Source organism: Pseudomonas sp. 22189, assembly GCF_052045635.1.
GTDB lineage: Bacteria > Pseudomonadota > Gammaproteobacteria > Pseudomonadales > Pseudomonadaceae > Aquipseudomonas > Aquipseudomonas parakoreensis.
This window is the reverse complement of sequence record NZ_JBQEPG010000014.1, coordinates 57,294-114,258: the sequence shown is the minus strand read 5'-3', so window position 1 is coordinate 114,258 and position 56,965 is coordinate 57,294. Positions and strand designations below refer to the sequence as shown.

The 56,965-nt window shown below is 60.5% G+C and carries 55 protein-coding genes and 2 pseudogenes (2 of these 57 only partly in view); 5 read left to right on the top strand and 52 right to left on the bottom strand.

Annotated features, from left to right (window positions below; genetic code table 11):
- Positions 1-278: the 3' portion of an EscU/YscU/HrcU family type III secretion system export apparatus switch protein gene (locus ACTJKS_RS17060; protein ID WP_108182057.1), read on the top strand. Its footprint begins 52 nt before the window's first position; the window shows 278 of its 330 coding nt (coding positions 53-330); its start codon lies beyond the left edge, outside the window; its stop codon occupies positions 276-278.
- 92 nt (positions 279-370) lie between these two features.
- Here the strand turns inward: ACTJKS_RS17060 and ACTJKS_RS17055 are convergent, their stop codons facing one another.
- The 15 genes from ACTJKS_RS17055 to ACTJKS_RS16985 all read right to left on the bottom strand — a co-directional run bounded on the left by ACTJKS_RS17055 (position 371) and on the right by ACTJKS_RS16985 (position 15,787).
- Positions 371-763: a DUF2802 domain-containing protein gene (locus ACTJKS_RS17055; RefSeq protein WP_007961680.1), complete on the bottom strand. Its 393-nt coding sequence runs from the start codon at positions 761-763 to the stop codon at positions 371-373.
- A complete protein-coding gene (locus ACTJKS_RS17050; protein ID WP_003222936.1) occupies positions 764-1,249 on the bottom strand; it encodes a chemotaxis protein CheW in 486 nt (161 codons plus the stop codon).
- A gap of 90 nt (positions 1,250-1,339) precedes the next feature.
- Positions 1,340-2,302, bottom strand: coding sequence for a CheW domain-containing protein (locus ACTJKS_RS17045; RefSeq protein ID WP_108182056.1), 963 nt, complete (start codon positions 2,300-2,302; stop codon positions 1,340-1,342).
- A 91-nt stretch (positions 2,303-2,393) separates the two neighbouring features.
- Complete coding sequence (locus ACTJKS_RS17040) at positions 2,394-3,182, bottom strand: ParA family protein (protein ID WP_003222933.1); 789 nt, start codon at positions 3,180-3,182, stop codon at positions 2,394-2,396.
- 43 nt (positions 3,183-3,225) lie between these two features.
- The gene (gene motD, locus ACTJKS_RS17035) at positions 3,226-4,116 is read right to left on the bottom strand and encodes a flagellar motor protein MotD (protein ID WP_003222931.1); all 891 of its coding nucleotides are present in this window, start codon (positions 4,114-4,116) and stop codon (positions 3,226-3,228) included.
- Positions 4,117-4,131: 15 nt separating this feature from the next.
- Entirely contained in the window at positions 4,132-4,872 is a 741-nt protein-coding gene (locus ACTJKS_RS17030) for a flagellar motor protein (RefSeq protein ID WP_007967839.1), read from the bottom strand.
- The gene (locus ACTJKS_RS17025; RefSeq protein WP_041072948.1) at positions 4,872-6,008 is read right to left on the bottom strand and encodes a protein-glutamate methylesterase/protein-glutamine glutaminase; all 1,137 of its coding nucleotides are present in this window, start codon (positions 6,006-6,008) and stop codon (positions 4,872-4,874) included. Before ACTJKS_RS17025 ends, ACTJKS_RS17030 begins: the two co-directional genes overlap by 1 nt.
- A gap of 49 nt (positions 6,009-6,057) precedes the next feature.
- Positions 6,058-8,340, bottom strand: a complete 2,283-nt coding sequence (locus tag ACTJKS_RS17020) for a chemotaxis protein CheA (RefSeq protein ID WP_108182055.1) — start codon at positions 8,338-8,340, stop codon at positions 6,058-6,060.
- Between the two features lie 54 nt (positions 8,341-8,394).
- Positions 8,395-9,183, bottom strand: a complete 789-nt coding sequence (locus tag ACTJKS_RS17015; protein WP_027613919.1) for a protein phosphatase CheZ — start codon at positions 9,181-9,183, stop codon at positions 8,395-8,397.
- Between the two features lie 18 nt (positions 9,184-9,201).
- Entirely contained in the window at positions 9,202-9,573 is a 372-nt protein-coding gene (locus tag ACTJKS_RS17010) for a chemotaxis response regulator CheY (RefSeq protein ID WP_003183998.1), read from the bottom strand.
- 167 nt (positions 9,574-9,740) lie between these two features.
- The gene (fliA, locus tag ACTJKS_RS17005; RefSeq protein ID WP_007920004.1) at positions 9,741-10,481 is read right to left on the bottom strand and encodes an RNA polymerase sigma factor FliA; all 741 of its coding nucleotides are present in this window, start codon (positions 10,479-10,481) and stop codon (positions 9,741-9,743) included.
- Positions 10,478-11,308 carry a flagellar synthesis regulator FleN gene (gene fleN / locus ACTJKS_RS17000; RefSeq protein WP_003222917.1) on the bottom strand — a complete coding sequence of 277 codons (831 nt, stop codon included), beginning with the start codon at positions 11,306-11,308 and terminating at the stop codon, positions 10,478-10,480. Before fleN ends, fliA begins: the two co-directional genes overlap by 4 nt.
- A 113-nt stretch (positions 11,309-11,421) precedes the next feature.
- Entirely contained in the window at positions 11,422-12,762 is a 1,341-nt protein-coding gene (flhF, locus tag ACTJKS_RS16995) for a flagellar biosynthesis protein FlhF (RefSeq protein ID WP_198759602.1), read from the bottom strand.
- 11 nt (positions 12,763-12,773) lie between these two features.
- Positions 12,774-14,903 (bottom strand): flagellar biosynthesis protein FlhA, encoded by a 2,130-nt coding sequence (gene flhA / locus ACTJKS_RS16990; RefSeq protein WP_041072957.1) that lies wholly within the window; start codon positions 14,901-14,903, stop codon positions 12,774-12,776.
- A gap of 221 nt (positions 14,904-15,124) precedes the next feature.
- Positions 15,125-15,787 carry a hypothetical protein gene (locus tag ACTJKS_RS16985; protein ID WP_262948065.1) on the bottom strand — a complete coding sequence of 221 codons (663 nt, stop codon included), beginning with the start codon at positions 15,785-15,787 and terminating at the stop codon, positions 15,125-15,127.
- Between the two features lie 221 nt (positions 15,788-16,008).
- On the opposite strand from ACTJKS_RS16985, the pseudogene ACTJKS_RS16980 reads away from it, so the two are divergent.
- The 3 genes and pseudogenes from ACTJKS_RS16980 to ACTJKS_RS16970 all read left to right on the top strand — a co-directional run.
- Positions 16,009-16,122 (top strand): annotated as a pseudogene (locus ACTJKS_RS16980) (DUF6124 family protein); the annotation flags it as partial.
- A gap of 342 nt (positions 16,123-16,464) precedes the next feature.
- Complete coding sequence (locus tag ACTJKS_RS16975) at positions 16,465-19,410, top strand: hypothetical protein (RefSeq protein WP_440828901.1); 2,946 nt, start codon at positions 16,465-16,467, stop codon at positions 19,408-19,410.
- Between the two features lie 667 nt (positions 19,411-20,077).
- Positions 20,078-20,437, top strand: a complete 360-nt coding sequence (locus ACTJKS_RS16970) for a DUF6124 family protein (RefSeq protein ID WP_262948067.1) — start codon at positions 20,078-20,080, stop codon at positions 20,435-20,437.
- Positions 20,438-20,682: 245 nt separating this feature from the next.
- Here the strand turns inward: ACTJKS_RS16970 and flhB are convergent, their stop codons facing one another.
- The 12 genes from flhB to ACTJKS_RS16910 all read right to left on the bottom strand — a co-directional run bounded on the left by flhB (position 20,683) and on the right by ACTJKS_RS16910 (position 30,207).
- Positions 20,683-21,822 (bottom strand): flagellar biosynthesis protein FlhB, encoded by a 1,140-nt coding sequence (flhB, locus tag ACTJKS_RS16965; RefSeq protein WP_145593039.1) that lies wholly within the window; start codon positions 21,820-21,822, stop codon positions 20,683-20,685.
- A gap of 3 nt (positions 21,823-21,825) precedes the next feature.
- Complete coding sequence (fliR, locus tag ACTJKS_RS16960) at positions 21,826-22,611, bottom strand: flagellar biosynthetic protein FliR (protein ID WP_108182049.1); 786 nt, start codon at positions 22,609-22,611, stop codon at positions 21,826-21,828.
- A gap of 3 nt (positions 22,612-22,614) precedes the next feature.
- Positions 22,615-22,884: a flagellar biosynthesis protein FliQ gene (gene fliQ, locus ACTJKS_RS16955; protein WP_041072975.1), complete on the bottom strand. Its 270-nt coding sequence runs from the start codon at positions 22,882-22,884 to the stop codon at positions 22,615-22,617.
- A complete protein-coding gene (gene fliP, locus ACTJKS_RS16950; protein WP_041072977.1) occupies positions 22,881-23,639 on the bottom strand; it encodes a flagellar type III secretion system pore protein FliP in 759 nt (252 codons plus the stop codon). Before fliP ends, fliQ begins: the two co-directional genes overlap by 4 nt.
- Positions 23,639-24,091, bottom strand: coding sequence for a flagellar biosynthetic protein FliO (gene fliO, locus ACTJKS_RS16945; protein WP_095139378.1), 453 nt, complete (start codon positions 24,089-24,091; stop codon positions 23,639-23,641). Before fliO ends, fliP begins: the two co-directional genes overlap by 1 nt.
- On the bottom strand, positions 24,092-24,550 hold the full coding sequence (gene fliN, locus ACTJKS_RS16940; RefSeq protein WP_003222891.1) for a flagellar motor switch protein FliN: 459 nt from the start codon (positions 24,548-24,550) through the stop codon (positions 24,092-24,094). It abuts the gene before it with no gap.
- Between the two features lie 56 nt (positions 24,551-24,606).
- Positions 24,607-25,575 (bottom strand): flagellar motor switch protein FliM, encoded by a 969-nt coding sequence (fliM, locus tag ACTJKS_RS16935; protein ID WP_003222890.1) that lies wholly within the window; start codon positions 25,573-25,575, stop codon positions 24,607-24,609.
- 9 nt (positions 25,576-25,584) lie between these two features.
- Positions 25,585-26,088, bottom strand: coding sequence for a flagellar basal body-associated protein FliL (fliL, locus tag ACTJKS_RS16930; RefSeq protein ID WP_041072981.1), 504 nt, complete (start codon positions 26,086-26,088; stop codon positions 25,585-25,587).
- A gap of 225 nt (positions 26,089-26,313) precedes the next feature.
- A complete protein-coding gene (locus tag ACTJKS_RS16925) occupies positions 26,314-27,708 on the bottom strand; it encodes a flagellar hook-length control protein FliK (RefSeq protein ID WP_142580034.1) in 1,395 nt (464 codons plus the stop codon).
- A 106-nt stretch (positions 27,709-27,814) separates the two neighbouring features.
- The gene (locus ACTJKS_RS16920; protein ID WP_108182047.1) at positions 27,815-28,162 is read right to left on the bottom strand and encodes an Hpt domain-containing protein; all 348 of its coding nucleotides are present in this window, start codon (positions 28,160-28,162) and stop codon (positions 27,815-27,817) included.
- A gap of 30 nt (positions 28,163-28,192) precedes the next feature.
- Complete coding sequence (locus ACTJKS_RS16915) at positions 28,193-29,896, bottom strand: ATP-binding SpoIIE family protein phosphatase (RefSeq protein ID WP_108182046.1); 1,704 nt, start codon at positions 29,894-29,896, stop codon at positions 28,193-28,195.
- A 5-nt stretch (positions 29,897-29,901) separates the two neighbouring features.
- Positions 29,902-30,207, bottom strand: coding sequence for an STAS domain-containing protein (locus tag ACTJKS_RS16910; RefSeq protein ID WP_108182045.1), 306 nt, complete (start codon positions 30,205-30,207; stop codon positions 29,902-29,904).
- A 218-nt stretch (positions 30,208-30,425) separates the two neighbouring features.
- On the opposite strand from ACTJKS_RS16910, the gene ACTJKS_RS16905 reads away from it, so the two are divergent.
- Positions 30,426-30,779, top strand: a complete 354-nt coding sequence (locus ACTJKS_RS16905; RefSeq protein ID WP_108182044.1) for a hypothetical protein — start codon at positions 30,426-30,428, stop codon at positions 30,777-30,779.
- Between the two features lie 37 nt (positions 30,780-30,816).
- On the opposite strand, the gene fliJ is transcribed toward ACTJKS_RS16905, so the two are convergent.
- From fliJ to ACTJKS_RS16780, 25 genes and pseudogenes are all read right to left on the bottom strand, one after another.
- Positions 30,817-31,266, bottom strand: coding sequence for a flagellar export protein FliJ (fliJ, locus tag ACTJKS_RS16900; protein ID WP_108182043.1), 450 nt, complete (start codon positions 31,264-31,266; stop codon positions 30,817-30,819).
- Between the two features lie 6 nt (positions 31,267-31,272).
- Positions 31,273-32,631 (bottom strand): flagellar protein export ATPase FliI, encoded by a 1,359-nt coding sequence (fliI, locus tag ACTJKS_RS16895; protein ID WP_047292537.1) that lies wholly within the window; start codon positions 32,629-32,631, stop codon positions 31,273-31,275.
- Complete coding sequence (fliH, locus tag ACTJKS_RS16890; protein ID WP_108182042.1) at positions 32,621-33,427, bottom strand: flagellar assembly protein FliH; 807 nt, start codon at positions 33,425-33,427, stop codon at positions 32,621-32,623. Before fliH ends, fliI begins: the two co-directional genes overlap by 11 nt.
- Positions 33,428-33,431: 4 nt before the next feature.
- Entirely contained in the window at positions 33,432-34,451 is a 1,020-nt protein-coding gene (fliG, locus tag ACTJKS_RS16885) for a flagellar motor switch protein FliG (protein WP_007920042.1), read from the bottom strand.
- Positions 34,444-36,231, bottom strand: coding sequence for a flagellar basal-body MS-ring/collar protein FliF (fliF, locus tag ACTJKS_RS16880; protein WP_027614236.1), 1,788 nt, complete (start codon positions 36,229-36,231; stop codon positions 34,444-34,446). Before fliF ends, fliG begins: the two co-directional genes overlap by 8 nt.
- Positions 36,232-36,246: 15 nt before the next feature.
- Positions 36,247-36,576: a flagellar hook-basal body complex protein FliE gene (fliE, locus tag ACTJKS_RS16875; protein ID WP_003222869.1), complete on the bottom strand. Its 330-nt coding sequence runs from the start codon at positions 36,574-36,576 to the stop codon at positions 36,247-36,249.
- Between the two features lie 127 nt (positions 36,577-36,703).
- Positions 36,704-38,095 carry a sigma-54-dependent transcriptional regulator gene (locus ACTJKS_RS16870; protein WP_108182041.1) on the bottom strand — a complete coding sequence of 464 codons (1,392 nt, stop codon included), beginning with the start codon at positions 38,093-38,095 and terminating at the stop codon, positions 36,704-36,706.
- A gap of 5 nt (positions 38,096-38,100) precedes the next feature.
- The gene (locus tag ACTJKS_RS16865; RefSeq protein ID WP_179294989.1) at positions 38,101-39,294 is read right to left on the bottom strand and encodes a sensor histidine kinase; all 1,194 of its coding nucleotides are present in this window, start codon (positions 39,292-39,294) and stop codon (positions 38,101-38,103) included.
- Positions 39,295-39,419: 125 nt separating this feature from the next.
- Positions 39,420-40,891, bottom strand: a pseudogene (locus ACTJKS_RS16860) (sigma-54 dependent transcriptional regulator).
- 172 nt (positions 40,892-41,063) lie between these two features.
- Entirely contained in the window at positions 41,064-41,360 is a 297-nt protein-coding gene (locus ACTJKS_RS16855; RefSeq protein WP_041073003.1) for a hypothetical protein, read from the bottom strand.
- A gap of 11 nt (positions 41,361-41,371) precedes the next feature.
- A complete protein-coding gene (fliS, locus tag ACTJKS_RS16850; protein ID WP_027614233.1) occupies positions 41,372-41,770 on the bottom strand; it encodes a flagellar export chaperone FliS in 399 nt (132 codons plus the stop codon).
- Positions 41,771-41,899: 129 nt separating this feature from the next.
- A complete protein-coding gene (fliD, locus tag ACTJKS_RS16845) occupies positions 41,900-43,372 on the bottom strand; it encodes a flagellar filament capping protein FliD (RefSeq protein WP_047292526.1) in 1,473 nt (490 codons plus the stop codon).
- A gap of 83 nt (positions 43,373-43,455) precedes the next feature.
- Positions 43,456-43,815, bottom strand: a complete 360-nt coding sequence (locus tag ACTJKS_RS16840) for a flagellar protein FlaG (RefSeq protein ID WP_047292524.1) — start codon at positions 43,813-43,815, stop codon at positions 43,456-43,458.
- Positions 43,816-43,887: 72 nt separating this feature from the next.
- Complete coding sequence (locus ACTJKS_RS16835) at positions 43,888-44,748, bottom strand: flagellin domain-containing protein (RefSeq protein WP_007958307.1); 861 nt, start codon at positions 44,746-44,748, stop codon at positions 43,888-43,890.
- A 235-nt stretch (positions 44,749-44,983) separates the two neighbouring features.
- Positions 44,984-45,256, bottom strand: a complete 273-nt coding sequence (locus tag ACTJKS_RS16830; RefSeq protein WP_108182039.1) for a hypothetical protein — start codon at positions 45,254-45,256, stop codon at positions 44,984-44,986.
- On the bottom strand, positions 45,253-46,542 hold the full coding sequence (locus ACTJKS_RS16825; RefSeq protein WP_262948068.1) for a motility associated factor glycosyltransferase family protein: 1,290 nt from the start codon (positions 46,540-46,542) through the stop codon (positions 45,253-45,255). The genes ACTJKS_RS16830 and ACTJKS_RS16825 overlap by 4 nt, the downstream gene beginning before the upstream one ends.
- Positions 46,543-46,628: 86 nt before the next feature.
- The gene (locus tag ACTJKS_RS16820) at positions 46,629-47,555 is read right to left on the bottom strand and encodes a ketoacyl-ACP synthase III (protein ID WP_108182037.1); all 927 of its coding nucleotides are present in this window, start codon (positions 47,553-47,555) and stop codon (positions 46,629-46,631) included.
- 227 nt (positions 47,556-47,782) lie between these two features.
- On the bottom strand, positions 47,783-48,835 hold the full coding sequence (gene pseI, locus ACTJKS_RS16815) for a pseudaminic acid synthase (RefSeq protein ID WP_108182036.1): 1,053 nt from the start codon (positions 48,833-48,835) through the stop codon (positions 47,783-47,785).
- Positions 48,828-50,333, bottom strand: coding sequence for a UDP-2,4-diacetamido-2,4,6-trideoxy-beta-L-altropyranose hydrolase (gene pseG, locus ACTJKS_RS16810; RefSeq protein ID WP_108182035.1), 1,506 nt, complete (start codon positions 50,331-50,333; stop codon positions 48,828-48,830). The genes pseI and pseG overlap by 8 nt, the downstream gene beginning before the upstream one ends.
- Positions 50,330-51,025 carry a pseudaminic acid cytidylyltransferase gene (gene pseF, locus ACTJKS_RS16805; protein ID WP_108182034.1) on the bottom strand — a complete coding sequence of 232 codons (696 nt, stop codon included), beginning with the start codon at positions 51,023-51,025 and terminating at the stop codon, positions 50,330-50,332. The genes pseG and pseF overlap by 4 nt, the downstream gene beginning before the upstream one ends.
- Complete coding sequence (locus tag ACTJKS_RS16800) at positions 51,022-51,642, bottom strand: pseudaminic acid biosynthesis-associated methylase (RefSeq protein ID WP_047292509.1); 621 nt, start codon at positions 51,640-51,642, stop codon at positions 51,022-51,024. The genes pseF and ACTJKS_RS16800 overlap by 4 nt, the downstream gene beginning before the upstream one ends.
- A 31-nt stretch (positions 51,643-51,673) precedes the next feature.
- Positions 51,674-52,831 (bottom strand): UDP-4-amino-4,6-dideoxy-N-acetyl-beta-L-altrosamine transaminase, encoded by a 1,158-nt coding sequence (pseC, locus tag ACTJKS_RS16795; RefSeq protein WP_108182033.1) that lies wholly within the window; start codon positions 52,829-52,831, stop codon positions 51,674-51,676.
- Complete coding sequence (gene pseB, locus ACTJKS_RS16790; protein ID WP_108182032.1) at positions 52,828-53,829, bottom strand: UDP-N-acetylglucosamine 4,6-dehydratase (inverting); 1,002 nt, start codon at positions 53,827-53,829, stop codon at positions 52,828-52,830. The genes pseC and pseB overlap by 4 nt, the downstream gene beginning before the upstream one ends.
- Positions 53,830-53,859: 30 nt before the next feature.
- The gene (locus tag ACTJKS_RS16785; RefSeq protein WP_108182031.1) at positions 53,860-56,775 is read right to left on the bottom strand and encodes a TIGR00180 family glycosyltransferase; all 2,916 of its coding nucleotides are present in this window, start codon (positions 56,773-56,775) and stop codon (positions 53,860-53,862) included.
- A gap of 55 nt (positions 56,776-56,830) precedes the next feature.
- On the bottom strand, positions 56,831-56,965 hold the 3' portion of the coding sequence (locus ACTJKS_RS16780) for a cephalosporin hydroxylase family protein (RefSeq protein ID WP_047292500.1). It continues 603 nt past the right edge of the window; the window shows 135 of its 738 coding nt (coding positions 604-738); its start codon lies beyond the right edge, outside the window; its stop codon occupies positions 56,831-56,833.

Here is a 56,965-nt window from a genome sequence, read left to right as displayed (position 1 = left end):
ACCACGCCCCGACCCTCACCGCCAAGGGCGACGAGGAACTGGCCGAAGAAATCCTGCGCATTGCCCGCGACTGCGAAGTGCCGATCTATGAAAACGCCGAGCTGGTGCGCCTGTTGGCGCGAATGGAACTGGGCGACAGCATCCCCGAAGAGCTGTACCGCACGATTGCCGAGATCATCGCGTTTGCGTGGAATCTGAAGGGGAAATTCCCCGAGGGACAGGATCCGGATGCGCCGATGGTCGAGAAGGACGTTACCGCGCGCGGGGATGATTATTAAGCCTTGAAAGCAAAAGATCGCAGCCTTCGGCAGCTCCTACAGGGAAGCGCGTTCCAATGTAGGAGCTGCCGCAGGCTGCGATCTTTTGATCTTCAGCTTCTGTGCAACTTGCGCATCAACTCCGCCTCAGCCTGGGTCAAGCCGCAGGACTGAGTCAGCTCATCGACGCTCGCGCCCATGCCCACCAGTTTCGCCGCCTGGGCGAACGACAGGCTCGACGGGTCGCGTTGTTCCAGCGCGACAATCTTGTCCGGCAACGGACCGACGACCGAGCGCAGCTCGTGCAGGGCTTCGCCCATACGCACGTTGCCGTTCTGGTAGTCGTCGACACGCTTGGCCAGGTCCTTGATGCGCTGGTCACGCAGCGCATCGCCCTGAGCCTGTTGCGCCGCGATCACCCGCTGCGCCTTGATGTACGCCAGAAACATTGCCAGCGTGCCTGCCCAGAAGAGGAACAGGACAATGACCGCAACTTCGAGAATCAATCAGATGCTCTCCAGTTCCGACCATTCTTCTTCGCTCATCATCTTGTCCAGCTCGACCAGGATCAGCAACTCGTTGTTCTTGTTGCACACGCCCTGGATGAACTTGGCCGACTCTTCGTTGCCGACGTTTGGCGCGGTCTCGATTTCCGACTGACGCAGGTAAACCACTTCGGCCACGCTGTCGACCATGATCCCGACCACTTGCTTGTCGGCTTCGATGATGACGATACGGGTGTTGTCGCTGATCTCGCCGCTGTTCAGGCCGAAGCGCTGACGGGTGTCGATCACGGTGACCACGTTACCGCGCAGGTTGATGATGCCCAGCACGTAGCTTGGCGCACCCGGTACCGGCGCGATTTCGGTGTACCGCAGGACTTCCTGAACGCGCATCACGTTGATGCCGTAGGTTTCGTTGTCCAGCTTGAAGGTCACCCATTGCAGGATCGGATCTTCAGAACCTTTTGCATTCGTCGCCTGACTACTCATACCCTGACCCCTCGAAAAAACCGCACTGGGCGGTGTGTGTTCTGTGTGGAGGCATTGAAAAATGCCTTCGCCTGACTGTTATGTCGGCTGCTATGTCGATTTATGTAGCGGCTTGTGGCCGCCCAAGTGCTTTGCCCCGCCGCTGGCGATCAACTCGGCCAGCGCGGCTACATCAAGTAATGCACACATGTGCTCGATCACCGTGCCGGCGAGCCATGGCCGCTGACCCCGGTGACTTCTCCATTTGATTTCATTCGGATCCAGACGCAACGAACGGCTGACCTGATGCACCGCCAGGCCCCATTCGTAACCTTGTACCGAAATCACGTACTGCAGGCCCTGACGGAAGTCATCGCGATAGCGATCCGGCATGACCCAACGCGCCGTGTCCAAGACTTTCAGATTGCCGGCCTGGCTCGGCAGAATCCCGAGGAACCATTCCGGCTGCCCGAACAGCGGCGTCAACTCGTGGCCGGCCAGCGAATAGATTGAGCCCAGGCACACCAGCGGCACCGCCAGCGTCAGCCCGGCAACATCGAACAACAGGCACTCGAACGCTTCGGCAGCCCAGGCCGGACGGCCATCGGTGTCCACCGGAGGTGGCGTGTTGCTTGGCGGCAGGTGAACTTCCACCACCGGCGGCACCAGCGTCTGCTCGACGGGTGCCGGCGCAACTGGCGCAGGTTCGGCCACGACCGGTTCCGGCGCGGTTTTCAGCAATTGGGTTTGCAGCAGCGGTGCGAGTGTCGAAACCGGCGCGCGTGGCGGCTCGGCTTCTTCGATCAACGCCACTGGCGCCTTGGCGATCGGTGCGGCGGCAGGCGCGACAACCGGGGCGGCAGGTTTGGCGGCTTTCTGCGCATCACGCGCCTGCTCTTCCAGTACCGCGGCCTGGAATTCATCCAGCGCCGCAGCACTTTCGGCCACCTCGACCGGCGCCTCGACCGGCATTTCCACTGGCGGCAACTCGTCAGGGATTTCCTGCAGCAAGCTGTCCAGATAGGACTGCAACGCCAACTGCGGTTTCGACGTCAACTTCACCGGCCGATTCATGCATAACTCCCTGTAGGAGCTGCCGCAGGCTGCGNAGGCAAGATCAAAAGATCGCAGCCTGCGGCAGCTCCTACACGAATGGAGATCATGCTCAGGCCACCTGCGGAACAAGTTGTTGCGCCAGCAGGTGCTTGAGCAACGCGCGGTACGCCAGCACGCCACGACTCTTGCCGTCGAACTGCGAAGGCGTGACCCCGGCCCGGCTGGCATCACGCAGACGGGTATCGACCGGGATGTAACCCTGCCAGATCTCTTCCGGAAACTTGTCGCGCAGCACGCGCAAGGTGCCCAGCGACGCCTGGGTGCGGCGGTCGAACAGGGTCGGCACGATGCTGAACGGCAGCGCCTGTTTGCGCGAGCGGTTGATCATCGCCAAGGTGTTGACCATGCGCTCCAGACCTTTGACGGCCAGGTGCTCGGTCTGCACCGGGATCACCAGTTGCTGGCTCGCGGCCAGGGCGTTGACCATCAACACGCCGAGCAACGGCGGGCTGTCGATGATCGCGTAATCGAAGTCCTGCCACAGCTGCGCCAGACTCTTGGCGATCACCAGGCCCAAACCACTCTGCCCCGGCGACTGGCGCTCAAGGGTGGCGAGTGCGGTACTCGACGGCAACAGGGAAATGCGTTCGTCGCTGGTCGACAACAGCAACTGCCCGGGCAAGCCTTGCGGCACGCTGCCCTTGTGCAGAAACAGGTCGTAGTTGCTGTGTTCCAGGCTGTCGGGGTCGTAGCCGAAATAGCTGGTCATCGAGCCGTGCGGGTCGAGATCGACCACAACCACGCGCTTGCCCGCCTCCGCCAGCAATCCGGCTAAAGCGATGGAAGATGTGGTTTTACCGACACCACCCTTTTGATTGGCGACTGCCCAGACTCTCATTCGGTTCGTTCCTCCCGGCCGAGATCCTCGACCGAGACATAGCTCAGCGTATTAATGCGGGCGACGGAGAATTGACGGCACTCTCGCGTCCCGGCGTCTTGACCGGGGTCGGTGCAGTTTGTGTGCCAGCACGCTTCAATGCGGCGTCCGGTTGCGCATTGGCGGTCCCGGTACCGGTCAGACTGCGGCGCACATCGAGATTGCGCGACACCACCAGCACCACACGACGGTTTTTCGCCCGGCCTTCGGCGGTGGCGTTGTTGGCCACCGGCTGAAACTCACCGTAACCCACCGAGGCCAGACGCCCGGGGTTCACGCCCTGCATCGCCAGCATCCGTACGATGCTCGCCGAACGCGCCGAGGACAGCTCCCAGTTGGTCGGGTACTGCGCGGTGCGGATCGGTTGATCGTCGGTGAAACCTTCGACATGGATCGGGTTATCGAACGGTTTGAGGATCGCCGCGACCTTGTCGATGATGTTGAAGGCGATGTCGCTCGGCATCGCGTCGCCACTGCCGAACAACAGGCTGGAATTGAGTTCGATCTCGACCCACAACTCATTGCCGCGCACGGTCATCTGGTTGGAAGCAATCAGGTCGCCGAACGCGGCACTGATGTCATCGGCGATGCTTTTCAGCGGATCGCTGGCCCCGGCGATACCGGCGTCGACCTGCTCGCTGTCCTTGACCAGCGGCTTGGCCGGGGTGACGGTTTTCGGTCGTTCCTCACCGATCGGGATCGGCTTGAGCGAGCGATCGGAGTCAGTGAAAACCCCGATCAGCGCTTCGGAAATGACTTTGTACTTGCCTTCGTTGATCGACGAGATCGAGTACATCACCACGAAGAACGCGAACAGCAGCGTGATGAAATCCGCGTAGGACACGAGCCAGCGCTCGTGATTAACGTGTTCTTCCTGATGCCTGCGGCGAGCCATAGTCCATTACCCCCATCAATCCATGAAGCCCTGAAGCTTCAGCTCGATAGAGCGAGGGTTTTCACCTTCGGCGATCGACAAAATACCTTCCAACAACATTTCGCGATAACGCGACTGCCGCAACGCGATTGACTTGAGCTTGGCCGCCACCGGCAGCAACACCAGGTTGGCACTGGCCACGCCGTAGATGGTCGCGACGAATGCCACGGCAATGCCGCTGCCCAATTGCGTCGGATCAGCGAGGTTGCCCATCACATGGATCAGGCCCATCACCGCACCGATGATGCCGATGGTCGGCGCGTAGCCGCCCATGCTTTCGAAGACTTTGGCCGCTTCGATGTCGCGGGCTTCCTGGGTGTAGAAGTCCACTTCGAGGATGCTGCGGATCGCTTCCGGCTCGGCGCCGTCGACCAGCAGTTGCAGGCCTTTGCGCGAGTAGTTGTCCGGCTCGGCATCGGCGACGCCTTCCAGGCCGAGCAGGCCTTCCTTGCGCGCGGTGAGGCTCCAGTTGACCACGCGGTCGATGCCGCCAGCCAGGTCCACCCGTGGCGGAAACAGGATCCAGGCGAGGATCTGCATGGCGCGCTTGAAGGCGCTCATCGGCGATTGCAACAGCGCTGCACCGATGGTGCCACCGAGGACGATCAACGCCGCCGGGCCGTTGGCCAGCGCGCCGAGGTGACCGCCTTCAAGGAAGTTGCCGCCGATGATGGCGACGAACGCCAGGATAATCCCGATAAGGCTTAAAACATCCATCAGATACACGCCTCGACGATGTGCTTGCCGATGTCGTCCAGGCCGTAGACCGCGTCAGCCAGATCGGCTTTGACGATGGCCATCGGCATGCCGTAGATCACGCAGCTTGCTTCGTCTTGGGCCCATACCGAGCTGCCGCCCTGCTTGAGCAGACGTGCGCCTTCACGGCCGTCGGCGCCCATGCCGGTAAGGACCACCGCCAGAACTTTGTCGCCGTAGGACTTGGCCGCCGAACCGAAGGTGATGTCCACGCACGGCTTGTAATTCAGACGCTCGTCGCCCGGCAGGATTTTCACCGCGCCACGGCCGTCGATCATCATCTGCTTGCCACCCGGGGCCAGCAGCGCCAGGCCCGGACGCAGGATGTCGCCATCCTCGGCTTCCTTGACGCTGATGCGGCACAGCTTGTCCAGACGCTCGGCAAAGGCCTTGGTGAACGCCGCCGGCATGTGCTGGATCAGCACGATCGGCGCCGGGAAGTTCGCCGGCAACTGGGTCAGCACCCGCTGCAGGGCAACCGGGCCGCCGGTCGAAGTCCCGATGGCAACCAGTTTGTAGGCTTTGCGTTTCGGTGCCGGCGACGACGCGCTGGCGGCTGGCGCGCGAGCAGGTGCTGGAGCTGGAGCCGGACGCGTCGGAGCAGCAGTGCTGTGGCTGCTGAAACTCGAAGCCGCCGGGGCGGGTGCAGGCGTCGGTGCAGCGGCCGGAGCCGGCGCACTGTAGGCACTGAAACGACGGTTACTGCGCGAGATGCTGTGGACCTTCTCGCACAGCAGTTGCTTGACCTTCTCCGGGTTACGAGAAATGTCTTCGAAATTCTTCGGCAGGAAATCCACCGCACCGGCGTCCAGCGCATCCAGGGTCACCCGGGCGCCTTCGTGGGTCAGCGAGGAGAACATCAACACCGGGGTCGGGCAGCGCTGCATGATGTGCCGCACCGCCGTGATGCCATCCATCATCGGCATCTCGTAGTCCATGGTGATCACGTCCGGCTTGAGGGCCAGGGCCTGATCGATCGCCTCTTTACCGTTGGTAGCCGTGCCGACCACCTGGATGCTCGGATCCGCTGAAAGAATTTCCGAGACGCGGCGGCGGAAAAAACCCGAATCGTCCACCACCAGGACTTTGACTGCCATAAACACTCCATTAGGTGCAGCGGGACGTCGTCGCCCCGCCGCCCCGGATTCAAATACGCTTCGTCGCGTAACGCTTGAGCATGCTTGGAACATCGAGGATCAACGCGATGCGGCCGTCACCGGTGATGGTGGCGCCGGACATGCCCGGAGTGCCCTGCAGCATTTTGCCCAATGGCTTGATGACCACTTCTTCCTGGCCGACCAGTTGATCGACGACGAAGCCGATCCGCTGGGTGCCCACCGACAGGATCACCACATGGCCTTCGCGCTGCTCTTCGTGAGCGGCGGAGCTGACCAGCCAGCGCTTGAGGTAGAACAATGGCAGCGCCTTGTCCCGCACGATCACCACTTCCTGGCCATCCACCACGTTGGTGGTCGACAGGTCGAGGTGGAAGATTTCGTTGACGTTGACCAACGGGAACGCAAACGCCTGATTGCCGAGCATGACCATCAGGGTCGGCATGATCGCAAGCGTCAGCGGCACCTTGATGACGATCTTCGAGCCCTGGCCCTTGGTCGAGTAGATGTTGATCGAACCGTTGAGCTGGGAAATCTTGGTTTTCACCACGTCCATGCCGACACCGCGGCCGGACACGTCGGAGATCTCGGTCTTGGTCGAGAAACCCGGGGCGAAGATCAGGTTGTAGCACTCGGTATCGCTCAGGCGATCGGCCGCGTCCTTGTCCATCACACCGCGTTTTACCGCGATCGAACGCAGCACGTTCGGGTCCATGCCCTTGCCGTCGTCGGAGATCGACAACAGGATGTGGTCGCCTTCCTGCTCGGCGGCCAGTACCACGCGACCGCCACGGGCCTTGCCCGAAGCTTCGCGCTCTTCCGGTGACTCGATGCCATGGTCGACCGCGTTGCGCACCAAGTGGACCAGCGGGTCGGCCAAGGCCTCGACAAGGTTTTTGTCGAGGTCGGTTTCTTCACCCACCAGTTCCAGGTTGATCTCTTTCTTGAGCTGGCGCGCGAGGTCACGAACCAGACGCGGGAAGCGCCCGAAGACCTTCTTGATCGGCTGCATCCGGGTCTTCATCACCGCGGTCTGCAAGTCCGCCGTGACCACGTCGAGGTTCGACACGGCCTTGGACATGGCTTCGTCGCCGCTGTTGAGACCCAGGCGCACCAGGCGGTTACGCACCAGCACCAGTTCGCCGACCATGTTCATGATTTCGTCGAGACGCGCAGTGTCGACACGCACGGTGGTTTCGGCTTCGCTCGCCGGTTTTTCCGGCGGCGGAGCAGCGGCAGCACGGGCCGGCGCCGGTGCAGCAGCGGCGGCCGGTTTTGGCGCTTCGGCTTTCGGCTCAGGCTTGGGCGCAGCCTTCGGCGCAGCAGCCGGAGCGGCGACGGCCTTGGCAGCAGGCGCAGCCACGGTCGATGCGGTGCCCGCAGCAGCGGCGCCAACGTCGGTGAACTTGCCTTTACCGTGCAATTCGTCGAGCAGCGATTCGAATTCGTGATCGCTGATCAGGTCGCTGCCGGCAGCCGCGGCCGCCGGTGCGGCAGGCGCAGCCGGTGCCGAAGCAATAGCCGATTCCAGCGCTTCAACGGCGAAGTTGCCCTTGCCGTGCAATTGATCGAGCAGTGCTTCAAATTCGTCGTCGGTGATGTCCGAGCTGTCGCCCGCCGCCGGTGCCGCCGGAGCAGCCGCAGTCGGTGCCACGGCGTCTGGCGCGAACTGGCCTTTGCCGTGCAACTGATCGAGCAACGACTCGAATTCGGCGTCGGTGATTTCATCGCTGGCGGCCGCATCGGCAGCCGGCGCAGGCGCAGCAGCGGCCGGGGCTTCGGCTTCAGCCTTGACGGCGTTCAGCGAATCCAGCAGCTGTTCAAATTCGTTATCGGTGATGTCGCCCGAATCGCTCGAATCGCCTTCGACGACCAGCTCTTCGATCATCTCGGCCACCGGCGAAGCCGGAGCTTCGTCCGCCGATTGCGGCTCGGCCAGACGCGCCAGCGCGGCCAGCAGTTCCGGAGTGGCGGCCGTGATCGGTGCACGTTCACGGACTTCGCTGAACATGCTGTTCACCGCGTCCAGTGCTTCAAGCACCACGTCCATCAGTTCTGCATCAACGCGACGCTCACCCTTGCGCAGGATGTCGAACACGTTTTCGGCGATGTGACAGCACTCCACCAGCTCGTTGAGCTGAAGGAAGCCGGCGCCCCCTTTTACAGTGTGGAAACCGCGAAAAATTGCGTTGAGCAGATCTGCGTCATCCGGGCGGCTTTCCAGCTCGACCAGTTGCTCGGACAGTTGCTCAAGAATCTCGCCGGCCTCAACCAGGAAATCCTGAAGGATCTCTTCATCGGCGCCGAAGCTCATTAATGGGGTGCTCCTACAGGTCTAAAAACCCAAAAAACCTAAAATTCCAAAACTCTAGAATCCGAGGCTGGATAACAAATCGTCCACATCGTCCTGACCGGACACAACGTCTTCTCGTTTATCGGCATGAATCTGCGGACCTTCACCCTGCGAGAGATGTTTTTGTGGATCTTTTTCTGCAAGCATCGCGGCACGGTCGTGTTCGATGCCCGCAAAGCGGTCAACCTGACTGGCCATGAGGACGAGTTTGAGCAAATTGCTTTCGACTTCGGTGACCAGTTGGGTCACACGCTTGATCACCTGACCGGTGAGGTCCTGGTAATCCTGAGCCAGCAGGATGTCGTTCAGGTTGCTCGACACCGCACGGTTGTCCGTGCTGCTGCGTGACAGAAAACCGTCGACCCGGCGCGCCAGTTCGCGGAACTCTTCAGCCCCGACTTCACGACGCATGAAGCGGCCCCAATCGGTGCTCAGCGCCTGGGCTTCTTCAGCCAGGCCATTGACCACCGGGGTGGCGCTTTCCACCAGATCCATGGTGCGGTTGGCCGCGGCTTCGGTCAGCTTGACCACATAGCCCAGGCGTTCGGTGGCGTCGGTGATTTGCGACACTTCCTCGGCCTGTGGCATGTGCGGATCGATCTGGAAGTTGACGATCGCACTGTGCAGTTCGCGTGTGAGCTTGCCCACTTCCTGATACAGGCCACGGTCACGGGTCTGATTGAGCTCATGGATCAGTTGCACAGCGTCGCCGAACCTGCCTTTTTCAAGGCTCTCGACCAGTTCGACCGCGTGTTTTTTCAGGGTCGATTCGAAATCGCCCTGTGAAGATTCGTTATGCTCCATAGCTCCCCCGCGCGTTCATCAGCCGATGCGTTCGAAAATCTTCTCGATTTTTTCTTTCAGCGCCTGAGCCGTGAAAGGTTTGACCACGTAGCCGTTCACGCCGGCCTGGGCCGCTTCGATGATCTGCTCGCGCTTGGCTTCGGCAGTCACCATCAGCACGGGCAGGTGCTTGAGTTTTTCATCGGCACGCACGTGGCGCAGCAGGTCGATACCGGTCATGCCCGGCATGTTCCAGTCCGTTACCAGAAAGTCGATGCTTCCGCTGTTGAGCACCGGAATGGCAGTGGTGCCATCGTCGGCCTCGACGGTGTTGGTGAACCCCAGATCACGCAGCAGGTTCTTGATGATCCGCCGCATCGTTGAGAAGTCATCAACGATGAGGATTTTCATGTTCTTGTCCAATTCGACCTCCAAGCAGTCTTAAACGCGCCCAGCACCTGGACGCGCCATTTCAATCAATCCGGCAAAGCACTCGATGACTGTCTGGAGCACAACAGAGCAAGACCGGTGCCGTTCATCACCGCACCAGCCTCGTTCGCAGTGTCCCCACACTGCCTTCAGCGCGCTCGCCACTCCCCCAAACGCCCCCGCAAACGGGCCGCGCACTGGCTGTGTAACTGGCTGACCCGCGATTCACTGACGCCAAGGACTTCACCGATCTCCTTGAGGTTCAGCTCTTCGTCGTAGTACAGCGCCAACACCAGTCGCTCACGCTCCGGCAAATTGGCAATCGCGTCCGCCAGCGCCGCCTGGAAGCGTTCATCTTCCAGATCGCGTGACGGCTCAAGATGAGCACTGGCGCCATCCTCGTGCAGCCCTTCGTGTTCGCCGTCCTGCAACAGGTCGTCGAAACTGAACAAGCGGCTACCCAGGGTGTCATTCAAAATCCCGTAGTAATCGTCGAGACTCAATTGGAGTTCGGCCGCAACCTCGTGATCTTTAGCATCACGGCCGGTTTTAGCTTCAATTGAGCGAATTGCGTCGCTGACCATACGGGTGTTGCGGTGAACCGAGCGTGGTGCCCAATCCCCTTTGCGCACTTCATCGAGCATCGCGCCGCGGATCCGGATGCCCGCGTACGTTTCGAAACTGGCGCCTTTGCTGGCGTCATATTTGGTCGAGACTTCGAGCAGGCCGATCATCCCGGCCTGAATCAGGTCTTCAACCTGCACACTCGCCGGCAAGCGCGCCAGCAAGTGATAGGCAATGCGCTTGACCAGTGGCGCGTAACGCTCGATCAACTCGTACTGCGCGTCACGTGCCGATTTCTTGTAGTAGTTCATACCGCTGGCGGTCATAACACAGGCCCTGCCGTTTGCTGCACGAGGCGCTCGACGAAAAACTCAAGGTGCCCACGCGGGTTGGCAGGCAGCGGCCAGGTATCGACCTTCTGCGCGATCGCCTTGAACGCCAGCGCGCACTTGGAACGCGGAAAGGCTTCATAGACCGCTCGCTGCTTCTGCACTGCCTTGCGCACGCTTTCGTCGTACGGCACCGCGCCGACGTATTGTAAGGCGACGTCGAGAAAGCGATCCGTGACCTTGGTCAACTTGGCGAACAGATTGCGCCCTTCCTGCGGACTCTGCGCCATGTTGGCGAGGACGCGGAAGCGGTTCATGCCGTAGTCGCGGTTGAGCAGTTTGATCAGCGCGTAGGCGTCGGTGATCGAGGTCGGCTCGTCGCAGACCACCAGCAACACTTCCTGCGCCGCGCGCACGAAACTGACTACCGAGTCACCAATGCCCGCAGCGGTGTCGATCACCAGTACATCGAGATTGTCGCCGATGTCGCTGAAGGCCTGAATCAGACCGGCATGTTGCGCCGGGCTCAGGTGCACCATGCTTTGGGTGCCGGAAGCGGCCGGTACGATGCGGATCCCGCCGGGGCCCTGCAACAGCACGTCGCGCAGCTCGCAGCGGCCTTCGATCACATCGGCCAGCGTGCGTTTGGGGGTCAGTCCCAGCAGAACGTCGACGTTCGCCAGCCCCAGGTCAGCGTCCAGCAGCATGACCCGACGGCCAAGCTCTGCCAGCGCCAGAGACAAGTTCACTGACACGTTAGTCTTGCCGACGCCACCTTTGCCGCCGGTCACCGCGATCACCTGTACGGGATGCATGCTGCCCATGTTATTTCTTTACCTTGTCTTGCATAGACGGAGGCCACATTACTGGCTGCGCGTTCACAACCGGAACAATGCATGGCAGACCATCGATGTAGGTACAAAAACTGTTCATTACCTCAGCCAACCTGCTTGGTCGGGCTGTGGTAGATATCAGCGAACATGTCAGCCATGGCTTCTTCGCTGGGTTCTTCCTGCATTTGCACGCTGACGGCGCGGCTGACCAACTGATGACGGCGCGGCAGATGCAGATCATCCGGAATCCGTGGGCCATCGGTCAGGTACGCGACCGGCAGTTCATGACTGATCGCCAGGCTCAACACTTCGCCAAGGCTGGCCGTCTCATCCAGTTTAGTCAGGATGCAGCCGGCAAGCCCGCAACGCTTGTAACTGTGATAAGCGGCGGTTAGAACCTGTTTCTGGCTGGTGGTTGCCAGCACCAGATAATTTTTTGAACGGATGCCACGCCCGGCCAGACTTTCCAGCTGCATGCGCAGCGCCGGATCGCTGGCCTGCAGGCCGGCGGTATCGATCAGCACCACGCGCTTGCGCAGCAATGGATCCAGCGCCTGCACCAACGACTGGCCCGGATCGACGTGGGTCACCGGCACGTTGAGAATCCGCCCCAGGGTCTTGAGTTGTTCCTGCGCACCGATGCGGAAGCTGTCCATGCTGACCAGCGCGACATTCTGCGCGCCGTACTTGAGTACGTAGCGCGCAGCGAGTTTGGCCAGGGTGGTGGTCTTGCCCATGCCGGCCGGGCCGACCATGGCAATGACCCCGCCCTCTTCCAGCGGCTCGACTTCCGGTACGGCAATCATCCGCGCCAAGTGCGCGAGCAGCATGCGCCAGGCCTGACGCGGTTCTTCGATGTCGGTGATCATCGCCAGCAGATCGCGCGACAACGGCCCGGACAGGCCGATGCGCTGCAGGCGGCGATACAGATTGGCTTGCGCCGGACGGCTGCCTTGCAGCTGGTTCCAGGCCAGGGTGCCGAGCTGGACTTCCATCAGCTCGCGCAGACTGTTCAATTCGAAACGCATCGAATCCAGCGCACGCGGATCGACACCCGCCGATGCCGCTGCAGGTGCCGGCGCCGGGCGCGCCGGGGCGGCGTAGGTCGGTTCGCTCAACGGCTCGGCAGCGGTCAGTGGCAGGCCGGCCGTCAACGGCAGCCCGGCAAAGATCTGGCGATTGCTATTGCCATCGGCTTCGCCACGCAGGCTCAGTTCGGCCTGAGCGGTGACGATGCGCGACTGGGTCTTGCGCAGTTCGTCCTCGAGTTCCATGTTCGGAACCCGTGGCGCCAGCGCCGACAATTTGTAATCCAGCGCCGCCGTCAGCTCGACGCCGCCGGCAATGCGGCGGTTGCCAATGATGGCGGCATCAGCGCCCAGCTCATCACGAACCAGCTTCATGGCCTGACGCATATCGGCGGCGAAAAAACGCTTAACTTGCATAAACCACTACCTCAGCCGTTGGGCCCTACTGTCGCAACGATGGTCACTTGCTTGTTGTCCGGAATTTCCTGGTAGGCCAGCACGTGCAGCCCCGGGACGGCGAGGCGACCGAAACGCGAGAGCATCGCGCGGATCGGGCCTGCTACCAACAGGATCACCGGTTGACCTTGCATTTCCTGGCGCTGCGCCGCTTCGATGAGCGAACGCTGCAGCTTCTCGGCCATGCTTGGCTCCAGCAGAACGCCCTCTTCCGAGCCTTGTCCTGCCTTCTGCAGACTATTGAGCAATATTTGTTCCAACCTTGGTTCCAAGGTGATCACAGGCAGCTCGGAGTCAGTGCCTACAATGCTTTGGACGATGGCGCGGGATACGCCGACGCGTACGGCGGCCACCAAAGCGGCGGTATCTTGACTCTTGGCGGCATTGTTGGCGATGGCTTCGGCAATGCTGCGGATGTCGCGTACCGGCACATGTTCGGCCAGCAATGCCTGCAGCACCTTGAGCAATTGCGACAGCGACACCACGCCCGGCACCAGCTCTTCAGCCAGTTTCGGCGAGCTTTTGGCCAGCAATTGCATGAGTTGCTGCACTTCTTCGTGGCCGATCAGCTCACTGGAGTGTTTGTACAGAATCTGGTTCAAGTGCGTCGCGACCACGGTACTGGCGTCGACCACGGTGTACCCGAGCGATTGCGCCTGCGCGCGCTGGCTGACTTCGATCCACACCGCCTCCAGGCCGAAAGCCGGATCTTTGGCGGTAATGCCGTTAAGCGTGCCGTAGACCTGCCCCGGGTTGATCGCCAGTTCGCGATCCGGGTAGATCTCGGCTTCGGCCAGGATCACGCCCATCAGTGTCAGGCGGTAGGCACTCGGCGCCAGATCGAGGTTGTCACGGATGTGCACCGTCGGCATCAGGAAGCCCAGATCCTGCGAGAGCTTCTTGCGCACGCCCTTGATCCGCGCCAGCAACTGCCCGCCCTGATTGCGATCCACCAGCGGGATCAGGCGATAGCCGACTTCCAGGCCGATCATGTCGATCGGCGTCACGTCATCCCAGCCCAGCTCCTTGGTCTCCATGGCGCGGGCCGGCGACGGCAGCAGTTCCTGCTGACGCTGAACTTCTTGCAGCGCCTGCACCTTGGCGACGTTCTGTTTTTTCCAGAACAAGTAGGCGCCACCGGCGGCCAGCGCAGCCATGCTCAGAAACGAGAAATGCGGCATGCCCGGAACCAGACCCATGACCGCCATCAGACCAGCCGCCACTGCCAGTGCTTTGGGCGAAGCGAACATCTGCCGGTTGATTTGCTTGCCCATGTCTTCCGAACCGGAAGCACGGGTCACCATGATCGCTGCCGCTGTCGATAACAACAGTGATGGCAATTGCGCCACCAAACCGTCACCGATGGTCAGCAAGGCGTACACCTTGCCGGCGTCGGCGAAGTTCATGTTGTGCTGGAAGATACCGACCGCCATGCCGCCGATGAGGTTGATGAACAGGATCAGCAAGCCGGCAATGGCGTCACCCCGCACGAACTTGCTGGCACCGTCCATCGAACCGTAGAACTCGGCCTCTTGCGCGACTTCCTGACGGCGCGCCTTGGCCTGGTTCTGGTCGATCAGACCGGCGTTGAGGTCGGCGTCGATCGCCATTTGTTTGCCGGGCATTGCGTCGAGGGTGAAGCGCGCGCTCACCTCGGAAATCCGCCCGGCACCCTTGGTCACCACGACGAAGTTGATGATCATCAGGATCGCGAACACTACGATACCGACCACGTAGTTACCGCCGATCACCACTTCACCGAAGGCCTGGATCACCTTGCCGGCGGCGGCGTGGCCATCCTGACCGTGGAGCATCACCACCCGCGTCGAGGCCACGTTCAACGCCAGCCGCAGCAGCGTCGCCACCAGCAGAATCGTCGGGAACACCGCGAAATCCAGCGGCCGCAACGCGTAAACACAGACCAGCAGCACCACGATCGACAAGGCGATGTTGAAGGTGAAGAACACGTCCAGCAGGAACGGCGGCACCGGCAGCATCATCATGGCCAGCATGACCAGCAGCAACAACGGCACGCCCAGATTGCCTCGACTGAGGTCGGCAACATTCGAGCGAGCAGTGTTGAATAACTGAGAGCGATCCACCGGTTTTCCCCGTTCCTTTAAAGCAAACTTTTGACGCCCGAAGCAGGCGCACGGCGGCTACTGCAAGAAGCCTTCCAACTTTTGCCGGGGATTGAAATTGAGGTTTGCTCCAGGGGAAGTGTCTTGAAAGAAGCTGGGCGCCATGGAGCCGACCGCGAAACAGACGCAGGACGACTATCACCCTTAGCGCAGGTGAACAAAAATCAGAAAAAACCGCGCACTCACGGATATCCGGCAGTCAAAATTTGCGCTGGATTAATCGCACCAAGACGCAAATCGCGGCCCACCAGGTAGCGCGTACCCTTACGGATCGGACTCCCTCCCACGTCGACAAACGCCTCCTCAGAATAGCCTAAGGTCACGATTTCCTCAGGCTGATGAAAAGGATCTTCGGGGTATGCCTTCAACACAATCAGTGCCCAGACAAAGTAAATGTCCGGCACATCCTGCGGCTCGATCTCCCCCTCGACCTCCCATCGAAAGTCCTGCCCACCCGTGACCTGTAACTGATCATCAACCATGTGAAATTGTGGTTTGTGATAACGCATCTGCAGGGCAGTGCCATTGCTCCCCCATGTATCGGAGTAGTTATTGGGCGAAGAGAAAACCCTGACCAACTCTTCAACGGTGCCAATGTTGCCAGCGGCACTATTGAATCGGTTGTAGAGACTATGGTGGGCTACCCCGTCCAACCTTGGCTTGATCGCATTGATATACGAATCGAGATAGCCCGGCACATACACATTGCTCATGTGCACGAAATGCGTGAAGTCCAACATCGCCTTAAAAGTGAACGTGCAAGCGATATGATCAGACTCTTTCGCCACCGCCCCGGAAACGAACTCGAACCTCATTCCTTCAAGCTTTCTGTAGTTTTCTGGCATGACCTTCTCCTTGGCGAATATTTAAGACAGGTCAGAAGGCGACTTGCCCGGGAAACCTGCCAAGGAACATGGGATAGCTGAATGCCCTTTGTGTCCACTGTCAGAACTAACAGGTAGAGGCCTTTTTCAGACAGGCGGAAGGTCGCAGTCTTTTGATTTATCAGGAATCGCGTCGCAATGAACACAGATTGGGGGTATCACACAGCCCCCCTGTGGGAGCGGCCTTGCTCGCGAAGAGGTCGCAGCGCAGGACGCTATTGGGCATTGCGCAACTGATCATGCTCGGCGAACTGGCGGTGAATCGGGTGATGAATAATCTGGAGTTGCCGCAGTAACACGGTTCGGTGACAAGCCTTGAATGAGGCGTTGCGGCTGCTGACGTCTTCGCGGGCAAGCCCGCTCCCACAGGTTCGGCGTGTAGGCACAGGTTTGTGATCGACCCCAACCCCTGTGGGAGCGAGCTTGCTCGCGAAGGCGGCCTCACAGCCGATACATGTCTGCAGGCATAAAAAAACCGCCACCTCATTTAACCCGGCTGCGGTTTGTCGCCTCTTTCCCTCAGCCCACATGACCACTTGTCGGAAACCCGCCGGCACCTGTCAGATCTGACAGGTGCCCAATTCCTCCAACGCGCGCTCAATAACTCCGTCACCCAGCCCCCGACCGGAGTTCGCCAGATGTCCAGCCAGCAAACCCCTCAAGCCCTCAGACCTCTGTATTTTCCGGCCCAAGTCACCCTCAACCCCGCCGAACACTATTACGCCGGCATTCCCATCAGAGCCGTGGAGGGCGATCTGCAAGGCGTCATTCCCGCCTGGCTGACCATGTCCGTTGGCGATCATGCCGAAGTGTTCTGGGGCAATGACAGTGCAGCGGTCTGGAGCAAACTCATCGAGAACGCCGCCGAGGTCAACCGGGATGTCAGTTTCACCATTGCCAGGGCCCACGTGTTTGAGGGGGATGCCACGCCAGTTTTCTACCGGATCACGCGCAAGAACCAGACCCCGGAGGACTCGGCCCCCATCCAGACCTTGCTGGTCAAACTCACGCGGCCCGGCGAGTACGATGACATTCCCGGCGATGACGGCCACTCCGATCTCAAGTTCTCCCTCTCCCATGACGAGGTCGATGAGACCCTGCCGCCCGGCGGGGTGACGATGCACATCGTGCCCTACCGCAACCTCACCCGATACGACCGCATTCTCGCCCGCTGGGGCAGCCAGCAAGTGGTGCATGTCGTTACGCCCCAGCAGGCGCAGGACCCGATCGGCAACCCGATCGACGTCGTTTTCAGTCGCGCCGTTATCGAGGCGGCCGGAGACGGAGCGCGCGTGGCGGTGGCTTATCAGGTCATTGATCGCTGCGGCAATTACCCGGACGAGCGTGCGCCGTGGTCGGCGACACATCACCTGTTGGTGGACCTCGGCGGCAATCGGCTGGACGAACCGCAGGTGCTGGTCAACGGCATTCCAACCGTCAGCATCGACCTCGATCAGCTCGGGGAAGACGATGTGAACGCCCGCGTGTATATCACCAAGGATGATTTTGAGGTGGGCGACAAGGTGCTCCTGACCTGGATCGGCACCCCGGCGCAAGGGTCGCAAATCATCGTCGGGCCGCTGGAAAAAGAGGTGTTGTACGTGCCCTTCCAGCTCGATTTCACCATCCCCAACGCGGCCGTCAGAGCCATCGCCAAAGGCGCCGCCTCGGTCGGCTATGTGCGCCGTCGCAGCGGTGAAAGCGACCGCCCTTCGAAAAATCTCAGTGTCACGGTAATTGGCGACATCACTCAGTTGGCCGCCCCTACCGTTGACGAAGCACCGGGCGGGACGTTGCCACCGGAAACCACGTGGGCAACCGTCAACATTCCCTGGTATTCCGGTCGCAACAGCAGTGACCTGATCAACCTGATCTGGTGGGCCCGGACGCCCGGCAACGATACCGTTTATTACGAAGATCCCCGCCCGGTCGGCAACATAGCGGACAATCAGCCCGTCCTGCGCAGCGTGAGCAATGCCGAAATCCAGCGCTTCAACGGCCTGAACGTCAAGGTCTATTACATCGTCACCAACAGCGAAACGGGGCTGTTGAGCGTCCGCGATTCGCTGCCGTTCATGATGCAGGTCGGCGTGCCCTTGCCGGCGTTCGACCGGCCGGAAGTCGAGGGCGCAGATGCCAACGACGTGCTCGACCCGGACAACGTGCCACCCACCGGCGCCACGCTGGTGGTGCCGTACCTCGGCACCCAGGACAAGGATCGCGTGAACTACCGTTGGCGCGGCTCCGCCAGCGGCGGCAGCATCAGTGATCATGTCGACCTGATCCCCGCCACCGCCGGCCGGCCGGTACGCATCACCGTGGATAAAAAATACGTGACCGCCAACCTCAACGGCACGGTGGTCGCGGATTACAGCATTCAGCGCGGCGGCGTGCCGCTAGGGCAATCCCGGGAATTGACATTGCGCATCGGCACGGCGCTGACGGAGCTGCCGCCACCGTTTCTTGTCGCACCGGCCATCGATCCGATTGATGTCCTGGCCTACCCGGAAGGAGTGACGGTACGCATTGAATTTCTTGAAGCATTGAGCGGCGACCGGGCAAGCCTGGAGGAGGTCAATCCACCGCCGGGTTGGCCGCCGTTTCCGCTGGTCGAATTCAACAGCAACAAGCGGGTGAACACGGTGTTGAGCCCGGCGTTTCTTGCGGCGCGGCATGGAAAGGTGATCGAGCTGCGCTGGAGTTTGAATCGCAATGGTAGTCAGGCTGGTCAATCAGGCGCGATCAAGGTGAGCGTGCTGAAAATGGTCGATGAAGACCCTCGTTTCCCAACACCGAATATCGACAGCAACACCAGTAACGAACTGGACGTTCAAGAACTCACGGCCAACGCGCGGATACTCGCGGCGAAATGGCCGTTGTTCGAGCCGGGGCAGCCGATCTGGGTGACGGTTGCAGGTTTTAACAAGAATGGTGACCCCGTCAGCGAGGAAGTAAGGTCGGGAGAGCCTAATGATTCAGTGGATGGCTTATTGGTGGCGGCGCCGATTGAGTGGTTGAAAGAGCTCAAAGAAGGGACGGAGCTGAAGATAGCGTGCGCGGCTGACCTGGAAGGGTCTGCTATCAAAGCTAACGCGGTAACCTTTCCGCTACGCTCCTATAGCATAAAAAACATTTCACCTGATCTACATGAGAACTTTGATGATACCTATACTCGACTCATGACAGTTGGCCAGCGCATCGAGCTCTCGAGCATGACCATTACCTTTGTTTCAGGTAGCGGAGAAATGGGAATTGATGGCTCTCTAGGCCACCCGCCACTCCCCGGCAAACGTAGCGGGCAAGTACTACATCTTGGCTGTCAAGGATCGTACCCACAGAGGTGCAGAATTGATCTCAAATCAACCTATTCAAAAGTAAGTTTTTGGCAAACCTGGGCAGAGACCGGAAACATCACCGCTTTTTTTTACAACACAGCGGGTCAACTGTTGGGAGAAAGAACATTTACTCGTTCGCTTAATGACGCTCATCTCGTCGAATTCAGCGCAATCGGAATAACCAGGATTGATATACAGATCAATGCATCCGACTGGATCGGGCTGGATCACTTTTCATTCTTTCTTTGATCTGCGCAAAGACGGGGTTTCAATGCAGGAAGCCCAGCCTCAGGAATCGCGGCGCAAATCCGGCGGGCTCGGCAAATCATCCTTGAGTGAATCCGGTCGCTTGCCCTTGCCGGCGCGGAACTGGCGAGTAAGAAAAGGGGACGGTTATATTTAACCAGTGATTTAAGCAGCGAGGCTTGATCGAGATTTTTCTGTTGGCCGGAATGGCCGTTTCGCGAGCAAGCTCGCTCCCACAGAGAAACGCCTTCCAAATGTGGGAGCGAGCTTGCTCGCGAAGAGGCCAGTGAAGTCAGCGCACATCGCTATTTTAAACTCGGCCGTTTAAAAGACACCTCCAGACACGCCTCCAAGGCTACACCTCCTTGCGCCATTGCCTACAGCTACGCCAGAATCCGCCGGCTTGTGCGCCTTGGGGTCGGGTTCTATTGTGGATCGGTCGCTGACGAATCAGCGATCGGGTTTAGCGATCCGATACCTTACAGACGCTCAATCCCCAGTCTCAATTGCAGGTTTGTCTATCTGCAATTGGCGTCATGGTGGCTGTGCGCGGGAGACCTTCGGGTCTACCCGGGGTTTCTGTGACCCGGATCGCTAACCTGCGTACAGCCGCCACCTTTACTTGTTTAGCGATGAGCCGTGGCGGCCAAATCAACCACGGAGCTTCACCATGATCAAACCAACACCCAACCCACCCGAAACCGACCCCAACTCCCCCTACGAATCCCTCGATTCGAAAAAACTCCACGATGCCGCCGACCGCGCGCTCGATCACTACCTCTGTGCGCCCGGATCCACCCCACCGCCGCGCAGAACCCGCAGGATGTACGCCGTGACCGCCGACTTCAAAAACGAAGAACTGCTGGCCGATGCCTGCGAAACACTCGCCTCAGCCAGAACCATCGCCAATGACTTCGCCCACCTCATACCGGCCTCGCAGCGCAGGACGCTGCTGGGCATCGCGCAATTGATCATGCTGGGAGAGCTGGCGGTGAATCGGGCGCTGGATAATCTGGAGTTGGCAGGCTAAGAAGGCAGGCAAGAACTGTGGTGAGGGGATTCATCCCCGATCGGCTGCGCAGCAGTCGCGAAACCAGAGCACGCGGTATTCCTGAAAGATCGAAGTCTCAGGTTTTAGGGCCGCTGCGCAGCCCATCGGGGATGAATCCCCTCACCACAATGACGGCGACAGGCGCCGAAATATCATTGGGTCGGGCATAAAAAAACCGCCGCCTCGTCAAACCGGGGCGGCGGTTTTTTTGATCACGGCAAGCGTCAGGAATCGCGGCGCAAATCCGGCGGGATCGGCAAATCGTCCTTGAGTGGATCCGGGCGTTTGCCCTTGCCGGCGCGGTATTGGCGGATCTGGTAGACATAGGCCAGCACCTGGGCGACGGCCAGATAGAGGCCGCCGGGGATTTCCTGTTCCAGCTCGGTGGAGTAGTAGATCGAGCGCGCCAGCCCCGGCGATTCGAGGAGCATGACGTTGTTGGCGACGGCGATTTCGCGGATCTTCAGCGCGAGGAAATCGCTACCCTTGGCCAGCAGGACCGGCGCGCCGCCCTTCTCCGAATCGTACTTGAGCGCCACGGCGTAGTGGGTCGGGTTGGTGATGACCACGTCGGCGTCGGGAATCGCCGCCATCATCCGCCGCTGCGACATCTCGCGCTGGGTCTGGCGGATGCGCTGTTTGACCTCTGGCCGGCCTTCCTGATCCTTGTGCTCGTCGCGCACTTCCTGCTTGGTCATCAGCAGTTTCTTGTGGCTTTCCCAGAGCTGCACCGGCACGTCGACCGCCGCGATGATGATCAGCCCGCAGGCCAGCCACAGCGAACTCCAGCCCACCAGCGTCACGCTGTGAATGATTGCCTGCTCAAGCGGTTCATGGGCGATCCGCAGGAAGTCATCGATGTCGGCCGACAACACCATCAGTGCCACAAACAGCGTGATGATGAACTTGGCCAATGCCTTGACCAGTTCGATCACGGCCTTCATCGAGAACATGCGTTTAAGGCCCGCACCGGGGTTCATCCGGCTGAATTTCGGCGCCATGGAGCCGGCGGCGAACAGCCAGCCGCCGAGGGAGATCGGCCCGATCAATGCGGCCAGCAACAAAGTAATCATGACCGGCTGGATCGCTAACAGGGCGATCTTGCCCGAGACCAGCAGGAAGGTGCCCATGGACTTCTCGTCCATGATCACTTCCCGCGAAAGATTGAAATTGAGGCGCATCAGGTCCATCAATTCCTGCGCCAGCATGCCGCCAAAGATCAGCAGACCACCGGCGCCGGCGAGCATCACCGCGAGGGTGTTGAGCTCTTTGGAGCGGGCAATCTCACCCTTCTCACGGGAGTCCTTTTTGCGTTTCTCCGTGGGGTCTTCTGTTTTGTCCTGACCGCTTTCGCTCTCAGCCATGGCTCAGCGCGCCCGTGCCAGTTCGCGTAGCAACTGCAGGGCCTCGGAGGCCAGCGGTTGATACTGATTGAGGATGTCCGCCAGACCGACCCAGACGATGAACAGACCGAGCACCAGCGTCAGCGGAAAACCGATGGAGAAAATGTTCAGTTGCGGCGCGGCGCGGGTCATCACGCCGAACGCAATGTTGACCACCAGCAGCGCCGTGACCGCCGGCAACACCAGCAACAACGCCGCCCCGAGCACCCAGCCGAGTTTGCCGGCCAACTCCCAGTACTGCGCCGTCATCAAGCCGCCGCCGACCGGCAGCGTTGTGAAGCTCTCGGTGAGCACTTCGAAGACCACCAGATGGCCGTTCATCGACAGGAACAACAAGGTCACCAGCATGGTGAAGAACTGGCCGATGACCGCCACCGAGACGCCGTTGGCCGGGTCGACCATCGAAGCGAAGCCCATACCCATCTGGATCGCGACAATCTGCCCGGCCACGGCAAACGCCTGAAAAAACAGTTGCAGGGAAAACCCCAGCACCGCGCCGACCAGAATCTGCTCGCCAATCAGCAACCAGCCACTGAGCGCCAGCGGACTGACCTCCGGCATCGGCGGCAGTCCCGGGGCAATGCATACGGTGATGGCCACGGCGAAATACAGGCGTATCCGCCGCGACACCAGCGTGGTGCCGAACACCGGCATGACCATCAGCATCGAGGCGACACGAAACAGTGGCAACATGAACGACGCCACCCAGGTACTGATCTGGGTGTCGGTCAGCTGAAGCAGCGATTGCATGGCTCAGCCGATGACCATCGGGATGTTTTTGTAGAGCTGGATGATGTATTCCATGAACGTCTGCACGATCCATGGACCGCCCACAATCAGCGTCACCAGCATCACCAACAGACGCGGCAGGAAGCTCAGGGTCTGTTCGTTGATCTGCGTCGCGGCCTGAAACATCGCCACCAACAAGCCGACCAACAGACTCGGCACCACCAGAATCGCGACCATCAAAGTGGTCAGCCACAGCGCTTCACGAAAGATATCGACCGCAACTTCCGGCGTCATGGCGAGACACCTCCGAAGCTACTGGCCAGAGTGCCGATGATCAGCGCCCAGCCATCCACCAGCACGAACAGCATGATCTTGAACGGCAGCGAAATGATCAGCGGCGAGAGCATCATCATACCCATCGCCATCAGCACGCTCGCGACCACCAGGTCGATGATCAGGAACGGGATGAAGATCATGAAGCCAATCTGGAACGCGGTTTTCAGCTCGGAGGTGACGAACGCCGGCACCAGAATGGTCAGCGGCGCCTGATCCGGGGTGGCGATGTCGGTGCGCTTGGACAGACGCATGAACAGCTCCAGATCGCTGGTGCGGGTCTGCGCGAGCATGAAGTCCTTGATCGGTACCTGGGCCTTTTCCACCGCTTGCTGCGCGGTGAGCTTTTCCGCCAGGTACGGCTGCAGCGCATCGTTGTTCACCCGGTCGAACACCGGGGCCATGATAAACATGGTGAGGAACAGCGCCATGCCGGTGAGGATCTGGTTCGACGGCGTCTGCTGCAGACCGAGGGCCTGACGCAAGATCGAGAAGACGATGATGATCCGGGTAAAACTGGTCATCAGAATCACGGCCGCCGGAATGAAGCTCAGCGCCGTCATGATCAGCAGGATCTGCAGGCTGACCGAGTATTCCTGCGCGCCGTCGGCGTTGGTGCCCAGCGTGATCGCCGGGATCGACAACGGATCGGCGGCGAATGCCAGTGGCGCGGCCAGCATCAGGGCCAGCGTCAAGACGATGCGGAGCGCAGCCATTACTTCTTATCCTTCTGATCCTTGCCGAGAATCTTCAGCAGATGCTGGGCAAATTCCGGGGTCGCTTTTTCGCTACTGCTCGGCACTTGCACCGGCTCTTTGAGCACGTGCAGCGCCGTAATGGTGCCGGGGCTCAAGCCCAACAGAATTTGCTCGTTGCCGACCTGCACCAGCATCAACCGGTCACGCGGACCGAGCGCGCGCGAGCCAATCAGTTCGATCACCTGGCCCTTGCCCGCCGGCCCGGCCTGCTGCACCCGGCGCAGTAGCCAGGCGAGGAAGAAGATCAACCCCAGCACCAGCAACAGACCGAACACCAGTTGCGTCAGTTGCCCGGCCACGCCGCTGTTGACCATCGGCGCGGTGGCAGCGGGCACGGTGGTCGCCGTCGACGGCTCGGCGGCCAGCACGCTCAATGGCAGTGCCAGCAAAGCCCAGAGAAATCGTTTCACTCAGCGCAGCTTCTTGATGCGTTCGCTTGGGCTGATCACGTCGGTCAGGCGGATGCCGAACTTCTCGTTGACCACCACCACTTCGCCGTGCGCGATCAGGGTGCCGTTGACCAGTACGTCCAGCGGCTCGCCGGCCAGACGATCGAGCTCGATCACCGAACCCTGGTTCAGTTGCAGCAGGTTGCGGATGTTGATGTCGGTGCTGCCCACCTCCATCGAGATCGACACCGGGATGTCGAGGATCACGTCGAGGTTCGGGCCATCCAGCGTCACCGGATCGTTGTTCTTCGGCACGCTGCCGAACTCTTCCATCGGCAGACGGTTGGAGCTTGCAGCGCCAGCGTCGGCCGCCAGCAGCGCATCGATGTCAGCCTGGCTGCCATCACCGGTCTCTTCCAGGGCCGCAGCCCATTCGTCGGCCAGTGCCTGATCGTCCTGGGCGTTCATTTCGTCGTTCATCATTTGTCCTCGGCGGGCAACAATTCAGTTAAATGCGTGGGGGTGAGAGCGGCGCTTCAGCGCCGCTCGATCGGCTCGATCACCTGCAACGCGAGGTTGCCTTTGTGCGAGCCCATCTTGACCTTGAAGGCCGGTACGCCGTTGGCGCGCATGATCATGTCTTCCGGCATTTCGACCGGGATCACATCGCCCGGCTGCATGTGCAGGATGTCGCGCAGCTTCAACTGACGGCGGGCCACGGTGGCGCCGATCGGCACGTCGACATCGAGCACGTCCTGACGCAGGGCGTTGACCCAACGCTCGTCCTGATCGTCGAGGTCCGACTGGAAACCGGCGTCGAGCATTTCGCGCACCGGTTCGATCATCGAGTACGGCATGGTCACGTGCAGGTCACCGCCACCGCCGTCGAGTTCGATGTGGAAGGTGGAGACCACAATCGCTTCGCTCGGGCCGACGATGTTGGCCATGGCCGGGTTCACTTCCGAGTTGATGTACTCGAAATTGACTTCCATGATCGCCTGCCAGGCTTCCTTCAGATCGACGAAGGCCTGCTCCAGCACCATGCGCACCACGCGCAGTTCGGTCGGGGTGAATTCACGCCCTTCGATCTTGGCGTGACGGCCGTCGCCGCCAAAGAAATTGTCCACCAGCTTGAACACCAGTTTGGCGTCGAGGATGAACAGTGCGGTACCACGCAACGGTTTGATCTTGACCAGGTTGAGGCTGGTCGGCACGTACAGCGAGTGCACGTATTCGCCGAACTTCATCACCTGTACGCCACCGACGGCAACGTCCGCCGAGCGGCGCAGCATGTTGAACATGCTGATGCGGGTGTAACGGGCAAAACGCTCGTTGATCATTTCCAGGGTCGGCATGCGTCCACGGACGATGCGATCCTGGCTGGTCAGGTCGTAGCTTTTGACACTGCCGGGTTCGGCAGCGTTATCGGTCTGTACCAGACCATCGTCGACGCCATGCAACAGCGCGTCGATTTCATCCTGGGACAGCAGATCCTGCACGGCCATGTCGTGTTCCTACTGCAGTACGAAATTAGTGAAAAGCAACTGTTCGATCACCACTTTGCCCAGCTCTTTCTGCGCCACTTCCTGGACGCTGGCTGTGGCCTTCTGGCGCAGCATCTCCTGGCCGACCGGGGTCGCCAGTGTGGCGAAATCCTGACCGGAGAAGAGCATCACCAGGTTGTTGCGGATCACCGGCATGTGCACTTTGAGCGCGTCCAGATCAGCCTGGTTACGCGCCAGCATGGTGATGCTCACCTGCATGTAGCGCTGACGGCCGTTCTGGTTGTAGTTGGCGACAAACGCCGGCGCCATCGGCTCGAAAATCGCCGGCTGCTTGCCGACCGGCGCGGTCTCGGCCGCGGCGGCAGGCTTGCTCTGAGCGCTGTGCATGAAGTACCAGGTCGCGCCCACGGACACACCGATCGCCAGCAGCAGAGCCACCACGATCAGGATGATCATCTTGAGTTTGCCTTTGGTCGCGGGGTCTTTTACAGCTGCTGCTTCGCTCTTCGCCATGCCAATAATCCGTCACTAATCGGGTTTTCACAGTCGCACGGCAAGGCAAGAGCAAGTGTTATGCCAGAAGTGTCGGAGCGTTGGAGGAGCGAGGTGCATGAATCGATACAAGCCCTGTGGGAGCTGGCTTGCCAGCGATAGCGATTGGTCTGACACATTGGTTTTGAATGTGCCGGCGCCATCGCTGGCAAGCCAGCTCCCACAGGTTTTTGTGGATACTTTGAATCAGGCGTAGTAGTCGACGGCGCTGCTGCCGATCACGCTGGTAGTTTGCGCAGCGGCTTCAGCCACGGCTGCCGGCGTCAGTTCTTCGTCCGCCGAATCCAGACGTCCGCCAGCAGCGCTGGTGCGGCCGCTCTGACCGTGCTGCGCCTGTTCCTGACCCTGCTGACCCTGCCAGCCACGACTCTGGTCGGAGACGTTGACGTCAACCTGGCCCATGCCCTGCTGGGTGAACATGTCACGCAGGCGATGCATCTGACCATCGAGCGCTTCACGCACGCTTGGATGCGCGCTCATGAAGGTCACTTGGGTCTGCTGGTCCGGAACCATGTTCACCCGAATATCCAGACGCCCCAGTTCTGCCGGCTGCAATTGAATATCCGCCGCCTTCAGGTTGGCGCTGGACAGGTACATGACGCGGTTGACGATTTCTTCGGTCCAGCCGCTCTGGTGCATGGCGATCGGTTGATTCACCGGCACCGCGTTCGCGGTTTTCGGCGTAGCCGCCTGAGTCAGCGCCGCCAGACGGTTGGCGAAATCATCGACTCGAGTGTCGCTGGTGGCAGACTTGAGATCTTTCAGGCCATCGTCGATCAGACCGCTGAAGGCTTTCTCGCCGCTTTGACTGGTGCTGTCCTTGTCGGCCTGTACGTCGAGCATGCTGGCCATGCCGGCAGCGAAGTTCTGCGCCGCAGTCAATTCACCGTCGGCCTGAGTCTGGGCCGGCGTAGCTTTGGGTTGCGCCTGACTGCTGGCAGAAATGTGTCCGCCCTGCTCCATCGCCATGCGCACCGCCGGCAGCGAATCGAGTGGATCGGCCGCCGGGTCGAAAGCGCTATCGGTCGATGCCGCCGGGTCTTTGACCACGGCTGGCGCAACGGTTGCAGCCACGACCGGCGTCTCGGCCTTGACCGGCTCCGGTGTTGCAGCGACTGGCGCGGGCACCGCCGGTGCAGTCACCAGCGGTTGCACGGTTTGCACCAGCGCCGGATCCAGCGCCGGATCTACCGGGGGGGTGTCCGCCACTGGCGTCTGCGTGCTGTCAGCGGCAGCCTCGGCGACGGCCTTGTCAGCGGCCGCCTGATCATCGGATGCAGTCGAAGCGGTCTTGTCGGCAGGCAAGGCATTGCCGCTATCGGCAACGGTCTGTTGCGAGGCGGCAGACTTATCCTTGCCGAGATCTTTCTTGTCGCTGTTGTCGGCAACCTTGTCACGTGCCGGTTTCAACGAACTGTCAGTGCCTGGCAGATTTTTTTTCGGGCCTTGATCGGCGAACACCTGAGCGAAGCTTGAGGCCTTGTCCCCGGTGTCTGCAGCCACGACCGGTGCTTTGACAGCAGCGGCTTGCGCCTTGGCCTGGGCGGCAGATTGAAGAAGAACATTGGGGGTCGCAGGCATGACACGGTCTCCGCTGCACTGGGATCGTAGGTACAGTTGACGGGGATTATTGCAAGTGTCGGGCCAGTTTCGTCCGGCGCTGGCGAAAAGCGCCGGACGGCAGGATTCAATGCGTGAGGGCGTGCTGGCGTTCGTCTTCGTAGACAGTTCGCACATCGGCAAATTCGCTGCTGATGTCCGCCACCAGATCGACGATTTCGGCGGGACTTTTGTTTCTGGCGTCCGCCTCGAGCGCCTGACAGAGCGTCGCCAGTCGCACGGCGCCCATGTTGCTGGCGCTGCCCTTGAAACTATGGGCGACCTCGGCCAACACCTTGGCGTCGGCGGTCTTTTGCAATTGATGCAAGCGACTTTCAGAATCGGTCAGGAAGGTATCCAGCAAATCCGGATAGCTGTCTTCCATCACTTCGCGCAACGCATCGAGTACTTCGCGATCCACATGTTGGTCAGTCACTTGTTCACTCCTTGATCAAGAATCGGCGAATTATGCCCTAACCTCCCAGAAAAACTCTACGCAAGCACTGCGACCTTCGTCCGACCAACTGGCGTTATGCCCCAATTGCCGAATCAAGCTGACGCCGCGCCCCGACAGACGGACGCCGTCCAGCGGTCGCTCCATCACGCGCGCCACGTCAAACCCCTTGCCGCTGTCCTCGACGCGGATGACCAGACAACCACCGGCACCTTGTGGCCTGACTTGCAGATGCACGCGCACATAACCGTCCTGCAACGCTTCGAGTCGTGCATTGCGCTGCTCGTAGTAGCGAGCGAATCCAGCGGCATCGCGCTTGAGGCTGGAATCGAGCCCCAGCACGCCATGCTCCAGTGCATTGGAATACAGCTCGGCAAGCACGCTGTAGATTGCGCCACCCTGAGTGCGCAATCCATGCACTTCCAGTAACAATTGCAGCAGGTACGGCAAAGGATTGAAGCGCCTGAGCGTCGCACCGCGAAACTCGAAGCTGACCGACCAGTCCAGCGGACAGGATTGGCCGCTGTCGGAGTACACCGGCGCCGACGGCATCACCTGCGTCGCCTCCAACAGACTGATCTCGACCATGCTCACATCGTCGCGGGGCTCGCCACGAAAGGCGTGCAAGGCCTGCTCGATCTCGGCGAACAGGTTGTCCGGTTCACGATTGGCGGCAAACAGTTGCTGCAAACGCTCGACACCAAACAAGCGGTCATCGGCGTCAGTGGTATCGATCACGCCGTCTGACAGCAGGAACACGCGGTCCCCTGCCGCCATGGCCTGCACTTCGGTGCGATCGTCGAACGCCTGCGGGCTGAGCACACCGAGCGGTAAATGCCGCGCCGGCAGCGGCAGCCGTTCGCCCGTGGCGATCCGGTGCAGATAGCCTTCGGGCATGCCGCCGTTCCACACCTCCACAGTACGACGCTGAAAGCTCAGGCAAAGCATGGTCGCGCAGCAGAACATGTCCACCGGCAGGATGCGCTTGAGCTTGGCGTTCATCTCGCGCAGGGTTTCGGCCAGGCCGTAACCTTTGGCCGTCATGCCGTAAAACACTTCGGCCAACGGCATCGCCCCCACCGCCGCCGGCAGACCGTGGCCGGTGAAATCACCGAGCAGCACATGCATGTCGCCGGCCGGCGTGTAGGCCGCCAGCAGCAGGTCGCCGTTGAACAATGCATAGGGCGATTGCAGGTAGCGAATATTCGGCGCGCTCAGGCAACCCGAATGCGCGACCTTGTCGAACACCGCTTTGGCCACGCGTTGTTCGTTGAGCAGGTAATCGTGATGCTTGGCAATCAGGTCGCGCTGCTGCAGCACCGTGGCCTGCAAACGACGCAAGCGATCCATCGCCTTGATTTTGGCGGCAAGGATCACCTGGTTGTACGGCTTCGCCAGAAAGTCGTCGCCGCCCGCCTCCAGGCAGCGTGCCAGCGCTTCGCTTTCGGTCAGCGAGGTCAGGAAGATGATCGGCACCAGGGTTTCGCCCGCCAGCGCCTTGATCTGTCGCGCCGCTTCGAAGCCGTCCATCACCGGCATCATCGCGTCCATCAGCACCAGATGCAGCGGCTGGCGCCGAAACACTTCCAGCGCTTCGGCGCCATTGGCGGCGGTCAGTACTTCATGTCCCTGACGCCGGACGATGGTCGACAACAGTAACCGGTCGGCGGCGCTGTCTTCGGCGATCAGGATCGTCAGCGGCTCTTGCGCCTGCATGGCCGTCAACTGATGTCGAACAGTTTGTCGAAGTTGGAGATGGCGAGAATCTTGCGCACGTCGGAGTTGCTGTTGACCACCCGCACGTCCGAGTCGTCGCCGCCGGCGTGATCGCGCAGCAGGAGCAGCATGCCCAGCGCGGAGCTGTCGAGGTAGGTGGCGTCCTTCAGATCGACCACGATGGAGTCAGGCTTGCGGTTAAGCCGCTCATAGGCCTCGCGAAATTCCTGATGGCGCCCGAAATCGAACCGCCCCCTGACCGAAATCGTCAGTTTTTGACCATCCGGAGAGACTTCTGTAACGACAGACATTGACTGGCTTCCTTGTCATTGACGAACGTGTACAAGGTTTAGCACTTGGTAGAGCGGCCAGCAACCCGATTGCAGCAACAAATAACCATGGATTCGTTTGCGCCCGCTGAGCGCACCGTTCGTCGTAACTGTCAGATCTGTCAGTGTGCGCAATGACTATCCAAACCCATCATCAAGTGGCAGCAAAATCGCTGCGCTCGAATCGAAGGATATGACTCATGGGCTCGTCAAAAGAAACCTACCCAGCGCCACACCTGAAAAACACAGTGTCGCCCACCCGGATCAGCCATGCAGAGTATGAACGAGGCGAAGCCATTGTTATGGCGCGATACCGTACAGAGCTACACGACGAAGTCACATTTGTCTTTGACGCTGACGGGAATGTGCACTACGAAAAACTCGCCAAAGTTTCTTCCACGGGAGTTACGAATGGGGAAGTTGGCACGAAAATCAACTCGGTCGACGATTGGGAACTAGTGGGAAAAACGGTCAGTGTGTACTTCACCGTAAGACGTAAATCAATCACGCTGGGTCAATCCAAGGCATTCACGTTCAGCGTGTCAGCCGCTTGATTCAAGATATCGTTTAAAGCGGTACTGCCGCGTCGCATCAGTATGGATCGTGCCGCGGCAAACGCTGCGACAACTCATCCAGCAACCTCTGCTCTCGCTTGTCTTCGAGGCGTTGCGCCTCTTCGCGGTAGCGCTGCACCAGTTTGCGCAGGCCTTCGACCTTGGCGAACGCCTGCTGCCAGGCGTCTCGCGCCTTGATCAGGTTGTTCTGGTGCCAGACCAGGCTTTGCCGCTGCTGGTCGATCGCGGTGTCCAGTTGCGCCAGAAAGCCGTGATAACCCAGCAACCATTGCCCGGAAACCCCGTCGCTGCCGCGTACGATCCACTGTTCTTGATAATCCAGACGAAAGGCATCGAGGTCGGCGAGTTTGCTTTCAGCCACCTTGACCTGGCCCTGAAAGTATCCCAGACGCTGGACGGCCGTTTTTTCGGCCTGTTCGGCCATTTCCACCACCGGTGCCAGACGTGCGGCGCGACTCACGGCCATGGCCGGTTACCCGCCCGCCGCAGGCGCGAACAGGGTTTCCAGATAGGCCTGGCTCTCGCCCATGTTGATCTTGTCGTTCAGCCCCTGCCGCTGGTAGCGGGTCAGTTGCGGCTGCAGATTGATCGCCAGATCGGTCTCGCGGTCACCACCGGCGACGTAAGCGCCGACGCTGATCAGATCGCGGCTCTGCTGATAGCGCGACCACAGCTGTTTGAAGTACTGCGCACGCTGCATGTGTTCCGCCGAAACCACCGCCGGCATCACCCGGCTGATCGAGGCTTCGATGTCGATGGCCGGATAGTGCCCTTCCTCGGCCAGCCGCCGGGACAACACGATATGGCCGTCGAGCACGCCCCGCGCCGAGTCGGCAATCGGGTCCTGCTGGTCATCGCCTTCGGACAACACGGTGTAGAACGCAGTAATCGAACCCCCGCCCTTTTCCGCGTTACCGGCGCGCTCCACCAGTTTCGGCAGTTTGGCGAACACCGAGGGCGGATAACCCTTGGTCGCTGGCGGCTCGCCGATGGCCAGAGCGATTTCCCTCTGAGCCTGAGCGAAACGGGTCAGCGAATCCATCAGCAACAGGACGTTCTTGCCCTTGTCGCGGAAATACTCGGCGATCCGCGTGCAGTACATCGCCGCGCGCAAACGCATCAGCGGCGCATCGTCCGCCGGTGAGGCGACCACCACCGAACGCTTGAGGCCTTCTTCACCGAGGATGTGCTCGATGAACTCCTTAACTTCTCGACCCCGCTCACCGATCAGACCAACGACGATGATGTCGGCCTCGGTGAAGCGGGTCATCATGCCCAGCAGCACCGATTTACCGACACCGGTACCGGCGAACAGGCCCAGACGCTGACCACGCCCGACCGTCAGCAAACCGTTGATGCAACGAATGCCGACATCCAGCGGTTCGTGAATCGGGTCGCGGTTGAGCGGGTTGATTGTCGGGCCGTCCATCGGCACCCAGTCTTCAGCCTTCATCCCGCCCTTGCCGTCCAGCGCCCGTCCGGCACCGTCGAGTACGCGACCGAGCATGCTCATGCCCATCGGCAGACGACCGGTTTCGGCCAGCGGCACCACACGGGCGCCCGGGGCGATGCCGGCGACGCTGCCGACCGGCATCAGGAAGACTTTGCTGCCAGAAAACCCCATGACTTCCGCTTCCACCTGGGACGGGTGATAGCTGTCGTCATTGATCACCAGGCAGCGTGTGCCCATGGCGGCGCGCAAGCCTTCGGCTTCGAGGGTGAGGCCGACCATGCGCAGCAGGCGGCCTTCGAGAATCGGCGCGCCAGCGATGTCAGTGGCGTCGGCATAGGTGCTGAGGCGCTTGGCGAAACTGGTGCGTTCAAGGCGCATCGGGGATGTCCGCGAGCGGCTCTTCAGGCGCAGCCGCCAGTTGGCTTTCTTCAGGAATGTCCAGACTCAGATCCGGCGCAGCCGGGTGCAGAGACTGTTCGTGCAATTGGTCAAACAGCTTGCCCATGACCTGGGTGATGCGGGTTTCAATGCTCGCGTCGATGCGGCTGTGCGCGGTTTCAACCCGGCAACCACCGGGCATCAGCGACTCGTCCTCGACGATGCGCCAGGTTTCCTCATGGCGTTCGCGCAAGGCCTTGGCCTGTTCGAAGTCCTGCGGATTGACGTACAGGCGCACGTTGTCCACGCCCAACGGCAGCAACTTGAGCGCGTCGCGCATGACGTGTTCGATCTGGCTGGAATCGATCGCCAGTTCGCGCTTGATCACCTGTCTGGTGATGTGTTGCACAAGGTCGACCAGCGACTTTTCGATCTGCGTGTCTTGCTCGGCAATCGGCTCGAACAAATGGGTCATCAGTTGCTCGAGGCTGGCCAGTTTCGCCGCCAGCGCCACTTCGGCTTCCTGACGCACCTTGAGCGTGGCGCTGTGAAAACCTTCCTTCTCACCGATGCCAAAGCCCTCGTTGTAGGCCTCCTGACGGATGCTTTCGAGTTCTTCCAGGGTCAGTGGCTGGACTTCCTCCAGCGGCACTTCTTCCATTTCCGGCGGTTCGGGCTCCGGCTCCGGCTCGGGTTCCGGTTTCGGCGGATCGAAGCTGGGCAGTGCCCAGGATTCGAAACCACGGACATCGCGGGCGCGGATCAGATCCGTCACTGACTCGTCATGCTTGTCCATGGGCTTAGATCATTTCCTCGCCGCCCTTGCCACCGAGCACGATTTCGCCGGCTTCGGCCATGCGACGGGCAATGGTGAGGATTTCTTTCTGCGCGGTTTCCACGTCGCTGACGCGCACCGGGCCTTTGGCTTCGAGGTCGTCGCGCAACAGTTCGGCGGCACGCTTGGACATGTTCTTGAAGATCTTCTCCTTGACGCCTTCGTCCGAACCCTTGAGGGCCAGCACCAGCACGTCGGAGGATACTTCGCGCAACAGCGCCTGGATGCCGCGGTCGTCGACGTCGGCGAGGTTGTTGAACACGAACATGAGGTCTTCGATCTGACCGGACAGGTCTTCGTCGACTTCGCGGATCGAGTCCATGAGCTGGCCTTCGATCGAGCTGTCGAGGAAGTTCATGATGTCCGCCGCACGCTTGATGCCACCCAGGGTGGTGCGCGAGGCATTCGAGTTGCCGGAGAACTGCTTCTCGAGAATCTGGTTCAGCTCTTTCAGCGCAGCCGGTTGCACGGTGTTCAGCGACGAAACACGCAGGATGATGTCCAGGCGCACCTTGTGGTCAAAGTTGCCGAGCACTTCACCGGCCTGATCCGGGTCGAGGTACGCGACGACGATGGCCTGGATCTGCGGGTGTTCGTAACGGATCACGTCGGCAACCGCGCGCGGCTCCATCCATTTCAGGCTGTCGAGGCCGCTGGTGTTGCCACCGAGCAGGATGCGGTCGATCAGGCCGTTGGCCTTGTCTTCGCCCAAGGCCTGGGTAAGCATTTTGCGCACGTAGTCGTCGGAACCGACGCCGAGGCTGGTCTGGTCGCCGACGATGTCGACGAACTCGCTCATGACCTGCTCGACCTGCTCGCGATGGACGTTGCCCATCTGAGCCATGGCCACACCCACCCGCTGAACCTCTTTCGGGCCCATGTGGCGCAGCACTTGCGCGGCATCGGTCGAACCCAGGGACAGCAGCAGAATTGCAGCTTTGTCGACCTTGTTCAGTTTGACGGTTGCGGCTCGGTTATCACTCATCTGCGTTAATCCACTCTTTCACGACCTGAGCCACGCGACCCGGATCCTCGGCCACCAAGCTCTTGATTGCATTCAGTTGTGCGTCGTACCCCTCGCTCGGGCTCGGCAACAGAATGCTCTGCGGACCACCGAGGCTCACGCGGTCGTTGGCCAGGTCGCCGTCCAGGCCGCCCATGCCACCGAGTTCCACGTCGCTGCCCAGACCGGCCAGCTCCTTGCCTTTGCCGCCGCCGGTGATGTTGTTCAACACCGGACGCAGCACACCAAACACCAGCACCAGGATGAACAACACACCCAGCACTTGTTTGACGATGTCCCAGAACCATGGCTGGGAGTAGAACGGAATATCGGCAACCACTTCACCGCGTTCGGCGGAGAACGGCATGTTGATCACGCTGACGCTGTCGCCACGGCTGGCATCGAAGCCGACCGCGTCCTGCACCAGGCGGGTGAAGCGCGCCAGTTCATCGGCGCTCCACGGTGCGCGGGTGGTTTCCCCGTTGGCTGCATTGACCTTGACCTGATCGTCGACCACTACCGACACCGACAGACGATTCAGGCGACCCTGCTGCTGCTTGGTGTGGCTGATGGAACGGTCGAGTTCGAAGTTCTTGGTGGATTGTTGACGCTTGTCCGCCGGGTACGGTGCGAGCATTGGCTGGCCGGTGGCCGGGTCCATGATCTGCTGACCGTTGGCATCCACCAGTGGCTGACCGGGCTGAATCATGCCGGTAGAGCCCTGCGCACCACCGGTGGTTTGCGGTGCCGAGGCCGGCGCCGGCGGCTGGTTGCTCAGCGCCCCCGGAACACCTTGCGGACCATTGCTGGCGGTGCGTTGCTCATTGACCGACTGCTCGCTGCGCAACGCCGGCTGGTCCGGGTTGAACTGCTCGGCGGTCGATTCGACGGCACTGAAATCGATGTCGGCCGAGACTTCAGCCTTGTAGCGATCGTTGCCCAGTACCGGCTGCAGAATGTTGTGCACGCGCTGGGTGAGCATGCTTTCCATGCGGCGGCTGTAATCGAACTGCTTGCCGGCCATGGTCATTTCGGAGTTCTCCGCCTGATCGGAGAGCAGATTGCCCTTCTGATCGACGACGGTGATCTGCGATTTGCTCAGTTCAGGCACGGACGTCGCCACCAGGTTGATGATCGCCACCACCTGACCCGGCTCCAGCGAACGTCCGGAGTACAACTCGACCAGAACCGAAGCGCTTGGCTTGCGCTCATCACGCACGAACACCGAGCTCTTCGGAATCGCCAGGTGCACGCGGGCGCCCTTGACGTTGTTCAGGCTGGAGATGGTGCGCGCCAGTTCGCCTTCGAGGCCGCGACGGTAACGGGTCGCTTCCATGAACTGGCTGGTGCCCAGACCCTGTTCCTTGTCGAGGATTTCGAAACCGATGTTGCCGTCGCTGGGAGTGACACCAGCGGCCGCGAGTTTCATCCGCGCACGGGACAGGTCGTCAGCCTTGACCAGCAAGGCGCCGGAGTTCGGCTCGACGGTGTAAGGGATGTCGGCGGAGGCCAGGGTATCCATGACCTGCTTGGCGTCCATGCCGGCAAGGCTGCCGTACAACGGACGGTAATCCGGCTGCTGCGACCACAGCACCACGGCAAAGCCAATCGCCACGCTCGCAGCCAGGCCGACCAACAGGCCCACCTGACGCAACATGGTCATCTCGGAGAGGTTTTCCAGAAAGGACAGGCCGAACAGCGGCGGTTTGCCGTCTATCGGGGTGGCCTTGGCCGGAACGTTATCGGCGACTGCTTCTGCCATGACTCAATCTCGTCCTTAAACCGGCATCTGCATGATGTCTTGATAAGCCTGAACCAGTTTGTTGCGCACCTGGGTCAGAGCCTGGAACGACACGCTGGCTTTCTGCGAGGCGATCATCACGTCGGTCAGGTCAACGCCGCTTTTGCCGATTTCAAATGCGTTGGCCAACTGAGTCGAGGCCTGCTGGGTATCGCTGACTTTGTTGATGGCCTGACCGAGCATGTCGGAAAAGCTGCTGCCTGCCAGTTCAGGGACGGCGGCAGTCGATTTCGGCGTGGCCATGGCGTCCATTTTCATGGCCTTCATGTCCATCATCAACCGATTAAATTCAATACCTTGGCTCATGGTCTACTCTCTTGGGCGGCCCGCAATTTTTTGACACTCACTCGGCGGGTACACAGGTATTAGCAACAAGGGTGCCAGCTATCGGGCAGCCTTTCAGAAAAGCACTTTCAAACATTCGCGCCAGCGCTCAGGTTGCGAACAGATAGCCTTCGACGTCCATCCCGGCATCGCGCATTTGCGCCAGCTTGTAGCGCAGGGTTCGCGGGCTGATACCGAGCTTTTCCGCGGCTTCCTTGCGCCGGCCGCGTTCGGTGCGCAGGGTATCGATGATCATCTGAAACTCCCGACGCCGCAGGTCATCGCCCAGCGCACCGGCGGATTCAGCCTCGACTTCGATCTCGCGCACCAGCGGCTGCACCGGCGCGACGGACGGCGCAGCACTGAACGTCACCGCGCCCGTCAGGCAGAAATCCTGCGGCTGGATCAAACCGCCCTGCTGCAGAATCAGCGCCCGTTGAATGGCGTTATCCAGCTCACGGACATTGCCCGGCCATGGGTAACCGATGAGGCAAGCCTTGGCTTCCGGCGACAGTTTCGCCGGTGCGTGCTTCATTTTATTGACGTGTTTGTTCAGCAACCGCTCGGCCAGCGGCAAGATATCGGCAGTGCGCTCGCGAAGTGGACGCCACGCCAGAGGGAAAACCGACAGACGGTAAAAAAGGTCTTCACGGAAGCGCCCCGCCGCCACTTCGCCGGCCAGATCACGGTTGGTGGTCGCGACCACGCGAATATCCAGCGCGATCGGCTTGCGCGCCCCCACACGCTCGACTTCACGCTCCTGCAGCACCCGCAGCAACTTGGCCTGCAGGCCCAGAGGCATCTCGGAAATCTCGTCGAGCAGAAGGGTGCCGCCATCGGCTTGTTCGAATTTGCCGGGCTGCGCCGCAATGGCGCCGGTGAACGAGCCCTTCTCGTGACCGAACAGCGTGGCCTCAAGCATGTTGTCGGGAATCGCCGCGCAGTTGATCGCGATGAACGGCTGGCTGGCACGATGGGATTGCTGATGAATGTAGCGCGCCAGCACTTCCTTGCCGGTGCCAGACTCGCCGGAGATCAATACCGTGGAATCACTGCGCGCTACCCGCGCCGCCAAGTCGAGCAGTTGCGCACTGGCCGGCTCGACCGCCACCGGCCCGTCGCTATCAGCGACGCTGATACAGCCCAACGCATGCCGCGAAACCAGGTCCAGCAGAGCCTTGGGCTCGAACGGCTTGACCAGATAATCCGCCGCTCCCTGGCGCATCGCATCGACCGCTCGCTCCACCGCGCCGTGTGCGGTCATCAGCAGCACCGGTAGTTGCGGCTGCCGGGCGCGCAACAGTCCAAGCAGTTGATGGCCGTCCATGCCGGGCATGTTGACGTCACTGACCACGAGACTGAACGCTTCGCGCTCGACCGCTTGCAACGCCTCTTCGGCGCTGCCGACGGCATGGTAGTCGTGGCCTGCCAGCAACAGCGTATCGGCCAGCGCTTCGCGCAACGAGCGGTCATCCTCGACCAGCAAAACCTTGATGCCCATGACGTTTACTCAGCTCCCTGTACAGCGGAAAACAGCGGCAGGATCACCTGCGCGCACGTGCCGCGCCCAACCCGCGAACGCAGCCGCAATTCTCCCTGATGTGCCCTCGCCACAGCCTTGACCACGGTCAGGCCGAGCCCGGTGCCGGTGACTTTTGTGGTAAAAAATGGCTCGCCGAGACGCTCGAGCACCACCGGATCTATACCGCTGCCGCTGTCGCTGACGCACAGGCGCAGGCTGTTGTCGCGGGTGTAGCAATGCACTTTCAGGCGCACGTTGCCGTCACTGGCCTGAATCGCGTTTTCGATCAGATTGAGAAGAGCCCCGACCAGCGTGTCGCGGTTGCACAGCAATTCGCCGGCATGACTGTCGCACTGCCAGCGAATAGGCAAGTCCTGCACATGGGTCAACGCTGCCGCTTGCAGCGACTGCATCAAGGCATTGGGGGTGATGCGGTCAGTCAACGGCAACTCGCCGCGGGCGAACACCAGCATGTCACGCACCTGATGCTCCAGCTCGTGCAGGCGCTCTTTGAGGCGTCCGGCAAAGCGCTGCTGGGTCGCGACCGGCAATTCCTGCTCAGTCAAATGACTGGCGTAGAGCAAAGCGGCGGACAACGGCGTGCGGATCTGATGGGCCAGCGAGGCGACCATGCGCCCCAGCGATGACAGACGCTCATGACGCGCCAGTTGATCTTGAAGGTGGCGGGTTTCTGTCAGATCGTTGAGCAGTACCAATTGCCCCGGCTCGGCATCCAGCGAGCGGGTGGCAATCGACAGTCGCCGACCGTTTTTCAGAGAGATTTCATGACCATCATCCTCGCGCGGGGCGAAGCATCGGGCGATCACGTGGCGCCACAATTCGCCTTCCAAAGGCAACCCCAACAACTCGATAGCCGCCGGATTGGCTTCGCGCACCATGCCGTGCCCGTCGATGACGATGACGCCACCGGGCAACAGATCAAGGAGGTTTTGCAGGCGGTTGGCCAAACGTTCTTTTTCGGCCAGCTCCTGCATGCGTTGAGCACTGACCACGGCCAACTCGCCCTTGAGCTCGGTGACCCGGGCTTCAAGCATGCTGTAGGAGTCGGTCAATTGACTGGACATCTGATTGAACAGCGCGAACGCCTGCTCAAGCCCCTGACGGCTCGCCTGCTCTACGGACGACGATTGCCCCTCGGCATTGGAGGCAGAAGACATCTGGGCGTGGGGCATTGTGTTCTCTCGCTTGGCTGACCGTCAGTTAAACGGAACGTTGCGAGGGACGTAGCAATACCCGTGCCTAAAAAAAACCGCTTATAAATGAAGACGTTGAAAAACAGGCGTCAATCATCCGCCTGTTCATCACCTTCGCGCCGGCTCATGCCGTACTTGCGCATCTTCTCCACCAGCGTGGTACGACGAATGCGCAGGCGTTCGGCGGCACGCGCCACAATGCCATTGGCATCGTCCAGTGCCTGCTGGATCAGGCCCTGCTCCAGACCACCGAGGTAGTCTTTGAGGTCCAGACCTTCCGGCGGCAGCAAAGCGTTGGCGGTGAAGTCCGGGGTATGACCGTTGATCGCCACGCGCTCTTCGAGATCGCTGCGCAGACTATCGACCATCTGCTCGTCTTCGTCGTCGACGTAGCGGAATTTCTTCGGCAACTCGACCACGCCGATGACCCCGTACGGATGCATGATCGCCATGCGCTCCACCAGGTTGGCCAGCTCGCGGACGTTGCCCGGCCAGCCGTGACGGCACAGCGACATGATCGCTGCCGAGTTGAAGCGGATCGAACCGCGCTTTTCGTGCTCCATGCGCGAGATCAGTTCGTTCATCAGCAGCGGGATGTCTTCGACGCGCTCACGCAACGGCGCCATCTCGATCGGGAACACATTCAGGCGATAGTAGAGATCTTCGCGGAAGGTGCCGATCTCGATCATGCTTTCGAGATTCTTGTGAGTCGCGGCAATGATGCGCACGTCGACGCTCTGAGTCTTGTTGCTGCCCACACGCTCGAAGGTACGCTCCTGCAGCACGCGCAACAGCTTGACCTGCATCGGCAGCGGCATGTCGCCGATTTCATCGAGGAACAGCGTACCGCCGTTGGCCAGTTCGAAACGCCCGGCCCGGCTGGTGATCGCGCCGGTGAAGGCGCCCTTCTCGTGCCCGAACAGTTCGCTTTCCAGCAGCTCTGCCGGGATCGCCCCGCAGTTGACTGGCACGAATGGCGCGTCGCGNTGGAGTGGTAATGCAGGTTGCGCGCAACCACTTCCTTGCCGGTGCCGGACTCGCCGAGGATCAGCACACTGGCGTCAGTATCGGCCACTTGCTGCATCATCTGACGGACATGCTGGATCGCCCGGCTGGTGCCGACGAGGCTGCGGAACAGGTTGGGTTCGCGATGACGGCCGCGCTCACGGGCCTGGTCGTACATCTCGCGATAGACCTGGGCACGGTGCAGGGAGTCGAGCAGTTTGCTGTAGCTGGGTGGCATTTCCAGCGTCGAAAGCACCCGGCGGCGCTGGTCTTCCGGCAGCTCGGCGGAAGAATTATCGCCCATCAGCAAAACCGGAAGGAACTCATCCCATGTCGAGAGTGTCTTTAACAAGCCCAACAGTGCACCCGGAGCATTTACCGTCCCGATCAGTACACAGATGACTTCACGACTTGATGACAAAGAGCCGACAGCCTGCTGCCAGTCATGGCTGCCGCAGGGTAAATTTTCTTCGCCGAGAAAATTTAAAATCACCGCCAGGTCGCGGCGGCGGACGCTATCGTCATCGATCAGCAGAATTTTGGTTTCACGCCACATGCAATAGCAACTTCCCTAGTCAACTCAATGCCCGAAAAATGGGGCAAGCGAGACGCTTGCAGGACACCTTGTGCCTGTAGACGCCTGAAATCTGAAAACAGCCACTAGTTAAGTCAAAAAACCGTGCACAGTCAAATTTATGGCGCACATGTCTGGATTAACTGGGGGTTAATTAACCAAACAGATGGTAAACCTTTGCCGCCTTTTGCGCTTGGGTGATCTGCGACATCTCGTTGGCTATCGCCTGCCGCTCACCCATCGCCGCCTCCAGAAGCTCCTTGTAGACGTGGAGCAGCTCCTCAAGGTTATTGCGCAAGGCCTCCTCATCCAGCGAGGCCTCGACCATGACGTCTTCCATGCAGGATCGGCAAGCCAGATCCAGCTCGCCAATGGCTTCCCAGTTGCGTTCAGCCAGCGCACTGACCAGCGCTTCACGGGTGTCGGCGATTCGCTGCAATACAAGACTCATGGTGCTCTCCTTCAAAACTGCGGAGCAGGCTCGGGGGCGATGGCATCCCAGCCTTCTTTGACCGTGCTCAGCAAGCCGGCGACCTCATCGAGAATGCGCGGATCGCTGTTGATGTTGGCCTCGGCGAGGCGCTTCATCATGTAGATGTACAGCCCGTCCAGATCGGCCAGTTCATCGGCACACTTTTCCAGGTCCAGACCTTCGCGCAGACCGCTGACAATGCCAATGGCCTTGCTGATCGAGGTGCACTTGCCAGGAATGTCCTTGCGCTCGATGGCACCCTTGGCCTGAGCGATGCGGGCCAGCCCGCCTTCCATCAACATTTGTACCAGACGGTGCGGGCTCGCCTCGGAGGTCTGGGCGTGCGCGCCGACTTTCTGATATTGCCGAAGGGCTAACATTGGATTCATGTTCTACCTCATTGCCACAATGACTCGTATAACCAGTGTATCGCCAACGAATCACAGAACTTTAGATCAAAAGACAAAAACCCGGCGCACGCCGATAAAGCGTAGCCGGGTTTTTGTCGTTCTTGCGGGTTACTTCGCGGATTGCTGAGCGTTCAGCGAGCTGAAGAACGACGTGATGTTACTGGCCGTCGCTTTCATCTGCCCTACCAGCAAGTCCATGGCGTTGTACTTGGCCGTCAACGTCTTGGTCAGGTTGGCCACACGCAAATCCAGCGCCAATTGCTGACTGGTCAGGCTCTTGGTGTTGTTGTTCAGGATGGACATGCGCTGATCAAGCAGGCCTACGGCAGTAGGTGCGCTACCGGCAGGTGCCTTCAGATACGGATCCACCGCCTTGTTCATGCGCGCCAGCAGACCGTTGGTATCGTTAGTCCCGGTGAACATCTGCTGCACCTGGCCAGCCTTCCCGGGCTGAGCCATGGTTTTGGTGAACGCAGCAGTATCAAACGTCAGGTTGCCGGTGTTGCGATCGGTCATCACACCGATCTCCGACAGATAGGACAAAGAACCCTCTGCACCAGCACCAGGAGCTGTCAACTGGCCACGAATGTCGGAGATCAGCGAGCGCGGCAACGAGTCACCGGTAAAAGCGGCCTGCACCGTCAGCTTGCCATCGGCGTCCGGTGTCGCCTTGGACAGGGTGTCGATGGTGGTCTTCAGGGTGTTGTAGGCGTCAACAAACGCCTGAACCGAAGCCTGCAGCCCTTTGGTGTTGGTATCGACGCTGACAACGGTCGGCGTGGCAACGCCACCAACGACAGGGCTGACAGTGGTCAGATTCAGGGTCAGGCCGCTGATTGCACCACTGACCGTGTTACTTTTGCTGGAAACCTGCAGGCCGTCGATGGTCACCTTGGCATCTTGTGCAAGGCCATTGACGTTGCCCGAGGCGCCTGCCGCCGGATTAGTACCCATCGACTGAGTACCGTCGATCTCCAGACCGGCGATCCCGCTGACAGAGAGATCGGTACCCGCGCCAGTCTTGTTGGAGCTGATCACCAGGCGCGAAGCACCACTGCTGTCAGTCACGATGTTGGCAGAAATGCCATTGGCGCCCTGAGCCGTGTTGATCGCATCACGCGTGCTCTGCAAGGTCGCATTGGCCGGGATCGTGACATTGTAATCAGTGCCATTCTGACTGATTTTCAGGGTACCACTCGGAATGGCACTGGCAGCACCGCCGGCGAAAGAAGCGCTGGCAACTTTCGAGCCAGTGGCCAATTGGTTGACAACAACGTTGTAAGTCCCCGACACCGCGGTGTTATCGGAGGTGGCGCCGAGAATCGCTGTGTTGCTCGAGGTCGCCGTGAAGCCGGCAAATGCCGGGTTGGTCTTGCTGCCCAGGTTGGTCATCGCCGTCTGGTACGCGGTCAGCGCACTTTTCAACGTGCCGACACCGGAAATCTTCAGGGTATTGGTCTTGGTCGCGGAATCGATCTGCGTCTGTTTCGGCGACTTGTCGGCGTTGACCAGCGCGGTCACGATCGCGCCGATGTCCAGGCCGGAACCCAGTCCGGAACCCGGTAGAATTGGACTTGCCATGTGCATCTCCCTTCAGATTGTTGCCAGACTTTTGACCCATCCAGGCGTCATTCAAGAAAGACAAACACTATTCATGCCAGCTATCAGACTTTGGCGTCGAACAACACATGGCTTGCGTTGGCGAGGCTGTCTGCGAGCTTGAGTGCTTCGGCGGAGGGGATCTGGCGTACGACCTCACCCGTCTCGCTTGCGATCACCTTGACGATGACCTTGCCAGAGTGCTCGTCGATCGAGAACTCCAGGTTACGCTTGATCGATTGAACGAACTTCTCGATCTCTTGCACGGCCAGCTTCAACTTGGCGTCATCCGTTTGCTGACTTTTCCTGTCAGCGACCGGAGCGTCGGCCGATGCAACTTTTGGCGTCTCCGACGGCTTGTCAGCAACAGGTGTCGCTGGCTTGGGAGCCGGATAAGACACGTTAAGCTTTACGCTCATGTCCATGCTCATCACCTCCTAACGTAAAAAAGCGAGAGAGCGCGACCAGCGCACCCTCCCGCCCAAACTCATTCCGAATTACTGAAGCAGCTTCAGTACAGCGGAAGGCAGTTGGTTGGCTTGAGCCAGAACAGAGGTCGAAGCCTGTTGCAGGGTTTGCTGCTTGGTCAGGTTAGCAGTCTCTGCGGCGAAGTCGGTATCTTGTACGCGACCTTGTGCAGCAGTGGTGTTCTCGGTGATGTTCTGCAAGTTCTGGATGGTGCTGGTCAGACGGTTTTGCGAAGCACCCAGGCTGGCACGAGTTGCACCGATTGCAGCGATAGCGGCGTCGATTGCAGTGATCGCGTTGTCGATGTTCTGCGAAGCAGAACCAGCGCCAGTACCGGTGGTACCGGTCAGAACTACAGTACCGCTACCTACGGACAGGCTGACGGCGTCGAACTTGGAGCTCAGTACCAGGTCGATGTGGTTAGCCGAACCGGTGTTTGCGCCAACTTGCAGGGTCACAGTACCAGCCGAACCGTCCAGCAGGTTTTTGCCGTTCAGGTTGGTAGCAGCCGAGATACGGGTGATTTCGTCAGACATCTGAGCGAATTCAGCGTTGGTTGCGGTCTGGTCAGCAGTGCCGTTGGTGCCGTTACGTGCTTTAACAGCCAGTTCACGCATACGCTGCAGGATGTCGGTCGAAGCTTGCAGAGCGCCTTCAGCGGTCTGAGCAACGGAGATACCGTCGTTGGCGTTCTGGATGGCTTGGGTGTTACCACGGATCTGCGAAGACATACGGTTCGAGATCTGCAGGCCAGCAGCGTCGTCTTTAGCGCTGTTGATTTTCAGGCCGGAAGACAGGCGCTGCATCGAAGTCGACAGAGCGTCGGAAGCGCGGTTCAGGTTCTTTTGAACGTTCAGCGACGTGGTGTTGGTGTTTACTGTTAAAGCCATGACGAATTCCTCGTTGGTTGGGTACTGCGGCTTCCGGCCCTGGCAACCGCCTGGAATGGCCTAGAGAACCTTCGTAATAGTTATCGTCGGGTTGGCAGGTTGCTTGAGGGCTTTTTGAAAAAAATTTGCCATCACCCTGCCACCCCCGAGAAAACAAGGGCTTAGCGCCCCCACCTGCGAAAAAATGACGCCATAAAACCGACCCGCACGCAAAGCCGCGGGCCAGTGCGGTCGGTCAGTTTGACGATCGTGCTTTTTGCAACACTTCGATCAACTCGTACTCCATCCAGTCAGCCAGGCCCAACCAGTCCTGACGCTCCTGACAGTCGAACATCTGCGTGAGTACCAAGGCCCAGTCCTGCTGTACCGTCGCCGGCGCGGACATCAGCAACTGCTGCGCGCCCTCGAACACCTCGACCATATCCAGCGCCGCCTCAACGTCACGCCCCAGACGAAACAACCCGGCGCACTGACGGCACTCGTCGACGCACTGCTCAATCGTCGTCATTGCACAAACTCCTGATTGAACTGTGTCCCGGCGATCAGTGCGCCTGCCCGACTGCTGTTGAAGAACTGCACCTGCGGATGCGCGGCGATATAGCGCTCCAGCACACACAGATAGCCGCGAAAGTTCAGCTGGGTGCTGACCCGCCGGCCATGGCCGTCCTGCACCCAATGCCGCGCCTGATCGACCCCCGGCCCCAGATCACCGTCATTCCAGCCGGCATGGGTCTTGTTCATCGGGAAGGCGAAGTCGGCGCCGAACAGGGTAATGCGCGATGCACCCATCTTTACTGCCAGATCCACCGCCGGATGAATCACGCTGCCACCGACATGCAGTTGTCCGCGCGGGTATTGCTCGCGCAACGCGGCGTAAACCGGGCTAGCCGAGTAACCGCCGTAGCGTTTGCCCTTCCACGCGGTCAACACCGCAGGATCGCTCATGGGCAGATACACCAGCGGGATGCCAGCGGAGTCCTCGAACGGCAGATGCCGGAAGCTGATGCGCTGATCAATGGTGACCACCAGATCCGGGACGATCCCGTGCTCACGCAATGGCCGGTAAGCGGTATCCACACACATCAACAACGGACGTTCAGCCTGCGCGCGCACCGCCGCCAGACGCTGGAAATGTCCTTCGAGCGTCGGCCCGGTGCCAATCACATAGACTTCCCGGCCACTGGCCGTGCCGAACAACTGCGCCACATCATCATCGCCCAGCAACACCGGCAAACAGTCCTGCAGACGCTGCTGAATGAACGGCAAATGTGGATCGAATTCACGATTGTTGAAGCTCAAGTGCACTTCGCTGACCAGCCGATCGCGGATCTTCGCGTTGAAGTCATCGGCCAGCAGCACCTCCGCCGGCAACGCGAAAAACGGTGTGCAGATGTCTGACAGATCACCGGCATAGAACAGCTGCACACGCGGATCTTCCAGCCATTGGCGTTGATCGAGCAGTTGCAGCACCAGGGCGAACAACGCGCCATTGAGTATATGCACGTACAACCGCTCAAGTCCGGCGCGCTCCAGCAGCACCGTTGGCAGATCACCGAGACCCGTGCCATACACATGCAGCTGCGGTTTTTCCGCCAGGCTGGCCGCCTGGATGCGGGCTTCATGGATGCGGTCGTGGCGACTGGTCAGTTGAATGCCATTGACGCTGAGCGTCGAGCCCAAGCCCCGCACCAGCTCGGCCTGAAGAGCTGAACTGTCTTCCGCCATCAGCCGCTCGAACAACGCCGGCCAGCGTTGCTGGATGACCTGGGCGTTGGGTTGGAAAAACTCGCTCATGCCGCCTAGCGCTCCATTCAGGCAAAAAAAATAGCGTTCAAGGGTAACCTTGAACGCTATTTTTGTATCCGCCGTTTTTGACCGACTCAAGGACGATAGATGATCGCCGAGCCCCACGACAGACCGACACCGAAACCGCTCAGGGCAATGCGCTGCCAGTCGGAATCGAGTACGTGTTTTTCCAGCAGCAGCGGGATGCTCGACGACACGGTATTGCCGGTCTCGACCATATCCTTGATGAACTTCTCCGGCTCGCCTTCGAAACGCCGGGCCACCGCATCGACAATCGCCGCACTGCCCTGGTGAATGCAGAAGGCGTCGATGTCGTCAGCCTTGAGGCCGGAGTCGTCGAGCAATTCGTGCAAGTGCGCCGGGACTTTGAGCAGCGCGAAGTTGAACACCTGACGGCCGTTCATGAAGAACACGCCATCGGTGACTTTCAGGTGTGGCGCGCCGGAACCGTCGGTGCCGAACTTGGCCTTGCCCAACGCCCAGGCCGGGTCTTCGCCCATCCAGGTCGCCGTGGCGGCATCGCCGAAGAGCATGGTGGTGTTGCGGTCTTCCGGGTCGACGATTTTCGAATACGGGTCAGCGGTGATCAGCAGGCCGTTCTTCAGGCCGGCGGCTTCCATGAAGCCCTTGATCGCGTAAATGCCGTAGACGTAACCGGAGCAGCCCAGGGAAATGTCGAACGCCGCAACACTTGTCGGCAGACCGAGTTTGTCCTGGACAATCGCAGCGGTGTGCGGCAGACCTTCTTCGTCACCGTTCTGGGTGACGACGATCAACGCGTCGATTGATTCACGTTTCAATTCAGGGTTGCTGGCAAACAGCGCATTGGCCGCTTCCACGCACAGATCGGAGGTTTCCTGTTCAGCATCTTTGCGCGGCAGGAAGGCCGAACCGATTTTGCCAAGGATGAATTCTTCATCCTTCTCGAATTTTGCACCTTGTGCGTAATTGTCCACGCCGGCTACAGGAACGTAGCTCGCAATGCTTTTTATGCCAATCATTACGGCTTCCCAATAAAAAACAGCCCAAAACCACCGCTCGCAAGGATTCGAGGGGCGCCGACAAACAGAAAACGGCCGCCACAACGGGCAGCCACGGGGAGCGCAAAGGGCTATCACTGGAACCGAATACACGGCCAGGCGCCATCTCCCCGGTCAATACAATACAGTGAAGATGCGCGTTATGACTCGCAGGTCACGCTATTTTGCCGAATCGGTGGCAGATCGGGTTATTCGACCAACGACCAGTCCAGCGGCGTGCCGCGTTTGATCGCCTGACGAGCGCGGCGACCGAGGACGGCATCGGTGTGCTTGGGCGGCAGACCGAGACCAGGGCGAATGGCGCGCAGATTGTCCCCGGAAAAGGGCTCACCGGCCGCCATGTCGGCAGTGACGTACAGCGAGCGGCGATAGACCAGCGACTTGCGCTCGGCCTCGGTGACGCCGTAATGCACCTGGCCCATGGCTTGCCAGGCGCGTTCGGTTTCGACCACCAGACTGGCCAGCTCCGCAGGCTCCAGCGAGAAACTGGCGTCGACGCCACCTGCCGAACGGTCGAGGGTAAAGTGCTTTTCCACCACCGTTGCCCCGAGTGCCACGGCGGCCACGGACACACCCACGCCCATGGAGTGATCGGACAGCCCGACTTCACAACCGAACAGTTCACGCAGATGCGGGATCGTGCGCACGTTGCTGTTGAGCGGCGTTGCCGGGTAAGTGCTGGTGCACTTGAGCAGCACCAGATCCTTGCATCCCGCCTCGCGGGCGGCGCGCACGGTTTCGTCGAGCTCGGCGATGCTGGCCATGCCGGTGGAGATGATCAGCGGTTTGCCGGTCGCCGCCACACGACGGATCAACGGCAGGTCGGTGTTTTCGAAACTGGCGATCTTGTATGCCGGCACGTCGAGGCTTTCGAGAAAGTCCACCGCCGTGTCATCGAACGGCGTCGAGAACGCGAGCATGCCCAGTTCTTTGGCCCGAGCGAAAATCGGCGCGTGCCACTCCCACGGGGTGTGGGCCTTCTCATACAGGTCGTACAGCGAAGTACCCGCCCACAGGCTATTCGGGTCTTTGATGAAAAACTCGCCCTCGGCCAGATCCAGGGTCATGGTCTGCGCGGTGTACGTCTGCAGCTTCAAGGCATGCGCCCCAGCCTTGGCGGCGGCTTCGACAATCTGCAGCGCCAGCTCCAGCGACTGGTTATGGTTGCCGCTCATCTCGGCAATGATGAACGGCGGCGCATCGGCACCGATCAGACACTCTCCAATCTTGAAACTACTCATCGCGGTGATCCTTCAAAACCTTAGTGAACGCGCAGGCACTCTGGGTGAATCCGGCGTCACGAAACACATTCAAAGACGGACGATTGCCCGGCAGCACCTGAGCGGTAATGGCGGTCATCTGCGGCCAGTGCTCGCGGACGAACACCTCACCTCGCGCCAGCAGCGCCCTGCCCCAGCCCAGACCAAAACGCCCGCGCAGCAGATACAGCGACACTTCAGCCTCGAATCCACGCAAGTCATAACGCAAGACGCCGACCGGGCCGTCATCGGCCTCGGCAATCAACAGCAGACGCTGCGGGTTGCGCAGGCTCGCCGTCAGCCAGTTCAGGTGCTGCGGCCATTCGATTGCAGCCGTGTCCAGTGACCAGCGCCGCACAGCCTCGGCATTGCGCCCGTCGAACAGCAATTGCGCATCATCGAGGGTCGCCGGGCGCAGCGTGAGCACGGCTCCGGCCAGCGCTGCCGCCACGCGCAACGCACCGCGCCCATCGACCAGTTGCCGTGAACGCTCGGCCAGACTCTGGCGCAGATAGACATTGTCGACGACAAAACCGATGGCGTCGCGCAGTTGTTCGACGCTGACCTGCTCGCGAGCACCCATGAACACATGCGCCCCCGCCGCCGCCATCACTTCGCCGTTGGCCTGCTGATTGTTCGATACCGCGATGCAGAGGGTCGGCAGGCCCAGCGCCGCGCGCTCCCAACTGGTGCCGCCACCGGCGCCGATAAACAGATCGGCCGCGGTCATGCGCTGCTGGAAATCGCTGACGAAACTGTGCAGGCGCCAATGCGGCCGTGTTGCGGCCAGTGCCTGCATTTGCGCCCACGCCGGGTTGTCTGCACCGGAGACGAAATCCACTTCCAGTTCGGTGAAGTCCTTCAGCGCCAACATCGCGTGATGGGTCTGCATCGCCGCATCGAAACCACCGAAATTCACCAGCACCCGCCGCGCCTTGGGCTTGATCGCAATGGCCGGGCAGACGAACTCTTCGCGCAACATGGCGTAGCGCGGGCCGAGCAAGGTACGGCAGCCTTCGGGCAGCAGCGGCGCATAGTTTGCGCTGAGACCGGACAGGTTCTGATTGAGCAGCAGATCAACGCTGTAACGGCGAGTGGCGAGATCGTCTACTGCCGCGATCCGAGGTGCCCAACGGCGCGCTGCGGTTTGCCAGTGATGATCGAGGCCGTAGTGGTCGGCGATGATCCAGTCGAATGCGGCGTGACCTGCCAGCAAGGCGTCCAGCGCCTCGATGTCTGCCTGCCACGGCAGCATCGATTCGATGGCTTGCTGCGGGTCTTCGTCGGGGTAGAAGTCCGGCAAGGCGAAGGTCTCGAAACCTTCGGCAGCCAAGGCATCGAGCCGATGCCCGGGCAACCGCCGACAGGCAAACGCGACATGACTGCCTTGCTTGCGCAGCACCCGCGCCAGCGTCAGGCAACGGGCAATGTGGCCACTGCCGATGGTCGGCGAAGCGTCAGCGCGGATCAGCACTCTCATTGCAGTTCTCCGCCGGCCTTGAGCGCGGCGTAGAGGTATTCGGCGCGTTTCCAGTCTTGCAGCGTGTCGATGTCCTGCACCAGATGTCGCGGCAGAATCACCGGCAGACTCACGGACGAATACAACACTTCACCGCGCAACCACGCTTCGCTGCGGCCCCAGTAGAACTGGCCGGCGTCCTGAAAGGCTTCGGGCAGATCCTGCGAGCGGGTTTGGCGGAATTCCGGGTACAACGCGGTCAATGCGCCCTGCCCGTCCAGCGTCAGCGCCCGCTGCACGGGGAAACCAAAGCTGCACACCGAAAAAGCAAACGACTTCTGCGGATGCTGCTGCAACAACTCGAATCCCTCGCGCAGAAATCGCGCCTGCAACAACGGCGCCGTGGCGTACACGCAGCAGGCGTAATCGAAGGCTGGCAGTTGCTGCAAGGCATGTACGATCACCGCAGCGGTGCCGGTGAAATCATCCGCCAGTTCAGCCGGGCGCAGGAACGGCACTTGCGCACCGTGAGCCAGCGCCAGCTCGGCAATTTCCGCGTCATCGGTACTGACCACCACCTGTTCGAACAGGCCACTGTCAAGCGCCGTTCGGATCGAGCGGACAATCATCGGCACGCCGTCGAACGTCAGCAGATTCTTGCGCGGGATGCGCTTGCTGCCACCACGGGCCGGGATGATTGCGACGCTGTTCAAGGACGTTTTTCCAGCAGGAACCAGGTGATGTCGTCCACCGGGAATTGCGGGTCACGGTGATAACCAAAGCCGTAATCGAGCAATTGCAGATCGGCATAACGATCAAGCATTTCCCCGGCGAAATCGCGCTTGAACAGCTTGCCGCTGTTGCCGCGATAGGACACTTCCACCGGCACCGGGTTGTAGTACTCGGCGATCAGGATGTAGCGCTGGCTCAACGCATACAACTGCGCATAGGCAGTCGGCAGCAGCTCCGGCGCCAGATGGATCAGCACGCCTTTGCTCAGGGTCAGGTCGTAACTGCGCTCGCGCGGAAAGTCGAACAGCGAGCCGTGCCAGATCTGCGCGATGCCCAGTGCCCGCGCCTGCGCGCAGGCGCTTTCATTGATCTCGACGCCGAACAATTCACTGTGCGGCAGCAGTTGACGCAGCGCCTGCAGGTTGTTGCCGGCATTGGTGCCCAGCTCAACCACACTGTCGATGCGCCCGGCGCGGCTCAGGGCCTTGGCGAATAACGCCAGGTTGGCCGCGACCAGCGGCTGACCGACGTTACGATCGACGTACTGGTTGCCGAAATCGCCCTGCCAGAATTTTTCCTGCTCACTCAGATCACGCATTGCACAGTCTCATTCGCCGCCGCAGCGGGGTTTATTCGGTCAGCCGGCGCAATTGCTCGACCACATGATCCTGCTGCTCATCACTGAGCAGCGGATACAGCGGCAGGCTGATCGCCTCGGCGTAATAACGCTCGGCTTCGGGGAAGTCGCCTTCGGCAAAACCCAGGTCGCGATAGTACGGCTGCAAATGCACAGGAATATAGTGCAGGTTCACGCCGATACCGGCGGCACGCAAGCCTTCGAACACCTGACGATGGGTCAGGCCGATGCGTTCGGTCTGCAGGCGCACCACGTACAGGTGCCACGCCGATTCCGCCTCCGGCTGCGCGCTGGGCAAGGTCAGTGGCAGGTAGGCCAGCAACCGGTCGTAACGCGCCGCCAGTTCGCGGCGACGGGCGATAAACCCGTCCAGTTTGGCCAGTTGCGACAGACCCAGCGCCGCTTGCAAATCGGTGATCCGGTAATTGAAGCCCAGCTCGATCTGCTGGTAATACCACGGGCCGTGGCTGGGTTCGCTCATCTGCTGCGGATCGCGGGTCATGCCATGGCTGCGCAAGCGTTGCAGGCGCTCCGCCAGTTGCGGGCGATTGGTCAGGACCATGCCGCCTTCGGCACTGGTGATGATCTTCACCGGGTGGAAACTGAACACGGTCATCGCCGCAAACTCCCCGCAACCCACCGGACGCCCGGCGTAGCTGGCGCCCACCGCGTGCGAGGCGTCTTCGATCACCGTGAAGTTGTAGCGCTCGGCCAGTTCGGCAATCTTGCGCAGGTCGCAGCTCTGCCCAGAGAACGCCACCGCCACCAACACTTTCGGCAGTGTGCCGTCCTGCTCGGCCTGATCGAGCTTCGCGGCGAGAGCATAAGCATCGAGGTTCCAGGTCAGCGGATCGATGTCGACGAAATCCACCTCGGCGCCGCAATAGCGCCCGCAGTTGGCTGAGGCCAGAAAAGTGTTCGGCGAGGTCCACAAACGGTCGCCCGGGCCCAGGCCGGCAGCGAGGCAAGCGATGTGCAGCGCCGCCGTGGCGTTGCACACCGCCACGGCGAAGTCGGCCTGGCAGCGTGCAGCCATTGCCTGCTCGAAACGCTCGATGGTCGGGCCCTGAGTCAACCAGTCCGATTGCAAAACCTCGACCACTGCATCGATGTCCGCCTGATCAACGCTCTGCCGACCGTAGGGAATCATGCCGACAACTTCGCGTGCAGCTCGGCGATCTGCCCGACCGTGAGGTAGTGCGGATTGGTGTCGGAGCGGTATTCGAAATCTTCACTCACCGGCCGGCCATGTTCGCCAAGCTTGTCGATGGAGAAATCGACATCGACGCTGGTAAAGCGGATGGAAGGCTGGATGGTGTAGTGATCCTCGAATTCCAGGGTCATCCGCGCATCGTCCAGCGGCACCATCAGTTCATGCAGTTTTTCCCCGGGACGAATACCGACGTTCTTGTGCGGCAGATGCTCGGCCATGCCTCGCGCCAGATCGACGATGCGGATCGACGGGATCTTCGGCACGAACACTTCGCCGCCGTGCATCCGCGCAAAGCTATCGAGGACAAACTGCACGCCGTGATCGAGGGTGATCCAGAAGCGCGTCATACGCTCGTCGGTGATCGGCAGCTCCTGCGCACCGTCGGCAATCAGCTTGCTGAAGAACGGCACCACCGAACCCCGCGAGCCCGCCACGTTGCCGTAGCGCACCACGGCAAAACGCGTTTGTTGTTCGCCGGCAATGTTGTTGGCGGCGACGAACAACTTGTCCGAGAGCAGCTTGGTCGCGCCGTACAGGTTGATCGGGCTGGCGGCCTTGTCGGTGGACAGCGCGACGACTTTCTTCACGCCATTGTCGATGGCGGCGGCGATGATGTTCTCCGCACCATTGACGTTGGTGCGGATGCACTCGGTCGGGTTGTACTCCGCCGCCGGCACCTGCTTGAGCGCCGCCGCGTGCACCACGTAGTCGATGCCGCGCATGGCCTGCCGCAGACGGTCGGCGTCGCGTACGTCACCGAGAAAGTAGCGCATGCACGGCGCGTTGAACGTCTGCTGCATTTCGTACTGCTTGAGCTCATCGCGGGAGAACACCACCACGCGCTTGGGCTGGTATTGCTCAAGCAGACGGGCGATGAATTTGCGCCCGAACGAGCCGGTGCCGCCAGAGATGAAGATCGATTTACCGTTGAACATGTGCTGATTCCTGTTGCTTGTCCGACGGACTCAAGCGAGTAACTGCGACCAGTCCAGCGACGCACTGTCGTTCAGACCATACCCTTTGCCGCTCAGGCTCAGGTTGGCGTTGTACGCCTGATCCTGAGCGAACGCGGCGGCCCATTTTTCCTGTAGCGCGGCCAGTGCCCGGGGTGCCTGGGCAATCGCGCCTTGATGCAGGACCTGCACCGATGGCGTCCATACCGTGAGGTAACCGGCCTGAGCGGCTTTCAGACACAGATCGACATCGTTGAAAGCGTCGCCGAATGTGCTGTCGTCCAGACCACCCAGCGCTTCAAACAGTTCTTTGCGCACCATCAGGCACACGTTCGATACCGCCGAGCAGTTCTGCTCCACCGACAACCGGTACAGATAGCCGTCGGCATCATGTTTCTCACCGACGAACGCCGAACCCACCCCGCCATTCATACCGAGGATCAGCCCGGCCTGGCTGAGTTTGCCGTCGCGATCGACCAGCTTCGGCCCAACCACGCCGATTTCCGGACGCAGGGCATGGTTGAGCAGCGAGTCCAGCCAGTTCGGGTTGACCACTTCCGCGTCGGCCGCGAGCAATACCAGATACTCGCCCTGCGCCTGGCGGCTGGCAGCGTTGAGCAATGCCGGTACGCTCAGCGATTGCTCGGCACGCAGCACCTGGACTTTCGGATGCTGGTAAGTACCCAGCCAGTCGTTGACCTGGGCTGACTGCGTGGCCGTGGTGGCGATCAGGATCTCGTAATGGTAATAACGGGTGCGCAGCTGCACCCCTTCGAGACAGCGTTGCAAGGCTGGCAGGTCATCGCCGGCCGGAATCACGATCGATACCAGGGGACGATCACTGTGGTGGTAATCGATCTGATAAATGCCCGGCACCGCCGAGGTGACCTTGGCCTTGTAACCGCGATTGCCCAGGTGGCGCAACAGCGCCAGACGCTCATGCGCGTTTTCTTCCAGCGACGCGGCTTCGGTGATCAGCAGCGGTTCGTCGAGGTGGGCCAGGCTGTTCAAACCGTGCTCTTCGATGATGCGCAGCAGCACGTCAAATTCCAGCGCCTTGTTGAAATCGGCGCGGTAGCCACCCACCTCGACCAACGTGTCACGGCGCACCAGCCAGTGCCGTGCCATCAGCCCCGGCAGGCTCAAGAGCAGATCGAGGTTGAAGCCGGGACGGAACACATCCACCAGCGCGCCCTTCTCCCCGCGCTGGATCTCGTCGGTGGAAACGGCACGGCAATCGCCCGCGGACATCAACTCCAGACTGGCGCGCAACAAACCACTGGCGGTGAACTCATCGCCCGCCTCAGCCAGCAGCACCCAGTCGCACGGCGACTGACTGGCACTCTGATTGAGTTTGTCGACCAGGTTGGCCGGCGTAACCCGGACAAAGTGCAAAGTGTTCTGCGCCGTGGTAGCCGCCGGTGCTTCGCCGGTGGTGAACACGACAATTCTGAAAGCCTTGCATTGACCTTCAAGCAAACTGTCGAGGCTGACCTGCAACTTGTCGATGTCGTTGTCCAGATCCAGCAGGAAAATGCCGAACTGCGGGCCACCGCCGTTGACCGACAGGTGCTCGGCAATCGATGCCAACTGAGCGCCATCGGCCTGACGCGAATCCAGCCACTTGAGCAGTCGACCCGACTGCGTCTGGTCGAATACCTGATGATGGTCTTCCACCGTCAACGCATCGAGACGAGCATTCCAGTCGCGCATGTTCTGCGCTTCTTCGTCCTCGCCGGCCAGTTCCAGCTGTTGCGCCAGACGCTTGACCACGGTGCGGTTGAACGCATTCAGGTCGTGCGCCTGCCACAAACGATCCAGAACACTTTCCGGGGTATCGTTGTTGCGCGCCTGCAGCAAGTGCGCCTGACGGGTCCACACACCCTCCAGGTCCCGCAGTTGAATGCGCCCGGCGGGCATGGCGTGCAGCATGAATTCGAACTGTTCGAGACGATCGAAAAATGGCTGGTTGTAGAACGGCATCTCGACGTACTGCAAAGGCCCGAACCGCCGGTCAGGCCTCTTGAGCGACTGATTCCAGGTGGACTGGATAATCAGCTCCGCCGTGAGTGCCCTGCCGCTTTGCAGACTGTCAACCATCGCCTCGAAGCTCTGCAGGGCAAACGCCTTCCCCTCTTGCGCATCAAGATCCTTGATGCCGGTGGGCAGTGAGGCAAGGAACTCGGCAAAGGCTTCACGCTCGGCGACCGATTTGGCATCAACATAGGTCAGCGAGTGATACACCTCGGTGCTGTGCTCGGAATTGCCATAGTTGATCTCGCGCACCACATAGGGCATCGGCAGAATCCGCGCCTTGGCACTCGCCAGCAGGAAGTACACGTGGCCGATTTCCTGCCACTGGAAATTGGTCCCCGCCGGCAATGCCGAGTGCCAGGTTTTCATCAGATCAGTACGGGTCACCGCATAAAACGGCGGGATGTACTGACTCATGTAGTCGATAACCCGATCCTGAGCCCGCTCGGACGCATAGTCTTCCTGGACTTTCTTGTCGCGGCGGTAATAGCTCACTCCACCCGACAGCGTCAGGTACATCAGGCAATAGCCGTGGCACATGCCATAGTCCGGATTCGCCTGAAGGAAACCGACGGACTCGGCCAGCGAATCATGCAGGATGAAATCGTCGTCAGCCGCCAGCACCATGTACGGCGTGGTCAGTCGCTCTACACCGTACGCCAGTTTGGCCTGCATACCCCAGTAGGCGAACTGCGGCACGTGATGGTAATCGACGGCGGAAAAATCCCCTTCCGGCCGCTCGGGTGTGGAATCCAGCACCATGATCCGGCAGGGCAAGCTGCTGTAATACTTCACCGCCCGACGCAGGAACGCCGGCCGATTATGAGTAATCAGCACCACGGTCAACAGCTCGTTGAGCGGTAGCGTCAGTTCAGAACTGTACTTGCCTTGCATAACTTCTCTCCACAACCGGCGACTCGCCGAGATAACGCTTTGGTGATGGTGCGAATTAACGAACGCGACGCAGATAGCCGTCCGGCGCCACGGTGATCAGCAGCTTGTTCTGCAACTGCTGGTCGATCTCGAAGTCCTGATTCTCTTCCAGGTACTTCCACACCGCGGTTTTCGGGTTGTCGCCCGGGCC

Coding starts and splice junctions, on each gene's coding strand:
- flhF (WP_198759602.1), bottom strand. CDS start 12,762: ATGCAAGTTAAGCGTTTTTTCGCCGCCGATATGCGTCAGGCCATGAAG.
- ACTJKS_RS17030 (WP_007967839.1), bottom strand. CDS start 4,872: ATGGATGTTTTAAGCCTTATCGGGATTATCCTGGCGTTCGTCGCCATC.
- fliJ (WP_108182043.1), bottom strand. CDS start 31,266: ATGGCCGTGAGTCGCGCCGCACGTCTGGCACCGGTGGTGGAAATGGCC.
- ACTJKS_RS16835 (WP_007958307.1), bottom strand. CDS start 44,748: ATGGCTTTAACAGTAAACACCAACACCACGTCGCTGAACGTTCAAAAG.
- ACTJKS_RS16785 (WP_108182031.1), bottom strand. CDS start 56,775: ATGCAAGGCAAGTACAGTTCTGAACTGACGCTACCGCTCAACGAGCTG.
- fliE (WP_003222869.1), bottom strand. CDS start 36,576: ATGAGCCAAGGTATTGAATTTAATCGGTTGATGATGGACATGAAGGCC.
- ACTJKS_RS16820 (WP_108182037.1), bottom strand. CDS start 47,555: ATGATTGGCATAAAAAGCATTGCGAGCTACGTTCCTGTAGCCGGCGTG.
- fliH (WP_108182042.1), bottom strand. CDS start 33,427: ATGGACAAGCATGACGAGTCAGTGACGGATCTGATCCGCGCCCGCGAT.
- ACTJKS_RS16925 (WP_142580034.1), bottom strand. CDS start 27,708: ATGCCTGCGACCCCCAATGTTCTTCTTCAATCTGCCGCCCAGGCCAAG.
- fliP (WP_041072977.1), bottom strand. CDS start 23,639: ATGGCTGCGCTCCGCATCGTCTTGACGCTGGCCCTGATGCTGGCCGCG.
- ACTJKS_RS17020 (WP_108182055.1), bottom strand. CDS start 8,340: ATGAGCTTCGGCGCCGATGAAGAGATCCTTCAGGATTTCCTGGTTGAG.
- ACTJKS_RS16865 (WP_179294989.1), bottom strand. CDS start 39,294: ATGTCTTCTGCCTCCAATGCCGAGGGGCAATCGTCGTCCGTAGAGCAG.
- ACTJKS_RS16855 (WP_041073003.1), bottom strand. CDS start 41,360: ATGAGTCTTGTATTGCAGCGAATCGCCGACACCCGTGAAGCGCTGGTC.
- fliN (WP_003222891.1), bottom strand. CDS start 24,550: ATGAACGACGAAATGAACGCCCAGGACGATCAGGCACTGGCCGACGAA.
- ACTJKS_RS16800 (WP_047292509.1), bottom strand. CDS start 51,642: ATGCGTGATCTGAGTGAGCAGGAAAAATTCTGGCAGGGCGATTTCGGC.
- ACTJKS_RS16985 (WP_262948065.1), bottom strand. CDS start 15,787: ATGCCAGAAAACTACAGAAAGCTTGAAGGAATGAGGTTCGAGTTCGTT.
- ACTJKS_RS17040 (WP_003222933.1), bottom strand. CDS start 3,182: ATGAGAGTCTGGGCAGTCGCCAATCAAAAGGGTGGTGTCGGTAAAACC.
- pseB (WP_108182032.1), bottom strand. CDS start 53,829: ATGTTCAACGGTAAATCGATCTTCATCTCTGGCGGCACCGGCTCGTTC.
- ACTJKS_RS16970 (WP_262948067.1), top strand. CDS start 20,078: ATGATCAAACCAACACCCAACCCACCCGAAACCGACCCCAACTCCCCC.
- flhB (WP_145593039.1), bottom strand. CDS start 21,822: ATGGCTGAGAGCGAAAGCGGTCAGGACAAAACAGAAGACCCCACGGAG.
- fliD (WP_047292526.1), bottom strand. CDS start 43,372: ATGGCAAGTCCAATTCTACCGGGTTCCGGACTGGGTTCCGGCCTGGAC.
- pseC (WP_108182033.1), bottom strand. CDS start 52,831: ATGATTCCCTACGGTCGGCAGAGCGTTGATCAGGCGGACATCGATGCA.
- fliR (WP_108182049.1), bottom strand. CDS start 22,611: ATGCAATCGCTGCTTCAGCTGACCGACACCCAGATCAGTACCTGGGTG.
- fliG (WP_007920042.1), bottom strand. CDS start 34,451: ATGAGTGATAACCGAGCCGCAACCGTCAAACTGAACAAGGTCGACAAA.
- pseI (WP_108182036.1), bottom strand. CDS start 48,835: ATGAGTAGTTTCAAGATTGGAGAGTGTCTGATCGGTGCCGATGCGCCG.
- ACTJKS_RS17015 (WP_027613919.1), bottom strand. CDS start 9,183: ATGGAGCATAACGAATCTTCACAGGGCGATTTCGAATCGACCCTGAAA.
- fliI (WP_047292537.1), bottom strand. CDS start 32,631: ATGCGCCTTGAACGCACCAGTTTCGCCAAGCGCCTCAGCACCTATGCC.
- fliS (WP_027614233.1), bottom strand. CDS start 41,770: ATGAATCCAATGTTAGCCCTTCGGCAATATCAGAAAGTCGGCGCGCAC.
- ACTJKS_RS17045 (WP_108182056.1), bottom strand. CDS start 2,302: ATGAATCGGCCGGTGAAGTTGACGTCGAAACCGCAGTTGGCGTTGCAG.
- ACTJKS_RS17010 (WP_003183998.1), bottom strand. CDS start 9,573: ATGAAAATCCTCATCGTTGATGACTTCTCAACGATGCGGCGGATCATC.
- ACTJKS_RS16910 (WP_108182045.1), bottom strand. CDS start 30,207: ATGTCTGTCGTTACAGAAGTCTCTCCGGATGGTCAAAAACTGACGATT.
- ACTJKS_RS16905 (WP_108182044.1), top strand. CDS start 30,426: ATGGGCTCGTCAAAAGAAACCTACCCAGCGCCACACCTGAAAAACACA.
- fliL (WP_041072981.1), bottom strand. CDS start 26,088: ATGGCGAAGAGCGAAGCAGCAGCTGTAAAAGACCCCGCGACCAAAGGC.
- ACTJKS_RS16825 (WP_262948068.1), bottom strand. CDS start 46,542: ATGAGCGAGTTTTTCCAACCCAACGCCCAGGTCATCCAGCAACGCTGG.
- ACTJKS_RS16870 (WP_108182041.1), bottom strand. CDS start 38,095: ATGGGCATCAAGGTTTTGCTGGTCGAGGATGACCGCTCGTTGCGCGAA.
- pseG (WP_108182035.1), bottom strand. CDS start 50,333: ATGAGAGTGCTGATCCGCGCTGACGCTTCGCCGACCATCGGCAGTGGC.
- ACTJKS_RS16975 (WP_440828901.1), top strand. CDS start 16,465: ATGTCCAGCCAGCAAACCCCTCAAGCCCTCAGACCTCTGTATTTTCCG.
- ACTJKS_RS16830 (WP_108182039.1), bottom strand. CDS start 45,256: ATGACGACGATTGAGCAGTGCGTCGACGAGTGCCGTCAGTGCGCCGGG.
- ACTJKS_RS16915 (WP_108182046.1), bottom strand. CDS start 29,896: ATGCAGGCGCAAGAGCCGCTGACGATCCTGATCGCCGAAGACAGCGCC.
- fliQ (WP_041072975.1), bottom strand. CDS start 22,884: ATGACGCCGGAAGTTGCGGTCGATATCTTTCGTGAAGCGCTGTGGCTG.
- fliA (WP_007920004.1), bottom strand. CDS start 10,481: ATGACCGCCAGCGGTATGAACTACTACAAGAAATCGGCACGTGACGCG.
- fliF (WP_027614236.1), bottom strand. CDS start 36,231: ATGGCAGAAGCAGTCGCCGATAACGTTCCGGCCAAGGCCACCCCGATA.
- motD (WP_003222931.1), bottom strand. CDS start 4,116: ATGGCTCGCCGCAGGCATCAGGAAGAACACGTTAATCACGAGCGCTGG.
- fleN (WP_003222917.1), bottom strand. CDS start 11,308: ATGGGCAGCATGCATCCCGTACAGGTGATCGCGGTGACCGGCGGCAAA.
- ACTJKS_RS16840 (WP_047292524.1), bottom strand. CDS start 43,815: ATGGACATGAGCGTAAAGCTTAACGTGTCTTATCCGGCTCCCAAGCCA.
- ACTJKS_RS17025 (WP_041072948.1), bottom strand. CDS start 6,008: ATGGCAGTCAAAGTCCTGGTGGTGGACGATTCGGGTTTTTTCCGCCGC.
- ACTJKS_RS17050 (WP_003222936.1), bottom strand. CDS start 1,249: ATGAGTAGTCAGGCGACGAATGCAAAAGGTTCTGAAGATCCGATCCTG.
- fliM (WP_003222890.1), bottom strand. CDS start 25,575: ATGGCCGTGCAGGATCTGCTGTCCCAGGATGAAATCGACGCGCTGTTG.